The 57,671-nt window shown below is 43.1% G+C and carries 52 protein-coding genes, 1 tRNA gene and 1 other RNA gene (1 of these 54 running past the window's edge); 45 read left to right on the forward strand and 9 right to left on the reverse strand.

The window, feature by feature from the left end; translation table 11 throughout:
• The first annotated feature begins 177 nt into the window (after nt 1–177).
• From VK097_RS06415 to VK097_RS06465, 11 genes are all read left to right on the forward strand, one after another.
• Complete coding sequence (locus VK097_RS06415; RefSeq protein ID WP_324210979.1) at nt 178–777, forward strand: short chain dehydrogenase; 600 nt, start codon at nt 178–180, stop codon at nt 775–777.
• Between the two features lie 53 nt (nt 778–830).
• Nucleotides 831–1,052: a YdbC family protein gene (locus VK097_RS06420; protein ID WP_324210980.1), complete on the forward strand. Its 222-nt coding sequence runs from the start codon at nt 831–833 to the stop codon at nt 1,050–1,052.
• A gap of 96 nt (nt 1,053–1,148) precedes the next feature.
• Nucleotides 1,149–2,144: a signal peptide peptidase SppA gene (gene sppA, locus VK097_RS06425; protein ID WP_324210981.1), complete on the forward strand. Its 996-nt coding sequence runs from the start codon at nt 1,149–1,151 to the stop codon at nt 2,142–2,144.
• Nucleotides 2,145–2,156: 12 nt separating this feature from the next.
• A complete protein-coding gene (locus VK097_RS06430) occupies nt 2,157–2,627 on the forward strand; it encodes an RDD family protein (protein ID WP_324210982.1) in 471 nt (156 codons plus the stop codon).
• Nucleotides 2,628–3,020: 393 nt separating this feature from the next.
• Nucleotides 3,021–4,619: a fatty acyl-CoA synthetase gene (locus tag VK097_RS06435; protein WP_324211052.1), complete on the forward strand. Its 1,599-nt coding sequence runs from the start codon at nt 3,021–3,023 to the stop codon at nt 4,617–4,619.
• A 113-nt stretch (nt 4,620–4,732) separates the two neighbouring features.
• Nucleotides 4,733–4,873 carry a small, acid-soluble spore protein L gene (locus VK097_RS06440; RefSeq protein WP_324210983.1) on the forward strand — a complete coding sequence of 47 codons (141 nt, stop codon included), beginning with the start codon at nt 4,733–4,735 and terminating at the stop codon, nt 4,871–4,873.
• Nucleotides 4,845–5,156 (forward strand): sporulation protein, encoded by a 312-nt coding sequence (locus VK097_RS06445; protein WP_324210984.1) that lies wholly within the window; start codon nt 4,845–4,847, stop codon nt 5,154–5,156. Before VK097_RS06440 ends, VK097_RS06445 begins: the two co-directional genes overlap by 29 nt.
• A gap of 76 nt (nt 5,157–5,232) precedes the next feature.
• A non-coding RNA gene (gene ssrS / locus VK097_RS06450) (6S RNA) lies at nt 5,233–5,421 on the forward strand.
• Between the two features lie 183 nt (nt 5,422–5,604).
• Nucleotides 5,605–6,750 carry an AI-2E family transporter gene (locus VK097_RS06455; RefSeq protein WP_324210985.1) on the forward strand — a complete coding sequence of 382 codons (1,146 nt, stop codon included), beginning with the start codon at nt 5,605–5,607 and terminating at the stop codon, nt 6,748–6,750.
• A gap of 76 nt (nt 6,751–6,826) precedes the next feature.
• Entirely contained in the window at nt 6,827–7,822 is a 996-nt protein-coding gene (locus VK097_RS06460) for a phosphotransferase enzyme family protein (protein WP_324210986.1), read from the forward strand.
• A 102-nt stretch (nt 7,823–7,924) separates the two neighbouring features.
• The gene (locus tag VK097_RS06465) at nt 7,925–8,419 is read left to right on the forward strand and encodes a DNA-deoxyinosine glycosylase (RefSeq protein ID WP_324210987.1); all 495 of its coding nucleotides are present in this window, start codon (nt 7,925–7,927) and stop codon (nt 8,417–8,419) included.
• Between the two features lie 696 nt (nt 8,420–9,115).
• Here VK097_RS06465 and VK097_RS06470 read toward each other — a convergent pair.
• Nucleotides 9,116–10,216 (reverse strand): SDR family oxidoreductase, encoded by a 1,101-nt coding sequence (locus tag VK097_RS06470; RefSeq protein ID WP_324210988.1) that lies wholly within the window; start codon nt 10,214–10,216, stop codon nt 9,116–9,118.
• A 222-nt stretch (nt 10,217–10,438) separates the two neighbouring features.
• Here VK097_RS06470 and VK097_RS06475 point away from each other — a divergent pair, with 222 nt between their 5' ends.
• A complete protein-coding gene (locus tag VK097_RS06475; protein WP_324210989.1) occupies nt 10,439–12,670 on the forward strand; it encodes a YhgE/Pip domain-containing protein in 2,232 nt (743 codons plus the stop codon).
• A gap of 184 nt (nt 12,671–12,854) precedes the next feature.
• A complete protein-coding gene (locus VK097_RS06480; RefSeq protein ID WP_324210990.1) occupies nt 12,855–13,817 on the forward strand; it encodes an alpha/beta hydrolase in 963 nt (320 codons plus the stop codon).
• 96 nt (nt 13,818–13,913) lie between these two features.
• Here VK097_RS06480 and VK097_RS06485 read toward each other — a convergent pair whose 3' ends face one another.
• Together VK097_RS06485 and dat are read right to left on the reverse strand one after the other, a co-directional pair.
• On the reverse strand, nt 13,914–15,911 hold the full coding sequence (locus VK097_RS06485; RefSeq protein WP_324210991.1) for a S9 family peptidase: 1,998 nt from the start codon (nt 15,909–15,911) through the stop codon (nt 13,914–13,916).
• 174 nt (nt 15,912–16,085) lie between these two features.
• On the reverse strand, nt 16,086–16,949 hold the full coding sequence (dat, locus tag VK097_RS06490) for a D-amino-acid transaminase (protein ID WP_324210992.1): 864 nt from the start codon (nt 16,947–16,949) through the stop codon (nt 16,086–16,088).
• Between the two features lie 137 nt (nt 16,950–17,086).
• On the opposite strand from dat, the gene VK097_RS06495 reads away from it, so the two are divergent.
• The 11 genes from VK097_RS06495 to murG all read left to right on the forward strand — a co-directional run bounded on the left by VK097_RS06495 (nt 17,087) and on the right by murG (nt 31,564).
• Nucleotides 17,087–17,776, forward strand: coding sequence for a Crp/Fnr family transcriptional regulator (locus VK097_RS06495; protein WP_324210993.1), 690 nt, complete (start codon nt 17,087–17,089; stop codon nt 17,774–17,776).
• Between the two features lie 210 nt (nt 17,777–17,986).
• Nucleotides 17,987–18,060, forward strand: a tRNA-Gly gene (locus VK097_RS06500).
• A 551-nt stretch (nt 18,061–18,611) separates the two neighbouring features.
• A complete protein-coding gene (locus VK097_RS06505) occupies nt 18,612–20,318 on the forward strand; it encodes an ABC-ATPase domain-containing protein (protein WP_324210994.1) in 1,707 nt (568 codons plus the stop codon).
• A gap of 22 nt (nt 20,319–20,340) precedes the next feature.
• Nucleotides 20,341–21,480 carry a tRNA epoxyqueuosine(34) reductase QueG gene (queG, locus tag VK097_RS06510; RefSeq protein WP_324210995.1) on the forward strand — a complete coding sequence of 380 codons (1,140 nt, stop codon included), beginning with the start codon at nt 20,341–20,343 and terminating at the stop codon, nt 21,478–21,480.
• 325 nt (nt 21,481–21,805) lie between these two features.
• Entirely contained in the window at nt 21,806–22,312 is a 507-nt protein-coding gene (locus VK097_RS06515; protein WP_324210996.1) for a methylated-DNA--[protein]-cysteine S-methyltransferase, read from the forward strand.
• A gap of 52 nt (nt 22,313–22,364) precedes the next feature.
• Complete coding sequence (locus tag VK097_RS06520) at nt 22,365–23,210, forward strand: amidase domain-containing protein (RefSeq protein ID WP_324210997.1); 846 nt, start codon at nt 22,365–22,367, stop codon at nt 23,208–23,210.
• Nucleotides 23,211–23,318: 108 nt separating this feature from the next.
• Nucleotides 23,319–23,792, forward strand: coding sequence for a tRNA (cytidine(34)-2'-O)-methyltransferase (locus VK097_RS06525; RefSeq protein ID WP_324210998.1), 474 nt, complete (start codon nt 23,319–23,321; stop codon nt 23,790–23,792).
• Between the two features lie 614 nt (nt 23,793–24,406).
• On the forward strand, nt 24,407–27,268 hold the full coding sequence (locus VK097_RS06530; protein WP_324210999.1) for a 2-oxoglutarate dehydrogenase E1 component: 2,862 nt from the start codon (nt 24,407–24,409) through the stop codon (nt 27,266–27,268).
• A complete protein-coding gene (odhB, locus tag VK097_RS06535; protein WP_324211000.1) occupies nt 27,261–28,541 on the forward strand; it encodes a 2-oxoglutarate dehydrogenase complex dihydrolipoyllysine-residue succinyltransferase in 1,281 nt (426 codons plus the stop codon). The genes VK097_RS06530 and odhB overlap by 8 nt, the downstream gene beginning before the upstream one ends.
• A 467-nt stretch (nt 28,542–29,008) precedes the next feature.
• Nucleotides 29,009–30,199, forward strand: coding sequence for a NupC/NupG family nucleoside CNT transporter (locus tag VK097_RS06540; RefSeq protein ID WP_324211001.1), 1,191 nt, complete (start codon nt 29,009–29,011; stop codon nt 30,197–30,199).
• A gap of 282 nt (nt 30,200–30,481) precedes the next feature.
• A complete protein-coding gene (murG, locus tag VK097_RS06545; protein WP_324211002.1) occupies nt 30,482–31,564 on the forward strand; it encodes an undecaprenyldiphospho-muramoylpentapeptide beta-N-acetylglucosaminyltransferase in 1,083 nt (360 codons plus the stop codon).
• Between the two features lie 314 nt (nt 31,565–31,878).
• Here the strand turns inward: murG and VK097_RS06550 are convergent, their stop codons facing one another.
• Nucleotides 31,879–32,430 (reverse strand): beta-class carbonic anhydrase, encoded by a 552-nt coding sequence (locus tag VK097_RS06550; RefSeq protein ID WP_324211003.1) that lies wholly within the window; start codon nt 32,428–32,430, stop codon nt 31,879–31,881.
• Nucleotides 32,431–32,436: 6 nt separating this feature from the next.
• The gene (locus VK097_RS06555) at nt 32,437–33,498 is read right to left on the reverse strand and encodes a TDT family transporter (RefSeq protein WP_324211004.1); all 1,062 of its coding nucleotides are present in this window, start codon (nt 33,496–33,498) and stop codon (nt 32,437–32,439) included.
• Between the two features lie 246 nt (nt 33,499–33,744).
• On the opposite strand from VK097_RS06555, the gene VK097_RS06560 reads away from it, so the two are divergent.
• From VK097_RS06560 to VK097_RS06575, 4 genes are all read left to right on the forward strand, one after another.
• On the forward strand, nt 33,745–34,560 hold the full coding sequence (locus tag VK097_RS06560; protein WP_324211005.1) for a S1C family serine protease: 816 nt from the start codon (nt 33,745–33,747) through the stop codon (nt 34,558–34,560).
• Nucleotides 34,561–34,642: 82 nt separating this feature from the next.
• The gene (locus VK097_RS06565) at nt 34,643–35,347 is read left to right on the forward strand and encodes a PRC-barrel domain-containing protein (protein ID WP_324211006.1); all 705 of its coding nucleotides are present in this window, start codon (nt 34,643–34,645) and stop codon (nt 35,345–35,347) included.
• Nucleotides 35,348–35,893: 546 nt separating this feature from the next.
• Nucleotides 35,894–36,622, forward strand: coding sequence for an RNA polymerase sigma-I factor (gene sigI / locus VK097_RS06570; RefSeq protein WP_324211007.1), 729 nt, complete (start codon nt 35,894–35,896; stop codon nt 36,620–36,622).
• Nucleotides 36,622–37,887 carry an anti-sigma-I factor RsgI family protein gene (locus VK097_RS06575; RefSeq protein WP_324211008.1) on the forward strand — a complete coding sequence of 422 codons (1,266 nt, stop codon included), beginning with the start codon at nt 36,622–36,624 and terminating at the stop codon, nt 37,885–37,887. The genes sigI and VK097_RS06575 overlap by 1 nt, the downstream gene beginning before the upstream one ends.
• Before the next feature lie 67 nt (nt 37,888–37,954).
• On the opposite strand, the gene VK097_RS06580 is transcribed toward VK097_RS06575, so the two are convergent.
• Nucleotides 37,955–38,191, reverse strand: a complete 237-nt coding sequence (locus VK097_RS06580) for a YhdB family protein (protein ID WP_324211009.1) — start codon at nt 38,189–38,191, stop codon at nt 37,955–37,957.
• A gap of 162 nt (nt 38,192–38,353) precedes the next feature.
• Here VK097_RS06580 and VK097_RS06585 point away from each other — a divergent pair, with 162 nt between their 5' ends.
• The 7 genes from VK097_RS06585 to VK097_RS06615 all read left to right on the forward strand — a co-directional run bounded on the left by VK097_RS06585 (nt 38,354) and on the right by VK097_RS06615 (nt 44,847).
• A complete protein-coding gene (locus VK097_RS06585) occupies nt 38,354–39,016 on the forward strand; it encodes a YhcN/YlaJ family sporulation lipoprotein (protein WP_324211010.1) in 663 nt (220 codons plus the stop codon).
• Nucleotides 39,017–39,165: 149 nt separating this feature from the next.
• On the forward strand, nt 39,166–39,630 hold the full coding sequence (locus VK097_RS06590; protein WP_324211011.1) for an S-ribosylhomocysteine lyase: 465 nt from the start codon (nt 39,166–39,168) through the stop codon (nt 39,628–39,630).
• Between the two features lie 330 nt (nt 39,631–39,960).
• Nucleotides 39,961–41,325 carry a dipeptidase gene (locus VK097_RS06595; RefSeq protein ID WP_324211012.1) on the forward strand — a complete coding sequence of 455 codons (1,365 nt, stop codon included), beginning with the start codon at nt 39,961–39,963 and terminating at the stop codon, nt 41,323–41,325.
• Nucleotides 41,326–41,562: 237 nt separating this feature from the next.
• Nucleotides 41,563–42,192 (forward strand): C39 family peptidase, encoded by a 630-nt coding sequence (locus VK097_RS06600; RefSeq protein WP_324211053.1) that lies wholly within the window; start codon nt 41,563–41,565, stop codon nt 42,190–42,192.
• Nucleotides 42,193–42,258: 66 nt separating this feature from the next.
• Nucleotides 42,259–43,017, forward strand: a complete 759-nt coding sequence (locus VK097_RS06605) for a (S)-benzoin forming benzil reductase (protein WP_324211013.1) — start codon at nt 42,259–42,261, stop codon at nt 43,015–43,017.
• Between the two features lie 246 nt (nt 43,018–43,263).
• Nucleotides 43,264–44,016 carry a type I methionyl aminopeptidase gene (gene map, locus VK097_RS06610; RefSeq protein WP_324211014.1) on the forward strand — a complete coding sequence of 251 codons (753 nt, stop codon included), beginning with the start codon at nt 43,264–43,266 and terminating at the stop codon, nt 44,014–44,016.
• A 66-nt stretch (nt 44,017–44,082) separates the two neighbouring features.
• Nucleotides 44,083–44,847 carry a cobalamin-binding protein gene (locus tag VK097_RS06615; protein WP_324211015.1) on the forward strand — a complete coding sequence of 255 codons (765 nt, stop codon included), beginning with the start codon at nt 44,083–44,085 and terminating at the stop codon, nt 44,845–44,847.
• 276 nt (nt 44,848–45,123) lie between these two features.
• Here VK097_RS06615 and nhaC read toward each other — a convergent pair whose 3' ends face one another.
• Nucleotides 45,124–46,488: a Na+/H+ antiporter NhaC gene (gene nhaC, locus VK097_RS06620; RefSeq protein ID WP_324211016.1), complete on the reverse strand. Its 1,365-nt coding sequence runs from the start codon at nt 46,486–46,488 to the stop codon at nt 45,124–45,126.
• Nucleotides 46,489–46,902: 414 nt separating this feature from the next.
• On the opposite strand from nhaC, the gene VK097_RS06625 reads away from it, so the two are divergent.
• Nucleotides 46,903–47,631: an AzlC family ABC transporter permease gene (locus VK097_RS06625; protein WP_324211017.1), complete on the forward strand. Its 729-nt coding sequence runs from the start codon at nt 46,903–46,905 to the stop codon at nt 47,629–47,631.
• A complete protein-coding gene (locus VK097_RS06630) occupies nt 47,628–47,921 on the forward strand; it encodes an AzlD domain-containing protein (RefSeq protein ID WP_324211018.1) in 294 nt (97 codons plus the stop codon). Before VK097_RS06625 ends, VK097_RS06630 begins: the two co-directional genes overlap by 4 nt.
• A 369-nt stretch (nt 47,922–48,290) precedes the next feature.
• On the opposite strand, the gene VK097_RS06635 is transcribed toward VK097_RS06630, so the two are convergent.
• Nucleotides 48,291–49,157 carry a cation diffusion facilitator family transporter gene (locus tag VK097_RS06635; protein ID WP_324211019.1) on the reverse strand — a complete coding sequence of 289 codons (867 nt, stop codon included), beginning with the start codon at nt 49,155–49,157 and terminating at the stop codon, nt 48,291–48,293.
• A gap of 223 nt (nt 49,158–49,380) precedes the next feature.
• Between VK097_RS06635 and VK097_RS06640 the strand changes: the two genes are divergently transcribed.
• The 4 genes from VK097_RS06640 to VK097_RS06655 all read left to right on the forward strand — a co-directional run bounded on the left by VK097_RS06640 (nt 49,381) and on the right by VK097_RS06655 (nt 52,523).
• Nucleotides 49,381–50,580, forward strand: coding sequence for an MFS transporter (locus VK097_RS06640; RefSeq protein ID WP_324211020.1), 1,200 nt, complete (start codon nt 49,381–49,383; stop codon nt 50,578–50,580).
• A gap of 99 nt (nt 50,581–50,679) precedes the next feature.
• Nucleotides 50,680–50,913 carry an IDEAL domain-containing protein gene (locus VK097_RS06645; RefSeq protein WP_324211021.1) on the forward strand — a complete coding sequence of 78 codons (234 nt, stop codon included), beginning with the start codon at nt 50,680–50,682 and terminating at the stop codon, nt 50,911–50,913.
• 136 nt (nt 50,914–51,049) lie between these two features.
• Nucleotides 51,050–52,321 (forward strand): MFS transporter, encoded by a 1,272-nt coding sequence (locus VK097_RS06650; protein WP_324211022.1) that lies wholly within the window; start codon nt 51,050–51,052, stop codon nt 52,319–52,321.
• 49 nt (nt 52,322–52,370) lie between these two features.
• Entirely contained in the window at nt 52,371–52,523 is a 153-nt protein-coding gene (locus VK097_RS06655) for a hypothetical protein (RefSeq protein ID WP_324211023.1), read from the forward strand.
• A 324-nt stretch (nt 52,524–52,847) separates the two neighbouring features.
• Here VK097_RS06655 and VK097_RS06660 read toward each other — a convergent pair whose 3' ends face one another.
• The gene (locus VK097_RS06660) at nt 52,848–53,762 is read right to left on the reverse strand and encodes a zinc dependent phospholipase C family protein (RefSeq protein WP_324211024.1); all 915 of its coding nucleotides are present in this window, start codon (nt 53,760–53,762) and stop codon (nt 52,848–52,850) included.
• A gap of 181 nt (nt 53,763–53,943) precedes the next feature.
• On the opposite strand from VK097_RS06660, the gene VK097_RS06665 reads away from it, so the two are divergent.
• The 4 genes from VK097_RS06665 to VK097_RS06680 all read left to right on the forward strand — a co-directional run.
• Entirely contained in the window at nt 53,944–54,651 is a 708-nt protein-coding gene (locus VK097_RS06665) for a response regulator transcription factor (RefSeq protein ID WP_324211025.1), read from the forward strand.
• Nucleotides 54,648–55,649: a sensor histidine kinase gene (locus VK097_RS06670; protein WP_324211026.1), complete on the forward strand. Its 1,002-nt coding sequence runs from the start codon at nt 54,648–54,650 to the stop codon at nt 55,647–55,649. Before VK097_RS06665 ends, VK097_RS06670 begins: the two co-directional genes overlap by 4 nt.
• Nucleotides 55,650–55,746: 97 nt before the next feature.
• Nucleotides 55,747–56,511: an ABC transporter ATP-binding protein gene (locus VK097_RS06675; protein WP_324211027.1), complete on the forward strand. Its 765-nt coding sequence runs from the start codon at nt 55,747–55,749 to the stop codon at nt 56,509–56,511.
• On the forward strand, nt 56,486–57,671 hold the 5' portion of the coding sequence (locus VK097_RS06680; RefSeq protein ID WP_324211028.1) for an FtsX-like permease family protein. The gene runs 707 nt beyond the window's last position; only the first 1,186 of its 1,893 coding nucleotides appear in the window; the start codon lies at nt 56,486–56,488; its stop codon lies off the right edge, out of view. The genes VK097_RS06675 and VK097_RS06680 overlap by 26 nt, the downstream gene beginning before the upstream one ends.

The following is a 57,671-nucleotide window of genomic DNA, read 5'->3' on the forward strand; positions in this document are numbered from 1 at the left end:
ATTTTAATCGAGGCTTTAAAGACATATGATACGGAAGAGATGGATATATTTCTAAGGAAGTGCGGTATGTCAAAAGGCAGAATCTATGAACGGGGGTACCGTCCGCCGAAAGGGAAAAAACGTGCCAAACGGAGCACAAAAATCTATTTCTGAGCAATAGAAAGGGGATGCATTCGAATGCGTATACTCATTGTAGGGGCAAGCGGAACAGTCGGACAAAAAGTAACGGAAGCTCTGGAGCCGAATCATGAGGTTCTCCGTGCGGGAAGAAACGGCGCGGATGTCTCGGTTGACATTATGTCACCGGACAGTATTGCGGACATGTACAAAACGATCGGCCGCGTTGATGCCGTTATTAATGCTTCGGGTGGAGCGAATTTCAAGGCTGTTTCTGATTTAACACCCGAACTGAACGAAAAAGGGATTCAAAGTAAGCTGAAAGGTCAGATAAATCTGGTGCTTCTTGGCCAGGAATATTTAAACGACAGCGGCAGTTTCACGCTAACGACCGGCGTCATGATGGATGATCCGATTCCAATGGGTGCCTCTGCTGCTATGGCAAATGGCGGTGTCAAAGCATTCGTTAAGGCAGCAGCGATTGAAATGCCGCGCGAAATCCGGATTAACTGTGTCAGCCCTAATATTATTCAGGAATCCTGGGATAAACTGGGTGATTTTTTTGCCGGATTCACACCGGTACCGGCAGACCGAGTAGCAAGAGCTTATGTTAAAAGTGTGGAAGGCGCACAAACCGGCCAGAATTATGAAGTGTACTGAAGGGCTGTTGCAGCAAATGAAATTCTACTTCTAAATGTTATGGAGGAATCAATATGGCTGATATCAAATATGAAATTGTTGAACATGTCGCACAACTGTCCGAATCACCAAAAGGCTGGACAAAAGAACTGAACTTAGTCAGCTGGAACGGACGTGATCCGAAATACGATCTGAGGGACTGGTCCCCGGATAAAACGAAAATGGGTAAAGGGGTCACTCTGACCGAAGAGGATCTGACCAACTTAAAAGCTGCGTTGGAGAATCTTGATATTTAGCAGAAAGCCGTTTGCATACCTTCCCATTACGATTTGGCAAAAAATGTAGTATCATGGTGATATACATATTTACACAACGAATTGGAGGACACCAGATTGAACAAAACACGTTGGATTGCACTGGGAATTGCAGTCGTTTTACTTGTCGTTTCGATAGGATTCAGGTTCATGAGCAGTTTATTCTCAACAGATGTAGAAGCTCTGTTCGACATGCCTGATCAGCCATTTCAGGAAAAAGTCGTTGAAGAAGGCACCGGAAAGAAAATTGCGATTGTCGAGCTTGACGGAGTTATCCAGGACACGTCCACAGCCTCCGTCCTGAATTCAGGCGGTTATAACCATGACCGGTTCCTGAAAAAATTAGAACATGTAGGTGAAGACCGATCCGTCTCAGGCGTTGTTCTACGCGTCAATTCACCGGGCGGGGGCGTCGTGGAGAGTGATGAGATTCATGATAAGATCGTTGAGATAAGAGAAGAACATAATAAACCTGTCTACGTTTCTATGGGGAACACGGCGGCTTCAGGCGGCTATTATGTGTCAGCCCCGGCAAATAAAATTGTCGCACATTCGGCAACATTGACCGGCTCGATCGGGGTTATTATGCAAAGCTATAACTTTACGGAATTGGCCGATAAGCTCGGAATTGATATGAACACGATCAAGAGCGGGGAATTTAAAGATATCATGTCCTCGACAAGGAAAATGACCGATGAAGAGCGTGATATTCTGCAGACAATGATTGATGACATGTATGCTGATTTTGTTCAGGTCATTGTTGATGGTCGTGATATGTCAGAATCCAAAGTACGTGAGCTGGGAGACGGCCGTGTATATACCGGGCAGCAGGCAGCTGATAACGGACTTGTTGATGGACTCGGTACACTGGAAGATACAACTGCCATGATGAAGAAAGACTTCGAATGGCCAAATGCGCAAGTTGTTAAATATCAAGGCGGCTATGCATGGGAATCGTTCCTTGGCGGCCAGGTAAAAAGCATGTTCAATAATGAAGATCAGAATCTGATGGCTATTCAGGATCTGCTGCAGCAAACAGATGGCCCGCGTGCGATGTACTTATATTCGAAATAAGGAGGTGCCGTTATGAGTGAAAATCAGGAAACATATGAAACACAAGCTACTGAAGTCGTAAAACAGCGTTATGCCGGATTTTGGATGCGCTTCTGGGCGTATCTGGCTGACTTGATTATTGTGTTCAGCATTAACGGCATCCTGCTTAGTCCGTTTAAATTTATCAATGATGGCAATGGGATGGACATCGGGCTTTGGACTGCAGCGGGTATCATCGGAGCAATTGTGTTGTACTTATACTTTTTGCTGATGACAAAATTTTTCGGGAAAACAATTGGGAAAATGATTTTTGGTCTGCGGGTTGTCCGTGAAGACAGGGGTCCGCTGGAATGGAGCGATCTGATTTTCCGGGAAGTGGTCGGACGATTTATTCACCGCGTGTTCTGGTTTACAAATCTCCTATATCTGTTTGTCGCGTTCGGCGCGCAAAAACAGGGGATACACGATATGTTTGGAAACACACGAGTTATTTTAGACCGATAAAAGGGGATGGTGCTTTTTACAGCGCCATCTTTTTTATGTTTAGCGTACTATAAAATTCCAAGATTTCGCGATTTTTAATTGATTTTACGGCAGGATCGCTAATTGAGGGGGGATTGAGCAATTCGCGCGAAGTTGGCATGATTTCGCGCGACTTTCATGAATTTCGCGCAAGGATCCTCCAATTTCGCGCGACTCCCCCAAGATATCGCGCGAAGACCCTCCAATTTCGCGCGACGCGATAAAAAAGTCGTTGCACCTTTTCTATTCCACAGGTTCACAACTAAAAAAGCTATATTTCACGCTTGCTATCCAATATTATCTGAATTAAACTAATAGAAAGAATATTCGATGCTTGAGTCATCTAAAATTCATTTGAGGAGTGGCGTTATGAATATGGAAACAAATGTATCTGATGATCTTGGCGAGATGTTGAACAGAGCAAGGCGGAATACGCTCGGGGATTTACTGGCGCGGACGCGTGACCGGATGCCTGAAAAGTTCGCGGTCGTCTACAAAGGTCAGCGGCTGAATTATGCAGAATTGGATGACCTTGTCAATCAGACTGCACGGGCTTTTATGAATGATGGCATGAAAAAAGGTGACATGGTAACGGTCATGTCCCGGAACAGCCTGGATTTTGTTATCGTGAATTTTGCTTTGGCACGCATGGGTGCGGTCATGATTCCAATCAATTATATGTTGTCCAGCGAGGATGTGCAGTATATTTTGGAACATGCTGAGGTCAGTGCGTTTATTGCGTCGGAAGAATATGCACCGGTGCTGGATAAATCAGCAGGAAGGCTGGACATCAGGCATCGCTATTTAATGGAGACACTTGGCACGTATGATGGTGATCTTGCGGAGTGGCTTTCATTGTCTGATGCACGTGAGAATCAGCCGACTGAGCTTGTGGATGTGGCGGTTGATGATGACGATCTTGCTCATGTTCTGTACACGAGCGGAACGGAATCGCGTCCAAAAGGGGTGATGCTATCCCATAAAAGCCTGGTCAGTGAATATGTCAGCTGTATTGTTGATGGAAAAATGAATGCAGGCGATGTGCTTGTCCATGCGCTGCCACTTTATCACAGTGCACAGCTCCATGTGTTTCTCGGGCCAAGTATTTATCTTGGGGCGAGCGGCATTATATTAGGCGAAGCGAATCCGGAAGTTATTTTAAAGACAATTGAAGAAGAAGGTGCAACCCAATTGTTTGCACCACCGACAGTCTGGATTGCACTTTTACGGAATCCGGATTTTGATAAACGCGATTTGTCTACTTTGAAAAAATGTTATTATGGTGCGGCGATTATGCCGCGGGAAATTTTAAAAGAGCTTGCGGAGCGGCTGCCAAATGCCAAATTCTGGAATTTCTATGGACAAACCGAGGTGGCGCCGCTTGCCACAGCACTGCAGCCGGAAGATCAGTTGCGAAAGCTCGGATCTGCCGGTGTTCCGACACTAAACGTGCAGACAAAAATTGTGGATGATGGCGGCAATCAGGTTGAGCGGGGTGATGTCGGCGAGATTGTTCACCGAACCCCACATACGATGAAGGGTTATTTGCACGATCCGGAAAAAACAGCTGAAGTGTTTAAGAATGGCTGGTTTCACAGCGGTGATTTAGGCGTGATGGACGAGGAAGGTTATATTACGATAATCGACCGCAAAAAAGATATGATCAATACAGGCGGTGTCAACGTATCGAGCCGTGAAGTCGAGGAAACCGTTTATCAGATTGACGGGGTGGCTGAGGTAGCAGTTATCGGCATTCCGGACGCCTATTGGATTGAAGCCGTTACCGCTATCATTGTGCTAAAAGAGGGCGCGAAACTGACTAAAGAAGCAGTCATAGAATTTTGCCGGAAACGATTGTCAAATTTCAAAGTTCCGAAATGTGTGAACTTTACAGATGAAATGCCGAAAAATCCGAGCGGAAAGGTGCTGAAACGGACCTTGCGTGATAAGTATGAGGCACTTGGTGAGAGGTAGAGAGGTGAGACGATTCAGATCCGTTTCTAAAACAATAAGCCAAAGTGCCGGCTGATGTCTTCACAGCATAAAACACGTTAAATTCAGAAATACTACATTCTGGAGGTGTTTTTATGGCTGAGAAAAAAGACAACAGGAGTAAGAATCAGGTCAAATCAAGCATTAACAAACAAGGACTGAGCGAGGACGTGGCGGATCAGCGGCCGGACAGTCAGCTGGAGCAGCGTGCCAAAAAGAAAAACACGAAAATCTAACTGCGGCATCAACGAAAGAATTAGGGTGAGAATCATCGACAACACGTTGGCCTATCTGCATGAAGCACTGGCAAATCATCATGATAATGCTATGATGAAGCAAATTACAGATAAACTTGAGCATAATAACTTTAAAAATGAAGAGGAATTTGTGCGAACCCTTGGTGAAGAACAAATGGCATATCTCGATGCGGTCGTAGAGAAGGAATTGAGTTATGCCAGGAACGCGCAAGATGATGCGCGGGCCAGTCAATTAAGAAAAGTGTATGAATTGCTTTTTTGAAGGTTAGTCCATACATCCACAAATTTAAGGGAAAATTTCCCATTGATTTTTTTACCCTCAAAGTGTAGTATATAAATACAGGCTGCAATGTTCGTATTTATAATAAGTTTTAACCTCTAACTGATGAATAGGGAGTTTTACATCGGGACTCAAATGTCGTGCCTCCTTTGAGTGGAAGACAGGAAGGTTCCTGCAAACACCCACTTGGCGAAGTGGTGGTTTTAAAACTTTTTATTTCAAAAAATACGGCAATTGTGGCTGCAAACCACTAAAGTGATAAACCAGTTTCCCATTGGAAGCTGGTTTTTTGTAATTGAGCCCCTTTATATTTGAATGCTTTTACCGTTGCAATTCCGCTGTTCTTGATATTTTCCATGTAGAGAAAAGGATTATGGAAATTTTTCGCAATATCATCTATAATTTGTATATCAAGGAGGGGCGGTGCATTATGAAAACAAGCAGATTCATGAGGTTTATTGGCGGCCGTGATTTGCTATTCGGTCTGACCTTGTTAATTTTGATCGGAATCATCATCTTTATTTACACAAAAGTTTCGTTCATTTTCAATCCGATTTTGACCGTACTGTCAACCGTACTGCCGCCGGTCATATTAGCCTTTATTGCCTATTATTTACTGAATCCGATTGTTAACCTGCTGGAACGTGGACATATTAATCGTATCTGGGGAATCATCATCATTATCCTCGGCATCAGCGGGCTGTTGACCGGTTTGATTTTGCTGACGGCGCCCGCTATTGAGACGCAGGTAAAGGATTTAGCATCCAAATTTCCGACTTATCTGCAGCAAATGGGTGAAGGTATTGACAACTGGATTCAAAATTCTTTCCTGGCACCTTACTATGAACAGGGTTATACCTGGTTCACATCAAACTTGAGTGACGTAACGAGCAGAATCACCGAGCACCTCGGCGGGGCAGTCGAAGGGGTGCAAAATGTCGCCAGCACCATCACCAGTGTAGTGGTAGCCATAATCACCTTTCCATTTATTTTGTTTTTTTTGCTAAAAGACGGAGACCGATTTAAACGATTTTGCCTGAAGTTACTGCCGCCTAAATACAGGGACGAAGCTAACCAGATTCTCCACAATATGGATGTTCAAGTAGGCTCCTATATTCAGGGACAGATTATTGTCGCTTCGTGTATAGGCATTCTATTATACATCGGCTATTTGATCATTGGTCTTGATTATGCCATCACGCTTGCCATTGTCGCCGCTATCACGAGTGTTGTACCTTATCTGGGTCCTATGATTGCGATAACTCCGGCGATTATCATTGCGATTGTCCATTCCCCGATTATGCTGTTGAAGCTGGGAATTGTTTGGGCCGCCGTTCAGTTTCTGGAGGGGAATTTTGTTTCACCGAACGTTATGGGTAAGACAATGCAGGTCCACCCGCTAACCATTATCATCGTATTATTGGTTGCAGGGAATCTGTTCGGTGTTGTTGGTGTCATTCTCGGTATTCCGGGCTATGCAATCCTGAAGGTCCTTGCTGTTTTCTTGTTTCAAAAGTTCACAGCACGCTACAACCGATATTATGGGGATGATTATGGTGCTTATGAAGAAAAATAGCAGGATGCCCGCCGGTATGAAGCTTTAGGCGCGAGCCCCGGAAACACGGACAGAAGCGTATTGGAGGATTCTTGTTTTGCACATTAACGTCAGGCATTCATTAATTGATACGGAAACGATTAAACAGCTTGCTGAAACGTATGATTTGGCGGGTGATGTTCAATGTGATTTACTGGCCCGCGGAAAAAATGATACATATCTCATAACGAACCAGAATGAAGAAAAATATATTTTCAGGCTTTACCGATCCCGACATCGGGATGAAGAAGCGATTTTGTTTGAATTGGATGCAGTGAGTCATTTGCATACCCAGGGTTTCCGCGCATCATACCCGATTAAAATGTCTCGCGGTGACTATTTATCAGAAGTAATGGCGCCGGAGGGTTTGCGGTATGGTGTGCTCTTCACTTATTCGGAAGGGGAGCGGCCGCAAATCAATGTGGAAAATTCAGAAGTGATCGGTGCAACGCTTGGTCGTATGCATGAATTGACTTCCGGATTCTCCTCAAGTCATGAGCGCGGTTTTGAGCTGGATACAAACCATTTGCTCGACGAACCGGCAGCGGTTATTTCGCCAGTGGTCGAGAGGTATCTTGGCAGCCAGGCTGTTGCGATTTTACATACGGTTGTGGAAAATACGAAAGCTGACCTGGCACGATACGATCTTGAAAAAGGGTTATGCCACGGTAATTTTTATAATCATAATATGCATATTCGTGACGGCGAAATTGATGTATTCGATTTTGACGATTGTGCCATCGGATATCGCGCCTATGATATTGCCGTTTCCTGGTGGGATCTGAAAAATAACTATAAAAATTTGGAAGAAGAATATTGGGAATCCTTTCTAAAAGGTTATTTGGCCGTGCGCGATTTGTCGGGAGATGATGTTCGCAGCCTTCCGCTATTTATTACAGCAAGGCGGATTTGGCTGATGGGGACGATGATTGCCAACGATGATGTGTGGGGAACGAACTGGATAAACGAACGGACTTTAGCATTGTTTATCGGCCAGCTTAGGACCGACCGGTTGGGGGACGAAGACTTGAGAGAATTGGATGATGAACAATGAAAAATATATTATTTAGCCGTCTCAAATGGAAATCCTTCTGTAGAAATCATTTAAGGTTGAACTTGTTCACTTACGGTAATATAGAAAGTAAGGGATTTGTTTATGACTGAGCAATTATTTTCATTTGAACCGGTTTTGCCGGAAACACCAAAAGCGCTTATCCTCGGGTCAATGCCGGGCGGCGTTTCATTGAAGAAAAAGGAATATTACGGTAATCCGCGCAATCATTTTTGGCAAATCATTTACGGGCTGTTTAATAAGGAAATGGATCGGCAATACGAAGACAAAATAGCATTTATTAAAAATCATCATATTGCTTTATGGGATATAATCGGCAGATGTTATCGCGAGGGCAGCCTGGACAAGAATATCGTGGATGAACAGCCGAACGATATTAATGGATTGCTTAACGAGCATCCGTCCATCCGGCTGATCGCCTGCAATGGATCAAAGTCATATGACACGTTCAGGCGTTATTTCAAACCAAATCAAGCCAATGTCATTAAATTGCCATCGACCAGCCCAATCCCGGGGCGTTATACGAAGAGCTTTAATGAGAAGTTTGAGGAATGGAAGCAAATTTTGGATTATCTATGATGGATTTCGGGTAACAGTCATGATACAATAGAATTAAGACAAAAGTTTGGTTTGGGTTGTTTTTTCAGACCTTAAGGACCATTCTGGGATAGATTGTCCCACAAATGAGAAAATTTATCATGAATAATTACTGTTACACATAAATAGAATAGAATTGGCTGTTTTTTCAAGCCGTAAACGAGTCGCAAGCTGCAACTTGCGACTCGCGACAGATATCTGTTGAGAATGGCGGCTTTAATCAGAGTTCAAAAAAAGTAATGCCCTCCGAATTCGGAAAAAGAATCGGCGGTGTATTACTTTTTGTCATTTGAACCGGCAATTAACACTACGAGCGTCCCAAACATAATCATCAACTCGAGAGCGTTGTCAATTGGGATCACTATCTTCAGCCCCCTTCACATAAGGGATGTGAAGCCGCCAGCTAAAGAATTAACTTTTTAGCTGCTTTCATTCAAAAGCATCCTCTCAATACCTGTCCTTCCTATTGTACTATAAAAAAACTGGAAAAGCTTGTCATTTTCGAAAAATAGTAAAAAATTCTTATAACTTCGCTGATAAGCATGATCCCGCATGCCAATAGCAGTAGGACTCCCACCTCACATGTTCACTTATATGCTGGAGGTTAGGAAACCTTTAAATGTCCGATTCGTTCATCTAATAATCAATGTAGGATACCCCATGGATTGAAGATTCAATTTACACAACGTTTATATGCCTGCTTTTGTCGTGTTTATACTTCCGATAGAATTGAACCATTGCACCAACGGTATCTTTGAAATCGGGGCAGGAAATCTCTGCTCCTGCCAAGTCCGCCGCAGCTATTGAAGTATCGAAGCTCGAGTCGATTGTAAAATAGTCCATCGCCTCCTGTTCAACGTGCAGCCATTTGCGCAGCGGCGCGACTGAAAGGGAACATTTTGACCATGATAATGGGATTGTGCCTTTTGGTGTTTTTCCGAGGTATTCCCGGGAAATCATCTGATACAATTGACGCATCGTATACGGATTCGGATCTGTCAGATGATATGTTTTTCCTTTGCCAATTGCTGCTATGGAAAGATAACTTGCGGCTTGCAGCACATAATCATAGGGGACGAAATTCCCCTCTGGCGTGCCGTCACCAAGATAAGGAATAATCGGCAAAAAGCCAATCCGGTCAAACATATTCAGCATAAAGTAAATGCCGTCAAACTTGAGTGTTTGTCCGCTCCTGGAATGCCCTTTCACGATTCCGGGACGGATAATGGTAATGGGAATTTCTGCTTTGAGCTCTTCCACTAACACTTCAGCATGATATTTTGTTTCCTCATAGTGATTTTTGAATGACTGACCGTTTGAAAGCTCTGTTTCATAGATTTTTCCTTCACGGGTTCCCGATACATACGCTGAACTGAAATAAATATAGCGTTCAATGTTATCCAAAGTCTTAACCCAATTATTGAGGTTTCGGGTTCCATTAACATTGACGTTAAACGCTATATCCCGGGGAACCGCCAAATCGTAAATGGCTGCAAGATGAAAAACATGGGTAACCGTTTCCTGCAACTGCTGATTTGCCGTATTGTCGTTAACAAGTTCCACTCTAGTTATATCGCCTGTTACAATGGTGAATAATGAGGGGTCAATCCCGATATTTTCAGCTAGGTGTTTAATACGAGAAGAGGCATTTTCATGTTGGGAAGGCAGAACCAGTAAGTATATTTGTTCAATGTCTTTGCGGTGGTCATGAATGAGTTGTGTGATCAGTTTGGATGCGAGAAAGCCGGGATACCCCGTCAGAAAGTAAGTATGCTTCAAACAATCTCCTCCTTAGTTCATATTGTCGTCTATTATATGATAAAACGCTTTCACAGAGAAGGTTTTTTTACAAGATTCATTATTTTTGGCCTGAGCCAAGATATAATAGGATTATTAAGTCTTCCAGTTGCTTTCAACATGGTTAGTGATAAAATGTTTAAATATGGAATAATGATAAATACTCAAACTGCAATGAATATATGAAGCAAAGAGGGTTTAAACATGAAGAATGGCTGGAAAATTTACTCGAGTGATATGAAAAATATAACACGAAATTGGGTTGCAGCTATTTTGATTGGGGGGATTATTATATTGCCATCATTATATGCATGGTTTAACATTAAGGCCTCCTGGGATCCATATAGTCAGACCGACCAAATTCCAATCGGCGTTGTAAATGAAGATGCAGGAGGACAGGTCAGGGACGAAAAGATCAACGTTGGTGACGACCTTGTCAATGCACTCAAGGACAACGATTCAATGGATTGGCATTTTACAAACCGTGAAAAAGCAATGCAAAACCTGAAATATGGCAATTATTTTGCGGTGATTATCATTCCGGAAAAATTCTCCAATAAACTGTCGACGGTCATCACAGACAATCCGGAAAAAAGCAGAATGGAATACTATGTCAATGAAAAAATTAATGCCATATCCCCGAAAATAACAGATAAGGGTGCCAGTACGATTGTTGAGCAGGTCAGCAGCAATTTCATCTCAACTGTAAATGGCGTTATTTTTGATATGTTTGATGAAATTGGTGTGGAGCTGAATAAAAATCTGCCCGATATCAAAAAGTTCGAGGATTATGTTTTTAAAATGGAGGAAAAACTGCCGGAGATTCATGAGTTGGTTTCAGGCGGCCTGCAAGATACGAAGGATGCCCAGTCTATCATTAATAAAGCGCAAAACATGCTTCCGGAAGCAGAGCGAACAACCAATAACGGTCTTGCAACGGTTAATGAGACAACTGATTTACTGTCAAAAGCTGAAAGTCGTTTGAATGAGATGGCGCCAAAAATTGAAAAGGATTTGAAAAAAGCACAGGAGACTGCCGAGGACATAAACAAACTGCTTAAGGATGCTCGGAATACGAACATTGATTTCAGCAAGGGTAAAGAGCTGCAGCAAAGCATCGATAGCTCACTAAACGATGCCATCAGCCGTATCGATGAAATAGAGAAGACGCTGAAGCAGCTGAAGGAGATGAATCAGAAGCAGCAGAACGGTAGCGGTGACGCGGGGAGTGAGGATTCAACCGGTCTGGAAAATAACGGCCCGAACAACGGCAGCAATCAGGATCAGGTCATTGATGATGCCATAGAAAGATTGCAAACACTGCGGGGAGCTCTTGAAGAAGGGCGGCAGAACGGTCAAAATATTACAGCATTCATTGAGGACAAAAAACAGGAAGTTGATTCTGTCATCACCGATTTAGAAGGATTGTCGGGCAATACAGCAAACAGAATAGGGGATTTCCTGACAGATTATAAAGAAAATATTGAGCCAACAGTAAAACAGAAAATCAACAATGCCCAGCAGACGCTATCCGATGCGGAAGGGGTATTATCTGAAATCAAGTCAACGATTCCAGAGGTGAAACGAGTCCTGTCAAATACCGAAGATCATATTGGTGAGGGACAGGAAATGCTGAATACAATTCTCGGTGAGTATCCATACGTGAATAGTAAAGTTAATGAACTTGCTGATAAAATCCGTGACATCCAGGGTGAAACAGACATCAATGAAATTATTGAATTATTACGGAATGATCCTGAAGCAGAACGAAGCTTTTTTGAGGAACCGGTCAAGCTGAGCAAGAATGAGCTTTTTCCAATTCCGAATTATGGTTCCGGGATGACCCCATTCTACACTGTCCTGGCTATATGGGTTGGCGGTCTGCTGCTGATTTCCCTCTTGGCCGCAGACGTTCATGGCGGGGAAGAACTGACCGGCAGGGAGCGTTACATTGGAAAGTTGTTCACATTCCTTACGATCGGATTGCTGCAGACACTCATTGTAACGTTGGGTGATCGGTTTATTGTTGATGCTTACATGGTACATCCTGTCTGGTTTGTGATATTTGGCTTGCTAATCAGCTTGGTGTTTATGCTGATTATCTTTACGCTTGTTTCGCTTTTTGGCGATGTCGGAAAAGCAATGGTCATTGTCCTGCTTGTACTGCAAATTGCCGGTGCGGGTGGCACATATCCGGTTGCTTTGCTTCCTGAATTTTTCCAGGCAATCAATCCGTTCCTTCCGTTCACCTATGCCATTGATCTAATGCGTGAAGCAGTCGGGGGCATTATATGGAAATCAGCAATACACGATATGGCCGTTCTAGGGTTATTTGGACTCGGTTTTCTGTTATTCGGTGTTCTGTTTAAAAATGTGGTTAATAAATATACAGACAGGCTGATGAAAAAATCCAAAGAGGCTGGTCTGTTCCACTAATGTTTGACAGCATAAAATATACATCAGAATCATCGATGATGAAGTTAAGCGAGCAGCCTTTGCAGCTCGCTTTTTGCTGCATCTTTCGTAAGTTTCTAAGAAATACCATTGAACGAAAGACCAATTCGTTTATGATTTTTTGTATAATAGAAATGGAGAAATAAATTTGGAGAGGGGGCATCACGTGAAACGGAAGACATGGCTGAAAATTGGTATCGGGATTTTAAGTGTCCTGTTAATTATAGATATTATCGCGAGTTTTTATTTTTATAATTTAGCAATCGACCGTGGTGAAAAGGACTTTCTCCAGGGAAATGAAGACTTGGAGGTATCCGCGGAAACGATGGAAGTGCTGCTTGAAGGTGATTGGCGTAAATGGGTTGACGAGCAGGACTTCGACGAATGGACGATGACCTCGGGCGATGGACTGGAATTGAAAGGTTATTTTCTTGAATCGGAAGAACCGTCCAATAAGGTCGTCGTGATGGCTCATGGCTACCTGGGCAATGCGATGGATATGGGACTGTACGGCCAATACTATTATGAACAAAAAGGTTATAACATATTTACGGCCGATGCACGCGGACATGGCGCAAGCGGCGGTGACTATATCGGTTTTGGCTGGCATGACCGCAAGGATTATGTGGACTGGATCGAGCGGATTATTGAAAGATATGGAGAAGATACGGAAATCATTTTGCATGGTGTGTCAATGGGTGCCGCGACTGTCCTGATGACAGCGGGTGAAGAGCTTCCTGATAATGTGAAGGCTGTAATTGCAGATAGTCCATACACGAGCGTATATGACATGTTCGCATATCAGATGGACCGGATGTACAATCTGCCGTCATTCCCGTTTCTGCCATCCACTAGTGTTGTGACAAATATCCGGGCAGGTTATTCGCTGAAAGAAGCATCAGCCCTTGATCAGGTCAAAAAAGCGGAGGTGCCGATTCTTTATATCCATGGAACTGATGATACATTTGTGCCTGCCAGAATGTCGAAAATATTATATGAAAATACGAAAAGTGAAGCTGAACTTATGACAGTGGATGACGCCGGCCATGGTGAGCCTTATGTCGTCGCGAAAGAAAAATATATTGATAGAATGAATTCGTTTTTAACAAAGTATACGGATTGGCAGTAAGTGAACCTTTATTCAGGGAGGCGTTTTTGCCCCCTGAATGAAGGTTCACTTTATATCAACTGTAGTTGTAAAGCAACAAAGATGTGAAAAAGAGCCTTACAAATATTCGTCAAACCAGCGCGTGATATGGTTCAACCGTTCGATGCGCATATCCGGTTTGCCGCTCCGGCTTAATTCATGGTTGGCGTCGGGGAAGCGTACAAATTCGACTTCCTTCCGTAAATGCTTTAACGCCACAAACATTTGCTCACTTTGCTCAATCGGGCAGCGGAAATCTTTTTCCCCATGCACAATCAATAATGGTGTCTCAATGTTTTCGGCATACTTCAAAGGGGAGAACTCCCATAATTTTGCCGGATCTTCCAGAAGGTTTTTGCCCAGCTCCCATTTGGTGAAGAAATATCCGATATCACTCACACCGTAGAAACTAAGCCAGTTACTGATACAGCGCTGTGTAACGGCTGCCTTGAACCGGTTGGTATGGCCGACAATCCAGTTTGTCATAAAGCCGCCATAGCTGCCGCCTGTCACACCAAGCCGTTCCTGATCGATGAAGTCATATTGATCCAGTACATAATCAACTGCACGCATCAAATCAGAATAATCTTTTCCGCCATAATCCTCACGGCAGGCATCGACAAACGTCTGGCCGTATCCATGACTTCCACGCGGGTTGGTGTATAAAACGACATAACCTTGGGCAGCAAGCAGCTGCAGTTCGTGGAAAAATGTCTGTCCGTACATGGCATGCGGTCCGCCATGTACTTCAAGGATAAATGGATACTTTTTGTCTGATTCAAATCCGATTGGGCGGAGAAGCCAGCCTTGAATTTCCCAGCCGTCATCAGCCTTGAACGTCAATGATTCCGGTTCGCTAAGTTCAATATTATTCAGTAGCTCCCGATTGGCATCGGTTAACCGGTTCAGTTGTCCTTTACTGTTCATGTGATAGAAGTTGCCTGGATTAACCGGTGTGCTGATACCAAGGATAAATGCTCCATCATGATGTGAAAATCCGAAAACATGGCTGTTATCTTTATACAGCACATTCAGCTCGCCATTCAGATCAGTCTGGTATAAACCGGTTGCCCCATAATCCGTTCCGAGAAAATACAGATGCTGTTCATCGTCGCTCCAGACAGGACCGTTTTCGGATTGGCCCATTCGCGTATCGCCAATCATGGCATCGCCTAATTGAAAGTCCCAATCACTGCTCAAGCAGGTTCTGTTGCCGGTTTCAGTATCAAGAACATATAAATCGCTTAATGTGGCTCCCTGATAAACAAACTCATGACCAAAGCAAGCAATTTTTCCGCCGTTTGGTGAAAAACGTGCACTGCCGTATTGGCCCTTGCCATTGGTTAATGTTGTCGTTTCCTTTGTTTTCAGATTTAACAGGTAAAGATCGTTTTTTAGCTCGAAGTCTTCATTCTCACTGAGGTTAGCGCTGAATAAAATATAATTTCCATCAGATGAAAAATCTTCAACGTTATGATCTGCGGCAACGAAGGTTAATTGTTCAAACGTCATATTTTCCATTTCTAACCGGATAATTTGACTGCGTTTATCATCATGAAATCCGTTTGCATCTGATTTATATTTTAAACGGTTAATAACAAGCGGCTGCTTACTTTTTTCTTCTTGTTCTTGCTCCCGTTCATTTTTGGACAGCTCGTGCTGAACGGTGACGTCTTCACCATTTTCCAGCGGGGCATTGAAAATAATGTATCTGCCGTCTTTCGACCATTCAGGATTGACAGCGCCATATTTGAATGTAGTCAGCTGTCTGGCTTCACCGCCGTCAGTATGTAGCAGCCATAATTGCGGAACCCCGCTCCTTGTTGATTGGAAAACGATTTTTTTGCCATCAGGTGAAAACCGCGGATGGCTGTTTTTGGCATTTCCAAATGTCCACTGTCTTGGCTCTTGTTCATTTACAGCCTGGAAAAAGATCTGTGAGGCATAGTCGTTTTCTTCATTCGCAACAGTAGATACAAATGTATAGGCATCCCCATCTGGTGTCAATTGCGGATCACTGCAGACATCGATATGTTTCAGATCTTCTGCCGTTAACGCACGTTTCGCAGTGCTCATAATGATTCCTCCTTGTAAGGTTTAATATCTTCAACTTACAATAACAGTAGTGCAACAACCCATAATTTAGTGTACACGCCCATATTTCAGCGTGAGGCGCCCACGTTTTGGCATACTTGTCCATATTTCCAGCCCGCCATTTTAAAAAAAGCCTTTTGTGCAAATGACAAAAGGCTAGATTCGTTCCTTAACAAGGCCGGCATCTTTTTCATAGGCTGACTGCAGTTTTTGGGTGGTTTTGCCGGGCAGTCCGTCAGCAACTTGATTACTGTCCACTTCAACGATCGGCATGATTTCTGATGTACTGCTTGACAGGAACAGTTCATCAGCATTCGCAATATCCTCAACCGAAAAAGCCTGCTCGACAAATGGAATATCCAAATCAGCAGCAAATTGCTCAACGCGCATACGCACGCAACCGTGGAGAATCCGGTTTGTTGCGGGATGTGTATATATTTTGCCGTCTTTTACAAGATAAATATTCGATGAACTGCATTCAGTCACCTTTCCGTCACGCTCCAGAATTGCCTCATATGAGCCGTTTTCCTGCGCTTTTTGTTTTGCAAGCACATTTGGAAGCAAGTTTAAACTCTTAATGTAGCAATTTTCCCAGCGAGTATCGCGTTCCGTAATGGCAGACGCCCCGTTTGTCAGATTCTTCGTTTTACGCGGCATATCCCGTACATATGCATAAACATTCGCCGGGGTATCTGGGGGGAAAGCATGAGTGCGCGGTGCAGAACCACGTGTCGCCTGCAGGTATACAATGCCATCAGATGCCATTTCATTCTGTGTCAGTAAGTCGTGCAGCAGGCTGGTAATCTCTTGTTTGGAAAATGGCAGATCGAGCTTGATCGCCTCAGCAGACCGGAATAGCCGGTTGACATGTTCGGTGATCAGATAGTACGACCCCTGGTAAATACGAATCACTTCATAAATACCATCGCCAAACTGCAATCCCCGTTCTTCAAAAGGATAAGTCAGGGTGTCACGGTTGGTGAGACTGGTTTGAGATAGTATAATAGGATAAACGGACAATTCATTCGCCTCCTTAAAATAACTCTATTTTATAATGATACGCTTTTTCTGTAAACCGTGACAAATGTCACAGAATAGTGGTTTGAAATCCCTTATAATGTGGTATATAAATATAATAAGCAAAGGGGGAGCTCTAGATGGAGCCGATATTGGAACGACTGAGCACACAGGAACGTGATATATTGATAGCTGCTTCAAACGAGATACATATACCAAAAAATTCATTTGTCTTTAAAGAAGGGACGCCTGCTGAATGTCTATATTTTCTTAACCATGGAATAGTACGTGTTTTTAAAAAAGTTGAACCAAATAAAGAACTGACCGTTTTTACACGCGGCATTCATGATGGGGTCGGTGAAATAGGCGTATTTGGCGGTGTTAACTATTCGAATTCTGCAAAAGCATTGCAGGATAGTGTTTTATATGTGATTGACCGAAAAACGATAGAAGAAATTTTATCGCAAAATGGCCTTTTAAGCCTTCACTTTACCCGCTGGATAGCTGAGTCACTGGAAGGAAGCAAAGCAAAAATCCGTGATTACATAGCATTTGGTTCAGAAGGGGCAGTTGCTTCAGTATTTGTCCGCTACTCGAATATGCACGGTGTTGTTACCCCAGATGGTATCCGGATTACCGAACCGGTCATGATCCAGGATATCAGTAAACACATTGCAATCTCCAGAGAAACCGTCAGCCGGATTGTGAATAAGTGGAAAGAGCAAGGCATTATTGCCAAGGAAAATAAATCCTTTCTGATTAAAAAGATGGATTACTTTAAGAAGCTGCTTGTGTGTGACCAGTGCAGTGTTGAAAATTGTGTGCTGTAGGGGTCATATATATATTCGAAATGAAATGGAGAAAAGGGGCATGGAAAATAAATTTTTCTTTCCCGCTGAGGCCTTATCATGTGTCCTATTCCATGGCAATAATGATAGCCTCTTAGTATAAAATTGTTATAGACGGTTGATTCTATTAGGTAGTATTGGTATAATATATAGTGTTATTCAAAAAATACATATTTTGCAGTTGCAAGACGTGCGGGTGTAGTTTAGTGGTAAAACCTCAGCCTTCCAAGCTGATGTCGTGGGTTCGATTCCCATCACCCGCTCCATACATAAGTAAGTCATAACGCAGTGTTTCGCCATATACCGAAGCATTGCGTTTTTTCATAGTATAAGAGAGTATAAAATTTTGGCTCTACGAATGCCTTATCAAAAATAGCCAAGTCCGGCTCCAGCGACTAGCGTGACCTCCTTCACCTCCGTCCGATAAGTCAACAGCGATTCTAGAAGCCTAAGGAAGGCCGACTAAACCCGGGCTTTGCGCCCAACGTCGGCATACCCCCTATAAGGGGACATGCTTCCTTTATCTCCTGCGGCCAGTGGGGCAGATCGGCTAAAACCGCCGCGATGCGCGGCAACGCCGACCCACCTGCAGCGCTGAGCGCGGTCCGTACGTCGCCAAACGGGCGCCCCGAGCCTTTGTTCTAGTGCCAGGCTTCCGCTTTACTTGAATGTGTAATTTTCACCATGTATTCTATGCATAGAGTGAAACTTCATCGTGGAGCGGTTTTCTCCACTGAATGTTAGTTGCACAAGGCAGATGAACCCGCTCAACTTTCTTTGAAATTGATAAAACCATAATAAATTTGAGGGATACGTTATGAAACAACTCATGCAGACACTGAAACAGATTGATGGAAAAGGCTATAAGGCTTATAAAAGTGTGCAAGGTCACTACAAATTTTCCGATTTTGATTTATATATAGATTATGTTCAAGGTGATCCATTTGCGACACCTTCTAAAATTCGGGCGGTTGTTCCGGCCCAAAAACGTGCGCTGAATGCCAATTGGCTTGAGTCGTACAGACGCAGAGTTGCAACGGAGGACATTCTTGCGCGCAAGGTAGGCGGCGCCATCGCGAAAGGCAATTTTTTCATAAAAGGGTCCGGGAAAAGCGGCAATATCCAATTTGACCGCCCGGGCCAGGAAGTGCTCGAGCGCAGTGCTGTGCAGGCAGACTCCAAATCAATTACCGTCTGTATTTCAATCGGTTTGCCGGCGAACGGTCGCAAAATTAATGGCAGAGAAGCAGAAAAATTGTTTGCCGATGTGATCCCTGCCATCTTAAGAAATTCTGTTTTTTCGATTAGCGACCAAGAAATTGAAGCTGCTGTCCAGCTGGCTGATCAGCAGGAAGCGATTAAGGAGGAAATGAACAAAAACAACTGGATTTCATTTGTTGCCAACGGATCTGTTCTTCCAAGAGGGAGCGGTGTCAGCAATCGGCCACTGAAAGATGCGGTGCCGTTTCAGAGTCCGAAAGAAAATGAAGTGGCCATCGAGATTCCACATCAGACAGGCCCAATTAAAGGCATGGCAGTGGAAAAAGGCATTACACTGATTGTCGGCGGCGGCTACCATGGTAAAAGCACCATCCTTGAAGCGATTGAACGCGGTATTTACTCCCATACAAAGGGGGATGGACGTGAATATGTCCTCACAGATCCGGATGCTGTAAAAATCCGTGCTGAAGATGGCCGGCAAGTGACAGGTGTAAATATTTCACCGTTCATCAATAATTTGCCGCATAAACAAGATACGACGTTTTTCTCAACGGAAAATGCCAGTGGCAGTACGTCACAGGCAGCCAATGTGATGGAGGCTCTGGAAGCCGGTGCTGGAACCTTGCTGATTGATGAGGATACAAGCGCCACGAACTTCATGATTCGTGATCAGCGTATGCAGAAGCTGGTTCATAAGGATAAAGAGCCAATCACACCATTCATAGACAAAATCAGCCAGATGCGTGATCAGCTTGATGTGTCAACGCTTTTGGTAATGGGCGGATCCGGTGATTATTTTGACGTTGCCGATTCGGTCATTATGATGGAAGCTTATGTACCGTACAATGTTACAGATGAGGCAAGGGCGATCATATCGGAAAATCCGGTTGGTCGGTCATCAGAAAAAGAAGCAGCATTTGGCAGCATCAGTGAGCGGTATTTTCAGCAAAATTCATTACAGACCAGAAAAGGTAAAAAGTCGAAAACACAGGCTAAAGGGCTGACAAAAATTCTGATGGGTCAAACGGATATTACGTTTGCAGCCACTGAGCAGCTTGTCGATACATCGCAGACACGAATGATTGCCGAAATCATCCAATATTTAGACCGTACCAATGCGCTTGGGGACAGGACACTAAATGAGCTGCTCGACGATATCGAGCAGCAAATGAATCAAAAGGGACTTGCTTCGTTTACAATATTTAAAGATCAGCACCCGGGCGATATTGCACGTCCAAGACGGTACGAAATTGCAGCTGCGCTGAACAGAATGCGTACAGCAAAGGTTAAGCAAAGGAAATAAGATAGAAAAGGAGGCAGCCCGAATGAAGACAGAACAACTTAAACAGGAAGTTATAGCATACAGCAAAGAAATCGGCATCGATAAAATCGGGTTTGCTTCTGCGGATGTATTTGAAGGCTTGAAAGAACGGCTGAAACGCCAGCAGGAACTAGGCTACCAGTCAGGCTTTGAGAAAGGTTCGATTGCAGAGCGGACAGAACCTGACAGGCTGCTGCCGGAAGCGCAATCGATTATCTCCATCGCTCTGGCGTACCCGTCTCGTATCAAGAATGCTCCGAAAAGCACAAAAGAAGAGCGCCGCGGCGTATTTTGCCGTGCTTCGTGGGGTGTGGATTACCATGAGGTACTAAGAGAAAAACTCGGGAAACTCTCAGCCTTTATCAAAGAAAAAGTGCCTGAGGCGTCGACGAAGGAAATGGTTGATACAGGTGAACTGTCCGACCGGGCTGTGGCTGAACGAGCTGGTATTGGGTTCAGCGGCAAAAACACCGCGATGATCACACCCGAGTTCGGCTCATACGTTTATTTGGGTGAACTGATCACAAATCTTCCATTTATTCCGGATACCCCGCTGGAGGATGGCTGTGGGTCGTGTACGAAATGCCTGGACGCCTGTCCGACCGGTGCGCTCGTTCAGGACGGACAGTTGAACGCTCAGCGATGCCTGGCATTTTTAACCCAGACAAAAGATTTCATGCCTGATGAATTCCGTCCGAAAATCGGTAATTTCATTTATGGATTTGACACATGTCAGGTGGTCTGTCCGTATAACAGGAAAATTGACTTTCATCATCACCCTGAGTTTGAACCGGAACCGGATGTGGCTAAACCTAAACTGAAGCCGCTGATCAGGATATCCAACCGCGAATTTAAAAATACGTTTGGGCATATTGCCGGCTCATGGCGCGGAAAAAAACCGTTGCAGCGCAATGCCTTGATCGCGCTTGGCCATTATAAGGATGAGACGGCCGTTGAGGATATGATTGCTGTTATGAACAATGACCCGCGACCGGTTATCCGCGGTACGGCAGCATGGTCGCTTGGGAAAATCGGCACACGTGAAGCATTTTTGGCGATTGAAACAGCGATGGAAAAGGAAAGTGATGAACAAGTTCTTCTCGAAATGGAAAAAGGCCTGGCATTTCAGAAGCCTGTTTTCTAAATGATTTGTTGAAACAATATCCATAAACCGAAACTTGCTGTGAAAGAATTCGTGAGTGCTATGATATCGCTCCGGAAATACACTTGGTGCTCGTCGTGTTGCAAGATTTTCAGCGAAGAAGCACGCTTCGCAACTCGCAGCTTACTCGGTGGATGTTTTGCTCGTCGCTTTCCGCAGGCGGCTGGTGAGCCTCCTCGACTGAACCTAAATGCCCTGTTCGTTCAACTGCGGGGTTAAAGAGCGGCAGCAAAATTCATGAATAGATCTTTTTAAAAACACTCGGCACCTGGATGAAAACCATTTTATTTGAAAAGAGGCGTTAATAATGGAGCTGTATTATGGTGAAATGGAGTCTCCCGTGGGGGAATTGACGATTGTCAGCGACAGCAAAAAAGCTGTCCGAATCGATTACGGATCGTTTGCTGAAATTGAAGATAAACTCCGGCATTGGAGCGAGCGCTATTTTGATGATCCGGAATTTATTCAGGAGCCTGAAAAAGTTGACCTTGCTGCAAGCGAACTGCGTGAATATTTTCAGGGTGAACGGCAGGACTTTACGTTTGATTTTGCTTTTTATGGCACACCTTTTCAGCAGAAGGTATGGCAGGCGTTGTATAATAAAATTCCATATGGTGATACGAAAACATATAAAGATATCGCACAGACAATTAATAATCCGAAAGCTGTCCGTGCAGTCGGCGGGGCCGTTAACAAGAATCCGTTTTCGATTGTGGTGCCTTGCCATCGCGTCGTAGGAGCTGATGGCAAATTGGTTGGCTACGGCGGCGGTTTGGACAAAAAAGAATTCCTTCTGACACTTGAGTCTGAATAACGATGTTTGGACAATCATTCTCTCCATATACTATCGATGGAGGGGATTTTTTATGGAAAAGTTACATGATATCTGGCTCAATTTTTTTCGTTCCGGACGGCAGCAAAATGACTGGTGGAGTCGGAAGAAAGATTTATATCGTGAGCGTGAAGCTGAAATTGTCCGGATCAGTGGACAAGGACATGTCTATGAGGAGCTCCGGCATTCCGGTCAGGCAATATACCGATATTTATTGCACTTATCATTTCTGGTCAAGCAGCAAAGTCATTTTTTCAGGGAAGAACAGGTGATTCCGTTCCAATTCAAGTGGAAGAATGGGGAAATAATGGAACATAAATCGGTGAAAGGTCCATTTGAAATGGCAAACGAAACACCTATCGAGTCAGCCTCACTCAGGGATTTATCGGGAGAACGATTTACCTACGACAGGCGTGCAACCGTTCAGTATGCGGAGCGATGGTGGAACAGTTATAATCCGGCATACCGCCAGTTTGCTGTCGATTGCACGAATTACGTCTCACAGTGTATGTATGCCGGCGGTGCTCCTATGCGGGGAGCACCTGACCGGGGGAGCGGCTGGTGGTATCAGGGTGACAATTGGAGCTACAGCTGGGCGGTGGCGCATTCATTGCGCTGGTATTTAAGCGGATCGACGTCAGGTTTAACGGGAAAAGAAATGGAATCGGCCCGTGATCTTATTCCTGGTGATATTATCTGTTATGATTTTGAGGGGGACGGAAACTGGAATCATAATACAATAGTCGTTACCAAGGATGCCAATGGCATGCCGCTGGTTAATGCTCATACTGATAATAGCCGCAACCGCTATTGGTCATATGAGGATTCCACAGCCTGGACTCCGGATATTCAATATAAATTTTTCCGGATTGGCGAGTAGTGGTATAATAATGAAGTTGTTAAAAGTAAAGGCTGTCTTTGCATTTTTAATTTGAAGCTGCGGATTTGAAAAACAGTCCATGTTAATTTGGAAGAGGAGAATGGAACAGTGAGTTTGCATGTCGTATTATATCAGCCTGAAATTCCTGCTAATACAGGTAATATCGCCAGAACTTGTCTGTCAGCGAACGCAACATTGCACTTAATTCGCCCGCTGGGATTTTCCACTGATGATAAAATGGTCCGCCGGGCAGGACTTGATTATTGGCCATATGTGGATGTCCGGGAATATGATGCCATCGAGGATTTATATAAAGCACATGCGGATGGTAAATACTATTATATTGAAAATGTCGGTTCAAATTATTACAACAATTACGATTTCACCGATATAGAACAAGACTTATTTTTTGTGTTTGGCCGTGAAGGCAGCGGTTTTCCGGAGGGGTTTTTGAAAGGGAAGGAAGATCAATGCCTGCGGGTTCACATGGGTGATAAAGTCCGTTCGCTTAATTTGGCAAACACGGCAGCGATTATTGTGTATGAAGTATTGAGACAGCAGGGATTTCCGGGAATGGCATAGTTATAATGCAATAAAAGCATCGGCAGCACAGCCGATGCTTTTATTGCAACGTTTTACTTTGATTCTGTTCAACTGACATTCAGTGGGGAAAAAGGCAACCCACGAATGAAGTTTCACTTACTGGTCGTTTTTTGGTACTCCGGGTTTGGCATCATAGCCCGCTGTAAAACAGGAAACCACAAATGTCACGGTAACACCCAATATCAGTGCCAGTTTCATGATATTGCCTCCTCATATAGCATATGTATACCATCTATTGATTATAACATGCCCCTATTATATAGGATAATTCCTCTGATGTGAACCATGAGCTTATTTTATCAGCAACTTATCATCCGTTAATTTCCGTTGATTAAACAGGGAGCTTTGAGGGAATAACTGCCAGTGATGCCCGTTTGGCTTAATTCCATAATTGACGGTATAAACACCTGTATAACGGGGATTCAATATGTTCGAATTATTTCATTTTTTGGATACCGGATTCGCTGTTGTTTCGTTGTCGAAAATAGGGTATATTAGTTGATGAATCTGACGCTAAAGTTCTATAATAGCATACAGAGTGTAAAAGGCCGTTTAGCAACGGGATAAAGTTAACTTCTAATGGAGGTATAGACGTGGCACAAAATGAAGAAACCAGTGAGAGATTCTGGGGCAGTTTTCATGGGCCAAATATGGGTTACATTGAGGAACAATATGAGCTATATAAGGAAGACCGTGATGCAGTTGATCCATCTTTAATAGAACTTTTCGACAAGCATGGTGCTCCTGACTGGACAAAATCTGCACAAAGCCCGAGCCGGACAGCAGTATCTGAACCAGTATCACCCACCACTGATATTAAAAAATTGACCTCAGCAATGAGACTTGTTGAGGCTATTCGTCGTTTTGGACATCTTGAGGCAGATATTTATCCGGTGGGCCACGATGGCCGCAGCACAGATATGGTTGATCCGGACACATACGGATTATCTGAAGAAGACTTGCGGAATATACCTGCCAACTTATTGTGGGAAAAGGCCCCCGAGAGCGTGAATGACGGGTTTGAGGTTATCCAAGAGCTGAAAAAATTATATTCCGGAACAATTACGTTTGAATATGACCATGTGAACAGTGATGATGAACGTGCATGGCTGCTCAACTATATCGAATCAGGCAAATATCATGCAGCGAGTTCAGCTGAAAACAAAAAAAGTCTGCTTGAGCGGATGGCTCAAGTGGAAGGATTTGAAGAATTCCTGCAAAAAACATTTGTCGGTCAAAAACGTTTTTCCATTGAAGGTTTGGAATCAATGATCCCGATGCTTGATCGTGTGGTTAACAATTCAATTGATGATAAGATTGAACACATTATGATGGGAATGGCTCACCGCGGTCGGCTCAGCGTATTGGCACACGTACTTGGAAAGCCCTTTGATAAGATCTTTTCCGAATTTCACCATTCGCCTGATAAGGAATTGATCCCGTCCGAAGGCTCATCCGGCATTAATTCCGGCTGGACAGGCGATGTTAAATATCACTTTGGCGCAACGAAGGACGTGCAGGAAGGCAACGGTACATCGACACGCATTACACTCGCCAACAATCCATCACACTTGGAGTTTGTAAATCCGGTTGCTGAAGGGTTTGCACGTGCGGGTCAGGACTACCGCTTCCAAAAAGGCTATCCGGGGCAGGATTTCAATAAGGCATTACCTGTATTGATACATGGTGATGCGTCGTTTATCGGTGAAGGTGTCGTTGCTGAAACGCTGAACTTTAAAGGGTTGGCAGGTTATCAGATAGGCGGAACCCTTCATATTATTGCAAATAATCTTCTCGGTTATACGACAAACCAGGAGGAAGGCAGATCAACACATTATGCAAGTGATTTGGCAAAAGGATTTGAAATTCCAATTGTTCATGTGAATGCTGATGATCCAGTTGCATGTGTTGTTGCTATGAAAATGGCGTTTGAGTACCGTCAAAAATTCCATAAAGATTTCTTGATTGATCTCGTCGGTTACCGTCGTTACGGTCATAACGAAATGGATGAACCGCGGGCGACACAGCCTTACTTGTATCACGAGATTGATAATCATCCTACAGCAGCAAACGTTTTTGCTGAAAGACTGCAAAAAGAGGGGGTTGTTGAAGAGGGTGAATTGAAAAACCTGAAAAATCAAACCGAGTCGAATCTGCGCGAGATTTATGAAAATATGAAAGAAGATGACTCGGCAGAAGCGGAAATCAAAAGTATGCCGCAAGCTTTGACAAATGGTCTTGACCGGTTTGAGACGGCCGTCCCGCTGGAAACCTTGAAAAGGCTGAACAAAGACTTACAATCCCGTCCGGAAGGGTTTACTGTTTTCCGTAAATTAAAGCGGATCCTGAGCCGGCGCGATCATGTTCTGGAAGAAGGGAATAAAGCAGATTGGGGTGCAGGCGAGGCATTGACCTATGCATCCATTCTTAACGACGGCATTCCAATCCGGTTAACCGGGCAGGATACAGAACGGGGAACGTTCGCCCACAGACATCTGGTTCTGCATGATGCTGAAACAGGTGAAACATATTGCCCAATGCACGGACTTGAAGGTGTGGACGTATCGTTTGATATCCGAAACAGTCCATTGTCAGAAGCCGGTGTTTTAGGGTTTGAATATGGTTACAGCGTTCAGGCACCAAGTACACTAGTTATCTGGGAAGCTCAGTTTGGTGACTTCGCCAATGCTGCTCAAGTTATATTTGACCAGTTTATTTCGGCAGCACGGGCCAAATGGGGCGATAAATCCAATATGGTTATGCTGTTGCCGCATGGGTATGAAGGCCAGGGACCTGAACACTCCAGTGCACGGCTGGAAAGATTTTTGCAGCTGGCTGCGGAAAACAATTGGATTGTTGCCAATGTCACATCATCGGCACAGTTTTTCCATTTGATTCGCCGGCAGGCGGCGATGCGCGGGAAAGAAGAAGCGCGTCCGTTAATCCTGATGTCGCCAAAAAGTCTGTTGCGTAATCAACGAGTCGCTTCCAGCCCTGAAGAATTTTCAGAAGGCAAGTTTGAACCATTAAGACAGCAGCCAAACCTGAAAGTGAGCAAGAAACATGCAAAAAGGCTCTTGATTGGCAGCGGCAAGGTCATGGTTGATATTGAAGATGCCATTGAGAATTCGAATGAGAAATTTGAATGGCTGCGTGTACTCAGACTTGAACAGATTTATCCATTCCCGAAAAAGCAGCTGGAAAAAGAACTAAAAGAGCTGCCGAATTTGAAAGAGATCGTCTGGGTACAAGAAGAACCTCAGAATATGGGAAGCTGGGATTTTGTTGATGACTATCTGAGGGATTTATTAACGGAGGACCAGACTCTAAGGTATATTGGCCGTCCACACCGTGCATCACCAGCGGTAGGGGAGCCAAACGTAGATAAAGCAGAACAGCAGCAAATCATTGAACAAGCAATTAACCCGTCTGAAGGAGGAGATTTCAGTGAGTGAAATTAAAGTTCCGGAACTTGCCGAGTCGATTACAGAAGGAACAATATCCGAATGGCTCGTCAAAAAAGGTGACAAAGTTGAAAAAGGCGATGCGATTGTCGAATTGGAAACTGACAAAGTCAACGTCGAGGTGAACACGGACTATACAGGTGTTATAACTGAAATTGTTGCCGAGGAAGGCCAAGATGTGGAAGTCGGCGATGTAATTGCTAAATTGGATGAAAATGCTGAGGCAGGCGGAAGCGATTCAGATGAAGGAGAGAAAAAAGAATCCGCTGAATCCGAAAAGTCTGAGACTGAAGAAGAGAAATCCCCGGAACCGGCAAAAGAAGAAAAACAAGACAAGCAAGATGAATCCTCTGACAGCAGCCAGGATGTCATTGCATCACCTGCAGCCCGTAAACGTGCCCGTGAACTTGGCATTGACCTGAGCGACGTCCAGTCACGTGATCCATTAGGCCGGATTCGCCCGGAAGATGTGGATTCTGCGGCAAAAGGCGGAAGCGATCAAAAAGATTCCAAGCCGGCTAAAAAAGAAGAGCCAAAACAATCAGAGAAAACCGAGTTCGATAAGCCGGTTGAAAGAATCAAGATGTCCCGCCGCCGTCAGACCATTGCTAACCGTCTTGTTGAGGTGCAGCAGGAAGCGGCTATGCTGACAACATTTAACGAAGTCGACATGTCAGCTATTATGCAATTGCGTAACGAGCGGAAAGAAGACTTCAAAGACAAACACGGCGTAAAATTAGGTTTCATGTCCTTCTTTACCAAAGCGGTTATCGGTGCGTTAAAAGACTTCCCGCTTCTGAATGCGGAAATACAAGGTAAAGAAATTGTTAAGAAAAATTTCTATGATATCGGGATTGCCGTATCCACCGATGAAGGACTTGTTGTACCGGTTGTGCGTGATGCAGATAAACTTGACTTCGCCGGTGTTGAAAAAGAGATCGGTGATTTAGGTAAAAAAGCAATCAATAAGGAATTGTCACTGAAAGATCTGCAAGGCGGAACTTTTACCATAACAAACGGCGGTACTTTTGGATCGATGCTGTCAACGCCTATCCTGAATTCCCCACAGGTTGGTATACTTGGTATGCATAATATTCAAAAACGCCCTATGGTTATGCCGGATGATTCGATTGAAGTACGCCCAATGATGTATCTTGCAGTATCATATGACCATCGGATTGTTGATGGCAAGGAAGCTGTACAATTCCTTGTACGTATAAAAGAATTGCTGGAAGACCCTTATGATTTATTGCTGGAAGGCTAATTGAAATTAATGAAACCCTCGCTTTGATTGGAAGTCATGGCGGGGGTTTTTTATATGGAAAAGTTACCTGAGAATTGGATTGAATTGTGTAATCTTTTGGCAAGCAGTTCAGCTGGTGACTGCTTTTTCAGCAGTTTAAATATACCATGTTTGCAGAACAACGCATCTGCTGAAAAATTAATTTTAAGAAGAAAGACGATAATCAATAATCGTAAAACTGCTAAAACTAAATGTTTAGTTTGATATCTATTTTGACATGAGAAAATCACTTTTAGTCTGAAAAAGCAAAATTTCAGGTCATGTTAATATTCGAATTTACAGGGAATAACTAAATATAGCTTGGATGGTAAAAAATTATATTGCCAGACGTCTGACAACCTGATAAAATCAAAATTGGAAAAAGCGAAATTGTAAGCAGTTTCAGTGTATGCATGAGTTCGCTTTAAGTTAAAAAGGGAGGTACATCAGTGGATATACTGTTTGGTATTTTAGCAATCATTCTTGTTTTGGGACTTGCCTATTTGATGTCCAATGATAAGAAAAATATAAATTACACGGGTATTGGTGTTATGCTTCTGGCTCAGCTTGTCATTACCTGGTTCATGTTTAATACGAAAATAGGCAGTGCCATTATCAAAGGAATTTCGGCCGGGTTTAATAAATTAATTGAATTTGGCAAGGAAGGTATCAGCTTTGTTGTCGGCGGCATTCAGATTGCAGAAGGCGGGAGTGTCTTTTTCTTTAATGTTCTCCTTCTGATTATCTTTTTCGCGACACTTCTTTCGGTTCTGACGTATTTGCGGATTCTGCCGCCGATCATTAAATATTTAGGCGGATTATTATCAAAAATAACCGGATTGCCAAAAGTGGAATCGTTTAATGCGGTCAACAGTATCTTTTTTGGACAATCCGAAGCATTGCTTGCGATCAAAACACAATTCCATCATTTGGATAACAATCGGCTGTATATTGTGAGTGCATCAGCCATGGGCTCAGTATCCGCCTCGATTGTCGGAGCGTATCTGCAAATCCTTCCACCTGAATATGTACTGGCAGCATTGCCGCTTAATATGTTCAGTGCGTTAATACTTGCTTCAGTCATTGCTCCGGTAAATATTCCTGAAGAGGAAGATCAGGTGGACGTGCAGGAAGTTTCTCATGATAAAAGTATTTTTGAAGCCATGAGCAATGGGGCACTGGATGGCGGAAAAATAGCATTGATTGTTGCTGCGATGCTGATTGCATTCATTGCGTCACTGGAATTGGTTAATTGGCTGATCCAATTGGTCTTTGCAGGCGTAACACTGCAGGAAATCCTCGGTTACATCATCGCTCCAATCGGTATTCTGATGGGTATTTCACCGGGCGAGGTAATTGAAGCAGGCGGTGTCATGGGTACGAAAATTGTTACCAACGAATTTGTCGCCATGCTTGAATTTGAGCAAAAGCTGGGATCCATGTCGGAGAAGACAATTGGTATTGTTTCGGTGTTCCTGACAAGCTTTGCCAATTTCTCATCAATTGGAATAATCGCCGGTACTGTACAAGGGATCGACAGTAAAAAAGCTGTACAAGTTTCCGGATTTGGTATGAAATTGCTCGTTGGTGCTACACTGGCATCGATTCTGTCCGCTACGATTGCAGGTCTGTTTCTCTAAACTTTTTCTGAAAAGTTGCAGACAGTCAACCTCTAAACCGGATACATGTTGGCTTCTGCAGGCTGCATGGAATGGATAATCAATAAAAAGCAGGCACTAATTTATCCCGCTTTTGGCATTCAATGGGGGATCCCCCACTTTTAGTGTCTGTTTTTTTATGGTGTATCATATATATTGCTCTTCCTTTTTAAGCATTTTTCCATTAGGATAGAAGAAGTTATTTAAATGCAAGAATCGTTATACTGTCTTGCTTCGTATTGCGAATGAAGGAGTGCTTCGTTTATGAGTGCAAAAAGAATTTTATTTACAGGCGGCGGCACTGCCGGTCATGTGATTGTTAACCTTGCTCTTATTCCCGTTTTTCAGAAAGAGGGATGGGAAATTGATTATATCGGTTCCAAAGACGGGATTGAACGCAGACTGATTGAATCACTCGACAGTGTCACATATCATCCGATTTCAACTGGCAAACTGCGACGCTACATATCAAAAGAAAATATTAAGGATCCGTTTAAAGTGCTGAAAGGGATAATGCAGGCATGGCACATTATCGGCAAACGAAAACCGGCTGTCGTTTTTTCCAAGGGCGGCTTTGTTTCCGTACCGGTAATTATGGCGGCAAAATTGCGCGGTGTGCCGGCAGTCATTCACGAATCTGATTTTACACCCGGTCTTGCCAACAAGATAGCCATTCCGTTTGCCAAGAAAGTACTGGCAACTTTTCCGGAGACCATCGATTATCTCCCGGAAAAGAAAGCGGAATACGTCGGAGCGGTCATCCGCGATGAGCTTTTCAAGGGCGACAAAGAAAAAGGGCTGGAAATGTGCGGCTTTACTAAAGAGAAGCCCGTTCTGCTCATAATGGGCGGCAGTGGTGGCGCTGAGAAAATCAATCAGACGGTACACTCAAGCCTTGATCAGCTTTTGCCGGAATTCCAGATTGCTCATATTTGCGGTCAGGGGAAAACGGATTCGTCGATAGAGCGGAATGGCTATGCCCAGTTTGAATATGTTAATGAGGATTTGAAGGACCTGTTCGCTGCGACTGACTTTGTGCTGTCACGTGCAGGGGCGAATGCGATTTTTGAATTTTTGGCGCTGCACAAACCAATGCTGCTGATTCCGCTGTCAAGGTCGGCCAGCAGGGGAGACCAGATTATAAATGCGAATTCATTTAAGGAAAAGAATTATGCACGGGTTATGGAAGAAGAGACTTTATCGGAGGAGTCATTGACTGGGGAGTTGTTCAAATTAAAAAAACAGGCGCCTGTTATGATTGACCACATGAAAAAATATAAGAGTGAAAAAGCACGAGGCCGGGTGATTGAAATTATTAAGGCAGCCGGCGGGGCAGCGGCTGAATAAATTTCAATCAACCTTAAAATGAAAACCGTCTCAAATCTATTGGAGATGGTTTTCTTTTTTATATTGTTCAGGTATTGTTTAGGTAACTATAAAATTCCGCGAATGGTGATAACTTTTGTGTTTCTGTGGGTGAAAGGCAGAGGAGGTTGAGCAATTCGCGCGAGGTTGGCATGAAATCGCGCGAGGGCCAGCAGATTTCGCACAATGCGACAAAAATACACAGTGCACAAACCTTCTATAATGTTGATTATCGGCAGCTGCCGATAATCGTTATATTGAAAATACGTTATAATCAGCTATATTAAAGGAGTTTTTTATTTTTCTGTAACCAAATCTGCCTTGCCCGTTGCGGGGTCGATGACCAGACCGTGAACATTCACATATGACGGCAATAAAGGGTGATTGCGGACAACAGAAACACTGTCTTTGACGGACTTTTCCACTGAATCAAATCCACTGAATTCATTTTCCAAATCAATTCCGCTATGTGTTAATGTATTGAGTGTTTCCTCTGTAATGCCATTTTTCAGCAGACTTTGCCTGAATGCTGCTGGTTCCGCATGTGACATGCCACAATCATGATGCCCGATTACCATAACCTGTTCCGCCTTTAATTCGTGTATTGCAACAAGAATACTCTTCATGATGCTGTCGAAAGGGTCACGAAGAATCGCACCGGCATTTTTAATCATTTTAACATCGCCATTCTTGATGTTTAATGCTTTCGGCAGCAATTCAACTAATCGTGACTCCATACACGTGAAGATGACAGTCCGCTTGTTGGGTATGCTATCGGTACGGAGCGGTTCATATTTTTTCTCTTTCACAAATTCCTTATTGTATTTAAGCATTTCATCGAGAAGCATTTTCCATCATCCTTCCTTTTGGGTTGTATCATTAAGAATTAGTTTTTCTTTATATAATTCTATCATTCTTGCCTTGATGAATATAGCAATTTCCCACAGTATAGCCAGCAGTACTATCCATGCCCAATAGTCCATGAACGCCCGCTGGAAGTTATAAAGCGCTTCAGAAACCGGATAAAAAGGGTTTTGCTGCATAACTAATGTAAATGTATAAAACATGCCAAATGTAAAGTTTCGGGACCATTGAGTGACATCATATGTAAAAATTGCCTTGTTCCATCCATATTGTTTGACCCGTTTTACGGCACGGACCAGCTCAACTGTCTCAACAATAATTAATAACGCAAACACCAAGAACCAAAAATACGTGACAAACTCAGGTGTGAATGTATTCGTTGTGACAATGGCCAGGCCGGTAATGGACAGTGCGCCATGGATAATACAATTCGTATTGGCCCAATCATCGGCAAACGTCCAGTTATGGTGTCTGATATATCTGTTAAAAAGCAATATAATTCCGGCCAGATAAAAAACAAGGCCCAATATGATAATGGCTTCAGAAAAGTAAACAGGAAACTGGAAAAAAACATTATTCAATAAAATAATGATTGATTGTGTTCCAACTGTTGAGAGCAATATGGCACCGTGAACCGGAAAATCCCTGTAATCAAATAATAATTGTTTAAAATTATAAAAGCAATTGACTAAAAAGAAAAGCCATAAAAATGTATTTAAAATAGCCATTGCTTGCGTTAATAATAAAATTTCCGGAAAATATTTCAGGAATACATTGCACAGCACGGATACACCGGCAATCCAAGTTCCGATGACAAACGAGTTGACCGGATTTCGAATGAAAGGAACAAGAAAATCCCGATGAAAGAACTGTATCGACAAATCTTTGTAAATAATCACCCACGTGATAAGCAGAAAAAATGCGAGGTATTTGCCGTATTCCACATCGAGTATCGGGAACGCCTCCACAGTACCAATCAGGAAAATGCCGCATGCCATGATGATAGCACCTGATGCAGGTTCAATTTTGTTGTAATCCCCTTTAAGTAACATAAATTCCCACGCCCATATCTAGGTTTCTGTTAAAATTATATCATTTTTATGTTTTTTTTCATTACAATTATGTAAAAATGTGATGATTATCACAGGTAAGTATGGCGGATTAATGGACAAATGCCTCACCATTCGTTGTTAAAGATTCAATCCTTACGCCTGAAAATGGTATAATAGAAGAACAGAAAAAATTCCCTGGATATGATAACGTTTAATGTGATAATCAAGGGTTGCTGGCGGTGTTATATGGATAACGATAAGAGAAACCGTGATATTATTGATGATGATTTGTACGAAGAGCTTGATGAGGATGAAATGTACGAACTTGTGCAGCAGGAACGCGAAAGAGCACTTGCAAGCGCACGGGAAAATAAAAATCGAAAAACACGACGGAATTTTCCGAAGTGGGTGTTCTGGCTGATTGCCGCTGCCATGATTTTAAACGTTGTGTCGGTTATTCCGAGAACATTTTCCATACCTGCAATAGACTTTCTGATCTCATCTGCTCAGCTGTCGACACAAGAGGACATCCAGGCATATAAAGAGTCAGTGGTCGTTATTGAAACGGAGGATTCAAGAGGTACCGGTTTTTCAATATCCGCTGATGGGACGATTATAACCAATCACCATGTCGTGGAGGATGAGGAATCGGTGACTGTGGCCTATCCGGAAGAAGGACTGTTTTCCGGTGAGGTAGTGGCCTCGTACCCATCGGTGGATTTGGCTGTATTGGATGTCAGCGGAGAACAGATGCCCCATCTGGAACTTGCGGATAAAGCCATGTTTGAACCGGGGGATGAACAGGTATATTTCATCGGTAATCCGATCAGGTTTAGCGGCATAGCCAACGAAGGAAGGGTCCTTGATAGACTTGAGTTAAACGGCTGGGAAAAACCGGTCGTTATGATGGAGGCGCCGGTTTACCGGGGGAGCAGCGGCAGTCCGGTGATCAACCAGGGTGGCAAGGTTATCGGTGTTGTGTTTGCAACTTTGCATCACGATAAACATGGCCGGGTCGGTTTATTTATACCGATTGAGTATTATCACAACCACCACAGCTGACCTTACTGTTTAACTTATACTAACTCAGGGAAAAGTATAGTAAGGAAATATTGCCCATTACTAAAACAGGGGGTGACTTACAATGCTGTATTTCACAACAGATTTTAGCACATATCACATTGAAGCGTCTGATGGACCAATGGGGAAAATTCAGGATTTGTACTTTGATGACAAAAAATGGGTCGTTCGTTATGCGGTATTGGATTCACGGAGATGGCTGCCGTCAAGACGAGTTTTGCTTTCACCGGCGGCTTTTAAGTCAGTTGATAACCAAAACCAGCGTGTCGATGTTGAATATGATAAAGAAACCGTCCGGAACAGCCCGTCAATTCCAGCGGACGCCACACTTTCCAAGGACATGGAAATGGCCCTGACAGGGTATTATGGCTGGAGCAGGTATTGGCTGGGCGGTATGTTATGGGGTGTTGAAGATACACCTCTTGCACATTTTGAGGATCGTGCCGCACATGAGGAACAGACTCCGAATGAATGGGAGCATAACTTGCGCAGCTCTGAGGAAGTGACTGGTTACAGAGTTCATGCGAATGACGGCAAAATCGGCGAGTCGGTTGATCTCATCATAGATGATTCATATTGGAGGATTCATTATCTTGCCATTAAGAGTGACGAAACTACTGATGATAATCAATTCTATCTGATTAAACCTGAAAATATTCAATCCGCCGACTGGGTCGGAGGCGATATATACGTTGATAAAGATCTTGCCGTATTGAAAAATCAAACAAGTTTTGAATCACAAGAAGCGATAATACGTAATCTTCAATAAGCCACGTGCCGGAAAGATGTCTTATACAAGGCATCTTTTTTATTGTTTAGCAAACGAAAATTTCGTGGTTGTGAGTAACTTTTGTGATTCTTTGGCGGGATTGGGGGTGAAGAGGGTGAGCAATTCGCGCGAGGTTGGCACGATTTCGCGCGACTCTCATGGAATTTCGCGCAAGGATCCACCGATTTCGCGCGAGCCCCACAAGAAATCGTGCGACTTGACTTGGATTTCGCTTGATACGAGAAAAAAGTCGATGCACCCCTTTTAATGTTGATTTTTGTAAAATCAGATTCTTTTCGTTCCAGATACTGCTATAATGGGGTAGTAACGAATTTTTAAAACAAACGTAATGAACCTGTTGTCGAAACCATATGTTCGGTACGTTACTATGAAAGTTGCTGGAAATATTTTTTCAAAAGATGGTGGATAGGTCATGAATGTCAATGATATAAATATAAACAACTTAATTGAACATGAATCAGTGAAAACCACACCCAAAAAGTATCATTACATAACGAATTTTATAATGGATGGGGGTGCCGCACCTTGTCAGGCAACCAATCATTAAAAGAAAGCCCCCTTGAAGATATGATCCTCTTGGCACAGCAGGGGGATCAAAATATACAAAATTATCTCCTGAAAAATTATCAGCCGTTTATTGCAAGATGTGTTTCCGAAGTATGCAAGCGTTATATTGATCCACAGTCAGATGATGAATTCAGTATAGGTTTAAATGCCTTTAATGAAGCCATATTGTCCTACTCCCCTGAAAAAGGCAGTTCGTTCCTGACTTTCTCTAAACTTGTCGTGAAGCGAAAAGTCATTGATTATATCCGCTACGTGCAAAAAACACCGATTGCGATGTCCCTGGACGATAGTTATGATGAGGAACAAATGGAAAATCCGGTTGAGGTTCTTGCAGTTAAAGAATCGTACCGGGAAGAGCAGGATGCCATGTTTCTCAGGGAAGAAATTGCTGATTTTAGGGAAAAACTAGGCACTTATAAATTGTCGCTGGATCAGCTGACAGAAGTCTCGCCGAAGCATAAAGATGCACGCGAATCAGCAATTGCGGTGGCACGAACATTGTATAATAAAATTGAATTAAGACATTATGTGCGAAAAAAGAAGAAGCTTCCGCTTAAAGATCTGGCCAAACAGGTGAATGTCAGTAAGAAAACACTGGAACGAAACCGTAAATTCATTCTGGCCATCTTCATTATAATGGAAGAGGATTACATATATCTTAAGGAGTATCTGAAGGGGGTGGGGTAGTGCAGAAAGGTATTGTAATGGAAAAGCATCGCGATTACATCATTGTCATGCGAAGAGATGGTGCGTTCCAGAAAGCGCAGCCGCTGGAAAATTCGGTTGTTGGCACGGAAGTCAGCTATCAGCCACTCGCCGGCAAAAAACATCCGGTGCTTCATTACATAAATAAAAAAAAGGCCGGGATGTTTCAAATAGCTGTCATCGCATGCATATTGTTATTAATGATGCCTGTTTATTTTATGATGGACAGGGATAAGACATACGCTTATGTTAACATTTCCATTAATCCAAACATGGAATTGGAAATAGATGATCATTTAAATGTGAAGTCGGTTGTCTCTTTGAATGAGGATGCCAAAGCATTTGAGGGGCGATTTAATGAGTATGAAGGCAATCAGCTGGTAGACGTTATTGAAAAAATTATGTCTGAAAGTGAAAAAAAGAACTTGCTGCAGAACGGTAAAAATATGCTTGCCGGTGTGAGTTATATTGAGGATAAGCACCAGATATCTGTCATTGATGCAATTGAAGACTATTTTCTGGAAAATGGTCAGGAATGGAAAGTCGTGACCATGCAAATTCCAGAAGAAATTCGGGAACAGGCTCAGGGAAAGACAGAATCGATGAACCAATTGATGGCAATCAGTCTTGTCGAATCGGAATTTTCCACCGGAACAAATGGAAACAATGCAGTTGCAAAGACATCCATGGATGATGATGATAGAGAAATTTTACATTCATTTTATAACGATATTAATGATCATTCCGGGACTGCTGCTGATAAAACACAACCGGTTAAAACCGATCGAGAAGTGTCATCTGAGGAAAAAGCTTCCGATAAGACCGATCAGACAAACCAACCTGCAGAAGAACAAGATAACAAAAAATCCAGCCATCCGCAGGGAGTCAAACATCCAGGCGAATTAAAGCCTGAAAATGCCGAAAGAAGCGGTTATGGAAAGAACAAGGGTAATAAAACGATTCACAGTGATAATAATGGCAAAGCCAAGGGTCATGATAAAGCAAAGCAAAATAACGGCAAAGCTAATGGACACGATAAAGCAAAACATAACAAAGGCAAAGCCAAGGGCCATGGTAAAGCAAAACAAAATAACGGCAAAGCCAAAGGAGATCACAAAGCAAAGGAAAATAACGACAAGGCTAATGGACATAACAAAGCCAATCACAGTAATGGTAATTCAAAAGGTCACCATAAAGGAAATAATGGGAACAATAATGCCGGCAATAACGGCAAAGGTCCAAAATAAAAGCGAAAAATGCACCGGTGACGGTGCATTTTTCTTATTCAGTAAAGCAAGGACGGTGCCTCTTTTGTTATACTTCCATAGCTACAGGTGGCGTGTATTTCATGGCATGGTCAATATAATACAGCAACTCATCATGTGATTCGATGATTTGGGCTTGCTTAGGTGAGTAATGGTAAGCATGCAGGAAGAGCTGGATTTTTTTGGACAGCATATCATCATTTGTGCGAACCATCAGTATAAGCAATTCATCCCACTGTCCCCATAACGTATAATATAACGCTTTGTCGTAATCCGGAATTTCCATTTTTTGCCCTCCTTCATGTTAAAAAGGATCAGTTATAGTGTCCCCGAATAATATATATATTGTCGTAAACAAAAATGGTGTGTCTGCCAATTTCTGTGAATGCATAAAATCCTTTTACTGTTACATACTAAATTCAAAACAGTAAGGAGGATTTTGATACTAATGAAATGGAAATTTTTAAGTATCATGCTGGCAGTAATATTTGTACTTGCCGCATGTAATGGAACCAATGATAATGGAAATAACGGTAATGAAGAAGGTCAGAACAACAATGACAATGTTGAACAGACCCGTTTTGAAGGTGACGACGATGCGGATAATATGAATAACGAGTTCAATAATGGCAATCGGACACGTAACAACGATGATAATAACGGGGATAATGAGAACCAGTATGAGCTGGCAGATGAAGCTGCCGAACGAATATCCGATCAGGTGGATAGTATCGATAATGCCTATGTTATTAAAACAGACAATAATGCTTATGTGGCTGCAGAATTGGACAGAAACAACAACGACGGCAATAACAATGGAAACAACAACATGAACAACAACAACAATAACGGAAATGACAACGCAGGGATAACCAACAATAATAATAACAAAGGCGGCGAAATAACGGATGCCGTAAAAGAAGAAATTTCCGGTATCGTCAGAACAGTTGACCCGGATGTTGACAATGTGTATGTGTCGACAAATCCTGATTTCTTCGATTTGGCCGGCAACTATGCCGATGATGCCGACAGCGGCGAACCTGTTGAAGGGTTATTCGATCAGATGGGCAATGTGATTGAACGCGTTTTCCCGCAGCAGAAAAATGATTAAAAATACAAACGAAAAATGGGTGGCACAGGAGATGTGTTCACCCATTTTTTTATTTTTACAGTGAATGGGTTTCATGTTACGTTTAAATAAACGAATCATTCGCTTAATTAATAATAGCAGTTTAAAACTTGAATAAGGAGCGATTGAACATGACAAATAAAATGAACGTGGAAAGTTTTAATCTTGATCACACAAAAGTTGCAGCACCTTACGTTCGTCTGGTTGGAGTAACATCAGGATCAAGTGACAAAGTGTACAAATATGATATCCGGTTCAAACAGCCGAATAAAGAGCATATGGATATGCCTGGTCTGCATTCCATTGAGCATCTAATGGCAGAAAATATCCGAAATCATATGTATAACGTTCTGGATATTGGACCCATGGGCTGCCAGACCGGCTTCTATTTATCGATCTTGAATAATGACAGTTATGACGATGTACTTGAAGCGCTCGAAAAAACACTTCAGGACGTTCTTGAAGCAAATGAGGTACCGGCATGCAATGAAGTCCAGTGCGGCTGGGCTGCCAATCACAGTCTTGAAGGTGCACAAAAGATCGCGAAGGATATGCTGGACAAAAAAGATGAGTGGCAGCAAGTCTTTGCAGAGTGAGAAGATGGCGATGATTCAAGACTTGGCACAAACACTGGAATAGTATGTAGCGGGCAGCCTTTCGAAGGGGCTGTCTTTTTTGCTTGGGAAAGTTGGAATATCGACAGAAGAAAGGAAATATCAGCGGAAGAGAGAGAATATCGACAGAACAGGGATTATATCTGCAGAAGAAAGGAAATATCGACAGAAGAGAAAGAATATCAGCAGAACAGATGTTATATCCACGGAAGAAAAGAATTATCGACAGATGGACTGTTCTGAATACCTTTTTCGTTTTTTCTGTTATAATATATGCTGAAATGAAACAAAACGACTGGAGGAATGAGTCTGATGAGTAAGAAGGCATTGCAATACTTGTCCGAAAACCGCGAACAGCTGCTGGAAAAGTTAAATACATTTTTATCAATTCCAAGTGTCAGCACGGACAGTGTACATAAACAAGATATTAAGGCTGCTGTTGATTATCTGGAATCCTATTTGAATGATATCGGTTTTGACTTGGTAGAGCAGCAGGATACTGGCGGGCATCCGCTCATTTTTGCTGAGTATAACCAAGCTGGGCCGGATGCACCGACAGCTTTGTTTTACGGACATTACGATGTACAGCCGGTTGATCCAATCGATCAGTGGAAGAGTGACCCGTTTCAGCCGGAAATCAGGGATGGCCGTTTATATGCACGCGGTTCGAGTGACGACAAAGGGCAAGTGTTCATGCACCTGGCTGTTTTTGAAGCATATATGAAAACAGAAGGGAAACTGCCGATAAATGTTAAAGTATGTATTGAAGGCGAAGAGGAAATCGGCAGTGAAAATCTTTACAAAGTGCTGCATGATAAAAAAGAACAATTCGATGCTGACTTTGCCGTCATTTCAGACTCAGGAATGGTTGCCGAAAATCAGCCAACTATTTTATACGGGCTGAAAGGATTCACAGGCATCGAAATCAATGTAACGGGCCCTGATCATGACCTCCATTCAGGCATGTACGGCGGGGCAGTCCGGAATCCGATTATGGCGTTAACCCATATTTTGGCATCGATGAAAAATGAAGATGAAGTTGTGACGGTTGACGGGTTCTATGATGGTGTTGAGCCACTCTCTGAAAACGAGCGGAAATTGATTAGCAATGTGCAGGGTGAAAACTATGAGGAATCAACCGGTGTTAAAGAAACGGTATCTGAGAAGGGCTACACCGCTAAAGAACATACAATGGGACGGCCGACATTCGAAATAAATGGGATGTATGGCGGTTACCAAGGCGAGGGTACAAAAACAATTATTCCATCAACGGCAACAGCCAAAATCACATGCCGTCTTGTGCCTGGCCAGAATCCCGAAACCATTCAGGAACTTCTGGAAAAACATATTAATCAAGCTACCCCATCCGGCGTTACGGTTGATGTGAAGAAAGAAAAATTGTCCTCTAAAGCATATAGGGTGGAACCGGATAATCCGCTTATCAGAAAAGCTGCTGAAAGCTATACAAAAGCATTTGGCAAGGAAACTGTATACGTGCGCATGGGTGGCTCAATCCCGGTTGTTGAGTGGATCGAGGATATATATAATATTCCAATCGTGCTGCTAGGGTTTGGCACGCCCGACGACCGTCTCCACTCACCAAATGAAAGTTTTCCATTGGACAGCTTTGACAAAGGAATGGAGACACTGGTTTATTATTGGGCTGACATTAAATAATGGAAATCGCGCAGATTTATACGTGAAGCCGAAAATTCGAATGAAATTGATCAGAACATACAAGGAGATATGGAACAAATGCGGAAACATAAATATTTATTATGGTTATTTATTGCTTTAATGATCATTTTAATGGCGTGTGACCAGCAACCGTCTCATTCCAAAGCGAATCCCGGTAAACAGACGGATCTGAGTGAGAAAGAAACACCGAACTTTGCGGAATCAAATCCGTTGCTGATGGCGGACACCTCTTCTATGCAGCCATTTGCCGAAAATACACCGGAAAGTCAAGAGCCACTGGACGTTCCGCTGATCAATCAAATGGATCATCCAAGGCTTTACAATGGCTGTGAGGTTTCCAGTCTGGCTATGATACTGAATTATCATGGATATGACACAACGAAGAATGAAGTGGCTGACAAAGTGCCTGATGTCCCGTTAACTTATGACAATGGCCAGAAAGGGAACCCGAATGAAGGGTTTGTCGGAGATATGGCGGATGGACCGGGGCTTAGTGTGTATCATGGCCCTGTACATGACGTTGCAAAGCAATATGTCGGGAATAATGCTGTTGATTTAACCGGCAAACCAATTGATGCATTATATCAATTTATTGCACAAGGTATGCCGGTATGGGTGATTACGACGGTTAATTTTGTTCCGGTGAATGATTTTGAAACGTGGAATACCCCAACGGGAACAGTGGATATTACCTTCAGTGTGCATAGCGTAGTTGTCACTGGGTATGACAATGAACATGTCTATATTAACAATCCTTACGGGCAGAAGAATCAGAAGGTGAATAAAGTAGATTTTGAAGCGGCCTGGGAACAGATGGGGAGCCAGGCGATTGTCATCACGGAATGACACTGTTTTTGTTTGTCTGAATGCGGGTATTGTAAGACCATATATGGTGAAACGAGGGATTAATTTATGAGACATGCAGTTGTTACAGGTGTATCGAAAGGGTTAGGGGAGTCAATTGCCAAACTTTTAATGGAATCAGGCATTCACGTGACGGGAATATCCCGCAGCATGAATAATAAACTTACTGAATTAGCATCAGCAAACAATGTTGCCTATCAGCATTTTTCCTGTGACTTAGGTGATATGGAGGAAACGGAAAAAACCTTTCAGCAAATCAGTGAAGACATATTTTCACAGGAACCTGATACGGTTTATCTGGTTAATAATGCGGGAGTGCTGGAGCCGATTGATAAATCCATGAATACGGAAAGTGCTGATGTAGCACATCACATCCAGGTGAATACGACGACCCCAATCATACTGACGAATTTATTTCTGAAAAAAGCTGCTGAACGGGATGTCCGGTTTATCAGCACTGCTGTTACTTCAGGAGCGGCGGAAAGACCTGTTTACGGCTGGAGTGCCTATTGCTCATCGAAGGCAAGTATTAATATGTTTACAAGAACAGCGGCACTGGAACAAGATGAGTTAAAAACCCAAAGCAAAGTGATCGCGTTCAGCCCGGGGATTATGGATACAGACATGCAGGAAAGAATTCGCCAGAGTGATAAGGATGCATTTATCGAAGTTGATCAATTCCGAGGGTATAAGCAAAATAACCAGCTGAAGGATACAGATACAGTCGGCGGTGTTTTGGTGGATATTTTGACTGACGAGACAAGTGTTGTAAATGGAAAAATATATTCCGTTACCGAATATCTCTAAAAGTATGTGTTTAAAATTTGATTAAGCTATAAAACAGCTTGTTGATATATTGTTACCGGGGATAAAATTATAATGCAGGGGGAGCTGTTCTCCTGCATTTTCTAATGTTAAAATGCACAAATTACCTGTTCAACTATCATTGCAGTGGAGAAATGTACTCCATTGAATGAAGTTTCACTTTTCCCCGCTTCTAATGGTACAATTATTAAAGTGTTGCAAAAGATTTTGCAGGAAAGGACGAACGGTATGATAACACGGAAGAGCAAACGGGAAATTGAAAAGATGCAGGCGGCAGGTGATGTGCTTGTCAAATGCCATAAGGAAATAGCTAAAATGATTAAACCGGGAATTACAACGATGGAAATCGATTCGTTTGTGGAAAAGTTTTTGGCTGGGCACGGGGCAACACCGGAACAAAAAGGGTTCAGCGGGTATCCATATGCAACATGTGCCTCGATTAACGATGAAATCTGCCACGGTTTTCCACGGGAAGAAGAGCTTGTCGATGGCGATATTGTCACGATCGATATGGTCGTTAACCTGAATGGCGGCCTGGCAGATTCAGCGTGGACCTATAAGGTTGGATCACTTGATGAAAAAGGTGAAAAGCTTCTGAAGGTCACAAAAACATCGCTATACAAAGGGATTGAACAGGCACGTCCCGGCAACCGGATTGGTGATATCGGGCATGCGATTCAAACTTATGCTGAGGGTGAAGGGTTTTCGGTCGTACGTGATTTTACCGGTCACGGCATTGGACCTACATTGCACGAGGAACCGCACATCCCGCACTTTGGTCTGCCCAACAAAGGAACACGGCTGAAAGAAGGCATGGTTATTACGATCGAACCAATGATCAATGAAGGCAGCTGGCAGAGCAAAATGGATTCCAATAACTGGACTGCGCGTACAGTCGACCAAGGACGTTCCGCGCAATATGAACATACAGTTGTTATTACAAAAGACGGTCCGATGCTGACAACCGATCAGGATAAATAATATTAAGAAACTAAGAGTTTGCCGTTCAAGGCGTGTGAAGTGCATTTTGCGAAGGGAGAGCTGTTTATGCGGATTGTTTCGATTTGTCCCAGCAATACGGAACTTGTGGCGTATCTTGGCAGGACAGACTTGCTTGCAGGTGTTGACAATTTCTCCGATTGGCCTCCGGAAGTAATGCAGCTGCCGAAAGTTGGCCGGGATCTGTCGATTGATATGGATAAAGTGGAAGCATTAAATCCTGATTTGGTGCTGGCCTCGCTGAGTGTCCCAGGTATGGAACAGAATATTGAAGCACTTGATGAACGAAAGCTGCCTTATATCATATTGAATCCCAATTCATTGAAAGAAATTGCAGATGATATTGAGACGGTGGGCAATGCGCTGGGTGAGAAGCGGCTTGGCGTGGAAAAGGCGGCTGCTTTTCGTGAAGAGGTAGAACAGTTCCGTGAGCAGGCATCGGAAAAAGAACATAAACCTTCTTTATACTGGGAGTGGTGGCCAAAGCCTGTTTTCACCCCGGGGAATGTCAACTGGCTAACGGAAATCAGCCGTTTGGCAGGTGCCAGAAATATTTTTGACAGCGAAGAGGAAGCGAGTGTCCAGACAGACTGGGCAGATGTTAAACAGCGTGAACCCGACCATATTTGCATGGTGTGGGTAGGCGTAAAGGAATCCAAAATGCGTCCTGAGCTTGTTCGCAGGAGACCAGGATGGGATGAGATGCAGGCTGTCCGGGAAAATAACATTCATGTTCTCGAAGAATCACTTTTTTGCCGGCCGTCACCAAGACTTCTTGAAGGATTGCGTAAATTAACGGAAATATTGGAATGAACAATCCCCCTCTTTGATTGGAAGGGGGATTTTTATTGACTCGGCTGGGAGCAAAACTTCAGCTCGAAAATGAAATCTTCTTCTCGAGAAGGAAAACTTCTGCCGGAGAGTGTAAACTTCAGCCCGAAAATGAAATCTTCTTCCCGAGAAGGAAAACTTCTGCCGGAGAGTGTAAACTTCAGCTCGAAAATGAAATCTTCTTCTCGAGAAGGAAAACTTCTGCCGGAGAATGAGAACTTCTCCGGGAAGATGAAGCTCAATTTGATGTCAGTCTGATTATCTTTTCAATGTACGTCCGCCAAATAGTATAGTGATAATCGGGCTAAGCAGACAGAAAAATGCAAACGGCAAATAGGTCAGTACAGGGACACCAAGAACATCGGCGATGAATACACCACAGACACTCCAGGGCACGAGTGGGTTAATGACAGTTCCGGCGTCTTCAAGTGTCCGGGAAAGCACCTTGTTGGATAACCCTGCCTGCTGATAAACACCTTTAAACGTTTCGCCTGTCAACATAACGGAAAGGTACTGTTCACCGATCAGCACATTCACACCTAGTGCTGTCGCAGCGGTTGATGCGATAATTGCACGTACCTTTCGCAGCTTTTCTTGAAATGATGACAAAATAGCCGGAATGATACCCGTGACAAATAGTAATCCGCCGAATCCGAGCGCCAGAATGACAAGGGAGATCGTAAACAGCATGCTGTTGATGCCGCCTTTTGTTAATAAATTGTCAACCGGGTCAAAACCGGTTGATCCTGTATAGCCATTGAACCAAATCCCCCATATATCAGACCATGAAAGCCCGCTCGTTATCCTGGCAAGCAGCGTTGCAATCACGCTGCTGACAGCCAGTGAAATGAAAGCCGGGATTCTTAAAAGCGTTGCCAATACAAGAATAATGAGCGGTATCCATGATGTCCAGTACATTAGTCCTGTTCCTTCAAGGCTGGTCATGTACGATTCAAGATTTTCAACACTAATGGCTTCGTTCGGTGACAGAAGCGCAAATAAAATAAATGATACCAAAAATGCCGGGATAGTCGTCAGACTCATATGTTTGATGTGGTCAAATAAGTCCACTTTGACAATGGTGGAAGCCAGATTGGTTGTGTCCGACAACGGCGACATTTTGTCACCGAAGAACGCCCCAGAAACGATCGCTCCCGCTGTAATCGCCAGTGATGCATCCATGGCACTCCCCATACCGATAAAAGCAACTCCGATTGTTGCAGTGGTTGTCAGCGAACTGCCAAGTGAGACCCCGATAATCGCCGTAACGGCAAATACAATCGCATAGAACCAAGCTCCGCCGATAAACGTAAATCCGGTACTGATTAAGACTGGGATTGTCCCGCTGATCATCCAGCTGCTGATTAAAACCCCTATCAACAGAAATACGAAAATGGCAGCCATACCGGACTTGGCGCCTTCAATCATTCCCGCTTCAAGGTCTTTGAACGATATTTTTCGAATGAGTCCATACATAACGGTAAGGAGTAAAGCAATCAGGATAGGAATGTGCGGTGACGTTCCCAGACCGATCAGAAAATAGCTGATAAGTGCAATGGTTAATATGAAAAATAAAATCGATTCACTAAGTGCCGGATTATATTTTGGCTGGACCGTAAACATTTTGAACGCCTCCCCTTTTAATCAAAATAAAAAAGCCTCATCCTCATAGGGACGAAGCTTATTCTCCGCGTTACCACCCTGATTGATGAGTTATTGAACGAAATTACTGCCGGAGACGTGTTCCAATCCGATACAGTCATTTTCGACCAAAACGCATCCACTCAAAAAAATATCCGATAAGAATGAATGTGTAATTCGAATTTTCCCTGCCAGGGGTTTCACCGGTTCCCCCGTCTCTGGTTGCTGCCCGGAAAAAATCTACTTTGCATCCACGGATTCTATTATACATCTAAAATATTACTAATGACTATACAAGGTATGCTTATGATTTGTCAATGTGAATTCAATTACTTTTTCTTTACGGTGAAATAAGATATAATAATTCTAATTTTATTGTTGGGGGAGGGGACAAGAGTGGATACAGATATATTAAATAAACAAAAAACACCCCCGGCACTTCATATGGTCCGGAAGGGAATGACAGTGGGATTCCCGATCATGCTCGGTTATCTGCCGATCGCCATTACATACGGTGTCCTTGCAAAACAGGCCGGAATGACATTGACTGAATTAACATTAATGAGTGTAATGGTATTTGCAGGCGCCAGCCAATTTATGGGTGCGAATATGATTGCAGTTGGTGCCGGAGCGTTGGAAATTGTGGTTGCAACGTTTGTCCTTAATTTTCGGCAATTTGTGATGAGTTTATCATTCATGAACCGTCTGAGAAATCTTAGCCTGAAATGGAAGGCACCTTTATCACTTGGGTTGACAGATGAAACATTTGCCATGTCATCTATACATACACATGAAGCGAAAATGGAAAAAGGTGCTTATTTTTATGCTGCCTTGATTTTAACAGCTTATTTTTCGTGGATTATGGGTTCTTTTCTCGGAGGAATTTTAGGCGAAGTCATCCCTGAACAATTAAGTCAAAGCATGGGAATAGCATTGTACGCTATGTTTATCGGCCTACTTATTCCATCAGTGAAAAAAGAATGGCGGGCCGGTCTTGTAGCGGTTATCGCCATGCTGATTAACGTTATCTGCAGTCAATTTATGAGTGAAGGCTGGTCAATCGTATTTGGAACGGTGCTGGGCGGCTTAAGCGGCGTATTTTTACTGAAGGGGGATTCGTCATGATTTTAGTTATTATTATCGGCATGGCACTTGTAACCATGATTCCAAGGGTCATCCCGGCATTCATCGTGGATAAACTGCAATTTCATGACTGGGTGAACCGCTGGCTGAATGCCATTCCATTTGCTGCGCTGGGGGCGCTTATATTCCCCGGTATTCTTGCTGTGATACCTGAACAACCCCTAATAGGGCTCATTGGCGGAATCGTTGCTGTGGCTCTGGCATATTTTGGTCTGAATGTCATTTTAGTGGTCATCGGCGCGATATTGACAGTGTTTCTGATGACGATGTAAACAAGTTATTTATAAACACAATTAAAGTAGTTGAGACAAAAGTCTTATTACTAAAGAATAAACCGAACTACTAGAAATTATAGTTGGTGCACTTGCCTCGCTCCGGAAATATACTGCGCTTTCCGCGGGCGGTTGGTGAGCCACTTCCGGTTTCGCGCCCATGTACTGAACCACGTGCCCATGTTTGGGATTTCGCGCCATGTACTGAATCACGCGCCCATTATTTGAGATTTCCTGTCCATATCCTGATTCTCCCACCTATGCTTGCACTTTCTGGGCAAGAGTTTTCGCCCAAGCTAAAGCCGCTGACCTGCGCCAAGTTGGACAAGTTCATGTTTCGCGGTTCAACAAACGTGAATGCCGCAAGTTTTATTCGTAAGGTTCTATATGAATATGGGCATAAGTGATGTTATGTTTTTCCCGAAGAAATTTCTCTATTTTTTCCGTTATGGCATGGCTTTCTTTTACGTTTAAATTCGGATTAACGAGAATCGTAACATCAATAAATGTCTGGTTTCCATGGACCCTTCCTTTGACATCCACCACTTTTTTGACTTCACGAACCTTTGCAATGCTCGTCTTTATTTTCTTGATTTGTTTTTCATCAAATCCGTCTGTCAGTGTATGTGTTGCCTCACTGAAGATATTCCATGCTGTTTTACAGATGATGATCCCAACGATCAGCCCAGCCAGCGGATCGAGCCAATAAAGGCCGAATTGTGCACCGATAATCCCTGCAAAAGCACCGATACTGACCAAAGCATCTGAACGGTTATCCTGAGCGGCGGCATTAAGGGAACTGCTGCCTATTTTTTTGGAAAGCCTTGCATTATAACCATATACAACAAACATAACGGCCGCTCCACCAAGGGCAGTCCACGCTGTGAGCATGCCGGGCCGGGCAGTTTCGTCTGCAAACAGCTGGCCGAACGTGCCAATAATAACTTGGATGCCAACTGTTACAATTACAAAAGCTGCAAACATTGAAGCGACGGTTTCTGCCCGGTAATGACCATAGTGATGATCTTCATCAGGCGGTTTCCGTGAAATTTTAAGCCCTATCAACACAGCGATTGAAGCGACAATGTCTGTCGTATTGTTCAAACCATCTGCATGCAACGCTTCGGAATTCCAGATTGACGCAACAATCAGTTTGGCTGTCGCTAACACCACATAAGCATAAATGCTAAGCCAGGCCCCTTTTTCGCCTTTCTTCAATTTATCCGCCTGATCCATGGAAATGCCTCCATTATTGTTGAGCTGACTGTCAGTTCCCTTTATAACTATAACAGTCTAACAAAGTTCTATATGGTGAGTCCAGAGAAACTTTAAAGGAGCAGGCTATACATTTTGATATTGTGGAAGTAAGTTTCTCCAGGTCAAAATATCATAAAGAATAAATCCCGTTCTCAAGTAAATAGTAAATTTAGTGTGATTATAAATAAGAAGGAGAAATATTATGAAGCAGCAACTCACGGAACAGGAAAAACGCTGGGCAGTTTTATCTTTGGCATCGATTCCGCTGATTATGACACTGGGGAATTCAATGCTCATTCCGATCTTGCCGGTTATGGAACAGGAATTGGGCATTTCAAAACTGCAATCCAGCTATATTATTACGTCATATTCGGTTGTAGCTATTTTTCTAATTCCTGTCGCCGGGTTTTTATCAGACCAGTATGGGAGGAAAAAGGTCATTATTCCGGCGCTAATCATTACCGGTTTGGGCGGGTTAGTTGCCGGCTTGGCGTCTCAGATGATGGATGATCCTTTTTTGGTTATTTTGGGCGGAAGAATAGTGCAGGGGATTGGTTCATCAGGAGCGTTTCCGATTGTGCTGCCGCTTGTTGGCGATATGTTTAAAGACGATAAGGAAGCAAGCACAACTCTTGGCATCATCGAAACATCCAATACGGTCGGGAAAGTGCTTAGCCCGATACTTGGAGCCGTGCTTGCCGCTTTAATCTGGTATATACCTTTTTACTCAATTCCGTTGTTTTGTGCTGCATCAGCCTTTATGGTTGCCTTTATGATTAAAAATAAAGGGGGGGAGGAAAAACAAACAAAGTTTAAAGAATACCTCGACTTTGCAAAAGATATACTGAAAGAGCACGGAAGATGGCTATTTGCCGTTTTTATGATTGGTGCGATATTAATGTTTATTTTATTTGGTTTTCTGTTTTATTTGTCGAGTATCCTTGAAGAAAAGTACGATTACGAAGGGGTATGGAAAGGGATAATGCTTGCTGTGCCACTATTGGCATTATCGATTGCTTCGTTTATAACCGGGCGAAAAATAAAGGATAACTTAAATGTCATGAAGTGGGTCACCTTCATTGGAATTATTCTTACCGGGGCTTCGGTCGCTGTTATTCCGTTTACGGATCGGCCTTTTTATCTCTTGACTATATTTCTTATTTGCGGAACCGGGATCGGCATGGCGCTTCCGTGTTTGGATGCTCTGATTACAGAAAGCCTGGAGAAGAGTGTGCGCGGCGTAATCACATCAATATACACTGCCATGCGTTTTATCGGCGTTGCAGCAGGACCGCCGGTGATTGCAATTATGATGAAAGGCAATATCAGCTGGATCGCAAGTCTCCTGGCTGTTTTTGCGCTGATTGCGGGGTTTCTGGGCTATCGGAACATTAAACCTTAAAGGGACCCCTTTTAAAAATTTTAATTATCCGAAATCTTTTACTTGCAAATATTTAAATTATTTAGGATAATGGAAAAAAGGAACAAGGGGGTATGTTCCATGAATCAGCAAAAAATGACTTATCAACTTTATCGTTACGCAGGAAAAGCAATGAAAGCCAAACGGGATGTTCCGTTTGAATTGAAGCTATCGGCGCAATTAGTGTTGGATGAGATGTGTTTTAGCTGGAATAAACAGAAATTGGAATCTGCTATCAATCATGCCATTGATACGGGGGATAGGGAAAAGTTTGTCCAGTTATCCAAGGAATACAGACATTATATATGGGAATAATCCAGGTTCAAAAAAATGCCTTGCCTGTATCGGGCAGGGCTTTTTTTGATGTGGAATCTTCTTAAAATTTTACCGGTTTTTAGTCCTGTTGCCGGGTTAATCTGGTATGCTGAAAGGAAGGGGGGGAGGAGAAGTCATGAAAGGTAAAACGACTAAAAGCTGGATGTTATATGACTTTGGGAATTCGGCGTTTGCTACAACCATAATGGCAGCGGTTCTTCCGGTTTTTTATTATGATGTGGCTGCTATCGGACTGGAAGAAAACCTGGCAGAAAGTTTTTGGGGGTACTCCCAGTCAATTGCAGTCTTAATCGTTGCTATTTTAGCGCCGGTATTGGGAGCTATCAGTGACTATTCTGCAGCTAAAAGGAAATTTTTGCGTTTTTTTGCCTATATGGGGATGATTGCCAGTATCCTGCTTGCATTTGTCGGTGAAGGGGAATACATATTTGCTTCCGTTTTATTAATTATCGGAAACATTGGTTTTTCGGGCGCGAACGTATTTTATGATGCCTTTTTGCCGGATATAGCCAAAGATGAAGATGAGATGGATAAATTATCAGCGGGTGGTTTTGCATTTGGCTACATCGGCGGCGGTATTTTACTCGCTATCAATATTGTGATGATAACCAACTATTCACTATTTGGCATACCCGATGCGACAACTGCCAGCCAGCTCTCGTTTGCTTCTGTCGGGATATGGTGGTTCATTTTTTCCATCCCGCTGTTTAAAAATGTTCAGGAGGAAAAACAGGCACGACCAAGACGGGACAAATCATATGTAGCGATCGGCTTTTCACGAGTTGTCACCACGTTTAAGGAAATCAGGCAATTTAAGCACCTGCTAATTTTTCTTATCGCCTTTTGGATGTATAATGATGGTATTTCAACGATTATCAGAATGGCGACTATCTATGGTCGTGGTATTGGCATTGATTCCAACTCACTGATTATAGCGCTGCTGATAACACAATTTGTCGGGATTCCGTTCACATTTATCTTCGGCTGGATCGCGACCAAAATAACAGCAAAACGAGCACTTTTTATAACTTTATATACGTATGTCGGAATTGTCATCCTTGGCTATTTCATGGCATCCGCCCTGCATTTTTATCTGCTCGCCATATGTGTTGGCATGGTCCAGGGCGGGGCACAGTCATTGAGCAGATCCATTTACGGGCGGATGGTTCCGGCAAATAAACAAGCGGAATTCTTTGGGTTTTACGGCATTTCCTCAAAGTTTGCAGCTATTTTCGGACCATTCCTGTTTGGGTTTGTTGGTCAGCTGACGGGATCCAGCAGACTTGGTATTGTCTCATTGCTGATATTTTTTATAGCGGGTATAATTTTATTAAGGTTTGTTAATATCGAGAAAGGCGTTGAGCAGGCAAAGCAATATGCTAAATGACCATTTTTTCAGAAAATCAGAGGATATTAATGGACAGGGGTGATCCATCGTGCGGATTAATAACATTCGAAAGATTCTATATAAAGTTTCTAAAATTCTGGGTGACGTAAATGCCGTCAAAAAAGGGACAGTCGGTAAGCGAATTGGACGCAGAGCTGCCGGTAAAGGAACGGGTAAAATCCTGCGAAAACTGTTTAAGTAAAATCAAGAGTGGAAGTATATAATAGGGGCACGAAATCGTGTCCCTCTAGCTTATGGTGCAAATAATCTTTAATTTTAAAGGCTCTTCGTAAATTCTGTTGATCTTTACCCTCCCAGTTGATATAAACTGCGACACAAACCAGAAGTTAGCGGGAATCTCTAACCGCAGCTGGAATATACTCGCTTTCCGTGGGCTCACCAGACGCCCGCGGAAAGCGGCGTGTATTTCCGGAGCGGTAGAAGACGCACCAACTTATAACTTAAGTTATGTCGCAGTATATGATATATATGTCAAAAGCAATAAACCCATCCGAAAACAGCCGTTTTAAACGATCGGTTCACTGTATTTATTTTCCAGATTTAATTCCAAAGGCTTCCCGGTATCGTACGAAATATTGCCAATCAATTCACTGAGATGCTCTTTACTGGTGTGTTCGCGTGTGTTCCAATAAGCAATAACCTCGGACATGATTTCGATTCCTTCCGTCCAGGCTTGGTTGTACAAGTCGACAAAACTTTTTGTACAAGGTTCATTTGTTGCTGGATGGTACCAGATTGTATGCTCTAAATTTAAATAATCGACACTATCTTTGATCGGCTGGTGTGAATATGGGGAGACTAACTGCTTCAATAATGCATGTTTCCACCCGTATGGATCAGCCAGCAGTTTTAGGGCTAATTTCATGTCCCGGTAAGCTTTTTGAATATAACCATTGGAATCCATGCTGCATTCAGGATAATGGTTATCAATGGTCCTGTGCAGTAAATCCACAATACTTTTATCAAGTTTGGATCCTACATTAATTTCATTTGAGACATTGGCTTTCCATGTTTTTAAATGATGATATTTTTCCATCATCAGTGTATCAATCATCACTTCCAGCTTTTGATGTTTATTCCCTTCATATCCCGCGCGGTAATGTATATACGGATGTGCGTTTCGGTCCAATATGTGATGTGTCACAAATCCGAATATATACGCTTGCGTCTGATCATTTAAATTTTTTCCCTGTTCAATCAAATCAATCAGGAAATCCCCGCATTTTTCCTGGTGCAGTTTCAGCCCCAAGCCGTTTATAGGGTTTTCTCTGATCCATGGCCAAAAATTATGGTAGAAGAAGGGATCCGGTCCCTGTGCCCCCAATTTCATGTATGCTTCATAATGTGAAAATGCAGCCGGATTTTCAATTGAATCCACTACATTTTCACAAAAAAGCATGTGTGTCCAAATATTAGGCATAACGAAAATCCTCCTGCCCATACTTTCTTTTATTCAGTATAAATGAAAAAGATATCAATAAATACTCAAATACTTACTATTTTGTGACATTGAGCGCCACGGATCGCATCTCTTTCTACAAAAGATGCGATAATATAATGTTATAATCACATAAGAACATAGTGCGAAATGGGGGTTGGACGTGGAAAAAATCATGATTGTAGAAGATGATCCGAAAATAGCTGGTTACTTACACGAGTTTATAGAAAAATACGAGTATGATGTTTTGTCCGTTGATGATTTTGAAAATCTGATGGATTCATTTCGTCAGTATCGACCGCATCTGGTGCTGTTGGATATCAACTTGCCGCGTTTTGATGGGTTTTATTGGTGCCGGCAAATTCGTCTTGAATCGATTTGTCCGGTGATCTTTATTTCCGCCCGGACCGGAGAGATGGATCAGGTGATGGCACTGGAAAATGGAGGTGATGATTTTATCACCAAACCGTTCAATCCGGATGTGGTGATGGCCAAAATCCGTAGTCAATTGCGCCGGGCATATGGAGAATATGCTTTGGGCCATCAGGAACGAATTTTGCAGAAAGAGGGACTGAAGTTGTTCCCGGAGCGGCTTGAGCTCAGTTTTGGGATTGACGCGGTTCCTCTTACCAAAAAAGAAACGGATATTATTGAAAGTTTGATGGATAGGCATCCCCGTGTTGCCGGCCGGGAAGACCTATTGGAAAAACTGTGGGATGATCAAATGTATGTAGATGAAAATACGCTTAACGTTAATATAACACGGGTACGCAAGAAGTTTCAGGAGATCGGAATCATCGATGCTATCGAAACAGTACGGGGAGCAGGTTACCGGCTGCATGTGACATGGACTGGAGAAAAAGAGTCATGAAGCTGTTCATTAAGGATCATCAACTATTGATTGGGTTTCAGATTGTGCAGTTTGGTCTAATCTTTCTTATTCTCTGGCTGGATGGCTATCGGAACTTCCTGACGTTGCTCTATGTAATATTTCTGGGGTTCTTTTTATTCATCTGTTATCTCGTGTATTGTTATGTGACGCGCCGGGCTTACTACAAAAGGCTTGAACAGCCGATGGAATCATTTGATGAATCATTGCAGGAAACAGAGCAAATACCGATAGCTGAAGCACTTGACCAATTGCTGAAATCGCAGTACAGACTTTATGAACGTAGAATTGGTGAAACAGAGGCGCAAAAAGAGGAGCATATGCTGTTCATTGATCACTGGGTCCATCAAATGAAAACGCCGCTCTCAGTCATCGAATTGACGGCCCAGGATCTTGATGAACCGGAATCATCGAACATCCGTGAAGAAACCGAGCGTATCAAAACAGGGCTGAACATGGTATTATACATGGCGCGCCTTCGAACCATCGAACAGGATTTTCGGATTAAACCGGTTGAACTGGAAAGCCTTGTTCAGGAAGTCAATCGGGAAAACAAGCGCTTCTTCATACGTAACGAAGTCTATCCAATACTGGAAAAAGAACGTGACGGAATCACTGTTGAAACAGATGAGAAATGGCTGGTGTTCATCATGACACAACTCATTCAAAATGCGGTGAAATATTCGGCAGGTATAAGCGGTCAAATGGTCATTTCATTGTATGAACGTAACGGATCAGCCATTTTTGAAGTGACGGATTCTGGTGTCGGAATCCCTGAAGAAGACCGAAATCGGATTTTTAATGCCTTTTATACCGGGGAAAATGGGCGCAAGTATAGGGAATCAACTGGTATGGGGCTATTTCTCGTCAAAGAAGTAGCTGATTATTTGGGGCACGGAATTGATATGGAAAGCACTGTCGGTAAAGGGACAACATTTCGTATTCTGTTTTCACCGGCCCAAAACATTACAACAATGTAAGAAAAATGAAAGAGGAATCGATCGTCCGCCAAGGCGAAGAGGCGGTACACTATGAATAGAATTTATGTTTAGAGTGTCATTTGAAAGGGGTAGAAACATGCTTAAAGTAAAGAATGTGAGCAAAGTGTACGAAGGGAAAGTCGCCTATCGCGCCTTGTCAGATATTGATGTTGACATTGAAAAGGGAGAATTTGTTGCTATCATGGGGCCATCTGGAAGTGGAAAAACAACACTTCTTAACATGGTTGCCACCATCGATGAACCGACGACCGGTGAAGTTCTGATTGAGGAAAAAAGTCCGCATGTCCTGGGTAGGAATGATCTGGCCAAGTTTCGCCGCCGGGAATTGGGGTTTGTTTTTCAGGAGTTCAATCTGCTGCACACATTGACGGTGGAGGAAAATATGGTTCTTCCATTGACATTGGACGGTAAACGCGTGAAGGAGATGGAACAGAAAGCAAGCGCCATTGCCGAAAAACTGGGAATTTCCGGTATCATGAGCAAACGAGTCCATGAGATTTCCGGTGGACAGGCACAGCGGGCAGCGATTGCCAGGGCGATGATCCATCAGCCAAAACTGCTCCTGGCCGACGAGCCGACAGGAAATCTTGATTCGAAATCATCCAAAGATGTCATGGGTATGCTTGAAACACTTAATAAAAAAGAAAATACTACGATGATGCTTGTTACGCATGATCCGCAGGCGGCAAGTTATGCAGACCGTGTTGTTTTCATCCGTGACGGCAAGTTTTATTCTGAAATTCATCGCGGAAAAAGCCGCCAGACGTTTTTCCAAAGTATCATAGACACGCTGTCCTTGATGGGAGGGGATGACAGTGACTTTTCGTCAGTTCGCAATTAATAATGTCATCCGCAACAAACGTTTATATGCTGCATACTTTTTGAGCAGTCTGTTTACGGTGATGGTATTTTTTACCTTTGCCATTTTTGCCTTTCATCCTGCTTTCTTTCAAGGAGCGGTAAGAGGAGAAGTATTGTATGGCATGGCTGTTGCCGGTGGAATTATCTATGTATTTTCGTTTTTCTTTGTGTTGTATTCGATGAGTTCATTTTTACAATCGCGCAAGAAGGAATTTGGCCTGTTGATGATGCAGGGAATGTCCACAAGGCAAATCCGGATGATGGTTTTTATGGAAAATATGTTAATCGGCTTTTTTGCGACATTAAGCGGCATTTTGCTGGGCATGGTGTTTGCCAAGGCAATTCTCTTAATTGCTGAGAATGTTCTGGTGATTGATGAAGCACTGAATTTTTATTTTCCTCTATGGGCTATTCTAGTAACATTTGTGTCATTTATTGTGCTCTTTTTGCTCATATCTCTGTTCGTGTCGTTCATTCTCAGGACCCGCAAATTGGTTGACTTGATCAAAGCGGACAAACAGTCAAAAGGCGAACCGAAAGCATCAATCATTTTGTCACTCATTGCAGCAGTGCTTCTTGTTGTTGGCTATGGTACAGCATTGTATGTAAAAGGTCAGCTAGTAGTCATGGCCATGCTTCCGGTCATCATTGTGGTAACAATTGGGACGTATTTATTGTTCACCCAATTGAGTGTTTATTTGATCAGGCGGTTGAAAGGCAACAGGCGTATCTTTTGGCGGAAAACGAATATGGTGCTTTTCTCGGATTTATCATTTCGAATGAAGGATAATGCCCGTACATTTTTCATGGTAGCAATCATTTCCACCGTTGCTTTTAGTGCGATTGGGTCGCTATATGGGTTTCAATCTTACTTGACGGGCGGAATGAAAGAAGCGAATCCATTTTCATTTATGTATACTTCATCAGATAATGAGGAAAATGATATGCAAGAAGCTGTTCATGTCATTGAGGAGACAATAGATGAGCATGACATAAAGGCAAAGTCAGGCAAGATTGATATGACTTATTACAGTCGAAATGATAGCGAAGTGCTGATAACCAGTGAATCCAACTATAATCGTTTTGCAGAAATGCTCGGCGAGAGAAAGGTGAATGTAAGTAACGATGAAGCAATCGTCA

This window comes from Lentibacillus sp., assembly GCF_035301675.1.
GTDB lineage: Bacteria > Bacillota > Bacilli > Bacillales > Amphibacillaceae > Lentibacillus.

Bases quoted from the DNA above. Each gene is read 5' to 3' on its own strand.
- VK097_RS06415 (WP_324210979.1), top strand. From the start codon at position 178: ATGCGTATACTCATTGTAGGGGCAAGCGGAACAGTCGGACAAAAAGTA.
- VK097_RS06420 (WP_324210980.1), top strand. From the start codon at position 831: ATGGCTGATATCAAATATGAAATTGTTGAACATGTCGCACAACTGTCC.
- VK097_RS06430 (WP_324210982.1), top strand. From the start codon at position 2,157: ATGAGTGAAAATCAGGAAACATATGAAACACAAGCTACTGAAGTCGTA.
- VK097_RS06435 (WP_324211052.1), top strand. From the start codon at position 3,021: ATGGAAACAAATGTATCTGATGATCTTGGCGAGATGTTGAACAGAGCA.
- VK097_RS06440 (WP_324210983.1), top strand. From the start codon at position 4,733: ATGGCTGAGAAAAAAGACAACAGGAGTAAGAATCAGGTCAAATCAAGC.
- VK097_RS06455 (WP_324210985.1), top strand. From the start codon at position 5,605: ATGAAAACAAGCAGATTCATGAGGTTTATTGGCGGCCGTGATTTGCTA.
- VK097_RS06465 (WP_324210987.1), top strand. From the start codon at position 7,925: ATGACTGAGCAATTATTTTCATTTGAACCGGTTTTGCCGGAAACACCA.
- VK097_RS06475 (WP_324210989.1), top strand. From the start codon at position 10,439: ATGAAGAATGGCTGGAAAATTTACTCGAGTGATATGAAAAATATAACA.
- VK097_RS06485 (WP_324210991.1), bottom strand. From the start codon at position 15,911: ATGAGCACTGCGAAACGTGCGTTAACGGCAGAAGATCTGAAACATATC.
- VK097_RS06495 (WP_324210993.1), top strand. From the start codon at position 17,087: ATGGAGCCGATATTGGAACGACTGAGCACACAGGAACGTGATATATTG.
- VK097_RS06505 (WP_324210994.1), top strand. From the start codon at position 18,612: ATGAAACAACTCATGCAGACACTGAAACAGATTGATGGAAAAGGCTAT.
- queG (WP_324210995.1), top strand. From the start codon at position 20,341: ATGAAGACAGAACAACTTAAACAGGAAGTTATAGCATACAGCAAAGAA.
- VK097_RS06515 (WP_324210996.1), top strand. From the start codon at position 21,806: ATGGAGCTGTATTATGGTGAAATGGAGTCTCCCGTGGGGGAATTGACG.
- VK097_RS06520 (WP_324210997.1), top strand. From the start codon at position 22,365: ATGGAAAAGTTACATGATATCTGGCTCAATTTTTTTCGTTCCGGACGG.
- murG (WP_324211002.1), top strand. From the start codon at position 30,482: ATGAGTGCAAAAAGAATTTTATTTACAGGCGGCGGCACTGCCGGTCAT.
- VK097_RS06550 (WP_324211003.1), bottom strand. From the start codon at position 32,430: ATGCTTCTCGATGAAATGCTTAAATACAATAAGGAATTTGTGAAAGAG.
- VK097_RS06555 (WP_324211004.1), bottom strand. From the start codon at position 33,498: ATGTTACTTAAAGGGGATTACAACAAAATTGAACCTGCATCAGGTGCT.
- VK097_RS06560 (WP_324211005.1), top strand. From the start codon at position 33,745: ATGGATAACGATAAGAGAAACCGTGATATTATTGATGATGATTTGTAC.
- VK097_RS06565 (WP_324211006.1), top strand. From the start codon at position 34,643: ATGCTGTATTTCACAACAGATTTTAGCACATATCACATTGAAGCGTCT.
- VK097_RS06580 (WP_324211009.1), bottom strand. From the start codon at position 38,191: ATGGAAATTCCGGATTACGACAAAGCGTTATATTATACGTTATGGGGA.
- VK097_RS06585 (WP_324211010.1), top strand. From the start codon at position 38,354: ATGAAATGGAAATTTTTAAGTATCATGCTGGCAGTAATATTTGTACTT.
- VK097_RS06590 (WP_324211011.1), top strand. From the start codon at position 39,166: ATGACAAATAAAATGAACGTGGAAAGTTTTAATCTTGATCACACAAAA.
- VK097_RS06595 (WP_324211012.1), top strand. From the start codon at position 39,961: ATGAGTAAGAAGGCATTGCAATACTTGTCCGAAAACCGCGAACAGCTG.
- VK097_RS06600 (WP_324211053.1), top strand. From the start codon at position 41,563: ATGGCGGACACCTCTTCTATGCAGCCATTTGCCGAAAATACACCGGAA.
- VK097_RS06605 (WP_324211013.1), top strand. From the start codon at position 42,259: ATGAGACATGCAGTTGTTACAGGTGTATCGAAAGGGTTAGGGGAGTCA.
- map (WP_324211014.1), top strand. From the start codon at position 43,264: ATGATAACACGGAAGAGCAAACGGGAAATTGAAAAGATGCAGGCGGCA.
- VK097_RS06615 (WP_324211015.1), top strand. From the start codon at position 44,083: ATGCGGATTGTTTCGATTTGTCCCAGCAATACGGAACTTGTGGCGTAT.
- nhaC (WP_324211016.1), bottom strand. From the start codon at position 46,488: ATGTTTACGGTCCAGCCAAAATATAATCCGGCACTTAGTGAATCGATT.
- VK097_RS06630 (WP_324211018.1), top strand. From the start codon at position 47,628: ATGATTTTAGTTATTATTATCGGCATGGCACTTGTAACCATGATTCCA.
- VK097_RS06635 (WP_324211019.1), bottom strand. From the start codon at position 49,157: ATGGATCAGGCGGATAAATTGAAGAAAGGCGAAAAAGGGGCCTGGCTT.
- VK097_RS06640 (WP_324211020.1), top strand. From the start codon at position 49,381: ATGAAGCAGCAACTCACGGAACAGGAAAAACGCTGGGCAGTTTTATCT.
- VK097_RS06645 (WP_324211021.1), top strand. From the start codon at position 50,680: ATGAATCAGCAAAAAATGACTTATCAACTTTATCGTTACGCAGGAAAA.
- VK097_RS06650 (WP_324211022.1), top strand. From the start codon at position 51,050: ATGAAAGGTAAAACGACTAAAAGCTGGATGTTATATGACTTTGGGAAT.
- VK097_RS06660 (WP_324211024.1), bottom strand. From the start codon at position 53,762: ATGCCTAATATTTGGACACACATGCTTTTTTGTGAAAATGTAGTGGAT.
- VK097_RS06670 (WP_324211026.1), top strand. From the start codon at position 54,648: ATGAAGCTGTTCATTAAGGATCATCAACTATTGATTGGGTTTCAGATT.
- VK097_RS06675 (WP_324211027.1), top strand. From the start codon at position 55,747: ATGCTTAAAGTAAAGAATGTGAGCAAAGTGTACGAAGGGAAAGTCGCC.